General features: G+C 37.3%; 48 protein-coding genes, 1 pseudogene and 1 riboswitch (1 of these 50 cut by a window edge). Of the genes and pseudogenes, 23 read left to right on the top strand and 26 right to left on the bottom strand.

The annotated features are described in order from the left end of the window. From DKG77_RS14260 to DKG77_RS14250, 3 genes are all read right to left on the bottom strand, one after another. Positions 1-70: the 5' portion of an SGNH/GDSL hydrolase family protein gene (locus DKG77_RS14260; protein WP_109664317.1), read on the bottom strand. 1,538 nt of this gene lie to the left of the window's left edge; the window shows 70 of its 1,608 coding nt (coding positions 1-70); the start codon lies at positions 68-70; its stop codon lies beyond the left edge, outside the window. A gap of 134 nt (positions 71-204) precedes the next feature. Beyond that, positions 205-975, bottom strand: coding sequence for an alpha/beta fold hydrolase (locus DKG77_RS14255; protein ID WP_109664314.1), 771 nt, complete (start codon positions 973-975; stop codon positions 205-207). After that, the gene (locus DKG77_RS14250; RefSeq protein ID WP_109664311.1) at positions 975-1,691 is read right to left on the bottom strand and encodes a pyridoxine 5'-phosphate synthase; all 717 of its coding nucleotides are present in this window, start codon (positions 1,689-1,691) and stop codon (positions 975-977) included. The genes DKG77_RS14255 and DKG77_RS14250 overlap by 1 nt, the downstream gene beginning before the upstream one ends. Positions 1,692-1,778: 87 nt before the next feature. Between DKG77_RS14250 and DKG77_RS14245 the strand changes: the two genes are divergently transcribed. The 8 genes from DKG77_RS14245 (at position 1,779) to murI (ending at position 9,853) form a co-directional block, all read left to right on the top strand. Then, positions 1,779-2,435 (top strand): CBS domain-containing protein, encoded by a 657-nt coding sequence (locus tag DKG77_RS14245; RefSeq protein WP_109664309.1) that lies wholly within the window; start codon positions 1,779-1,781, stop codon positions 2,433-2,435. Between the two features lies 1 nt (position 2,436). Continuing rightward, on the top strand, positions 2,437-3,318 hold the full coding sequence (locus tag DKG77_RS14240; RefSeq protein ID WP_109664306.1) for an NAD kinase: 882 nt from the start codon (positions 2,437-2,439) through the stop codon (positions 3,316-3,318). Positions 3,319-3,429: 111 nt separating this feature from the next. Further along, the gene (porG, locus tag DKG77_RS14235; protein WP_109664305.1) at positions 3,430-4,113 is read left to right on the top strand and encodes a type IX secretion system protein PorG; all 684 of its coding nucleotides are present in this window, start codon (positions 3,430-3,432) and stop codon (positions 4,111-4,113) included. Between the two features lie 2 nt (positions 4,114-4,115). Then, complete coding sequence (locus tag DKG77_RS14230) at positions 4,116-4,856, top strand: isoprenyl transferase (protein WP_109664302.1); 741 nt, start codon at positions 4,116-4,118, stop codon at positions 4,854-4,856. Then, on the top strand, positions 4,828-7,497 hold the full coding sequence (locus DKG77_RS14225) for a BamA/OMP85 family outer membrane protein (RefSeq protein WP_109664299.1): 2,670 nt from the start codon (positions 4,828-4,830) through the stop codon (positions 7,495-7,497). The genes DKG77_RS14230 and DKG77_RS14225 overlap by 29 nt, the downstream gene beginning before the upstream one ends. A gap of 99 nt (positions 7,498-7,596) precedes the next feature. Then, the gene (locus tag DKG77_RS14220; protein ID WP_109664296.1) at positions 7,597-8,433 is read left to right on the top strand and encodes an OmpH/Skp family outer membrane protein; all 837 of its coding nucleotides are present in this window, start codon (positions 7,597-7,599) and stop codon (positions 8,431-8,433) included. Positions 8,434-8,477: 44 nt separating this feature from the next. Then, a complete protein-coding gene (locus tag DKG77_RS14215) occupies positions 8,478-8,987 on the top strand; it encodes an OmpH/Skp family outer membrane protein (RefSeq protein WP_109664294.1) in 510 nt (169 codons plus the stop codon). Between the two features lie 86 nt (positions 8,988-9,073). Beyond that, complete coding sequence (murI, locus tag DKG77_RS14210; RefSeq protein ID WP_109664291.1) at positions 9,074-9,853, top strand: glutamate racemase; 780 nt, start codon at positions 9,074-9,076, stop codon at positions 9,851-9,853. 3 nt (positions 9,854-9,856) lie between these two features. On the opposite strand, the gene DKG77_RS14205 is transcribed toward murI, so the two are convergent. Continuing rightward, complete coding sequence (locus DKG77_RS14205; protein ID WP_109664288.1) at positions 9,857-10,348, bottom strand: dihydrofolate reductase; 492 nt, start codon at positions 10,346-10,348, stop codon at positions 9,857-9,859. After that, positions 10,345-10,734, bottom strand: coding sequence for a 2TM domain-containing protein (locus tag DKG77_RS14200; RefSeq protein WP_109664285.1), 390 nt, complete (start codon positions 10,732-10,734; stop codon positions 10,345-10,347). The genes DKG77_RS14205 and DKG77_RS14200 overlap by 4 nt, the downstream gene beginning before the upstream one ends. Before the next feature lie 54 nt (positions 10,735-10,788). Here DKG77_RS14200 and DKG77_RS14195 point away from each other — a divergent pair, with 54 nt between their 5' ends. Beyond that, positions 10,789-11,868, top strand: coding sequence for an aminotransferase class V-fold PLP-dependent enzyme (locus DKG77_RS14195; RefSeq protein ID WP_109664282.1), 1,080 nt, complete (start codon positions 10,789-10,791; stop codon positions 11,866-11,868). 158 nt (positions 11,869-12,026) lie between these two features. Further along, a complete protein-coding gene (locus DKG77_RS14190; protein WP_109664430.1) occupies positions 12,027-12,323 on the top strand; it encodes an isoamylase early set domain-containing protein in 297 nt (98 codons plus the stop codon). A gap of 24 nt (positions 12,324-12,347) precedes the next feature. Here DKG77_RS14190 and DKG77_RS14185 read toward each other — a convergent pair whose 3' ends face one another. The 5 genes from DKG77_RS14185 to DKG77_RS14165 are packed head-to-tail and all read right to left on the bottom strand — an operon-like array spanning position 12,348 to position 17,037. Then, positions 12,348-12,629 (bottom strand): DUF427 domain-containing protein, encoded by a 282-nt coding sequence (locus tag DKG77_RS14185; protein ID WP_109664280.1) that lies wholly within the window; start codon positions 12,627-12,629, stop codon positions 12,348-12,350. A gap of 3 nt (positions 12,630-12,632) precedes the next feature. After that, positions 12,633-13,601, bottom strand: coding sequence for an L-histidine N(alpha)-methyltransferase (locus tag DKG77_RS14180; RefSeq protein ID WP_109664277.1), 969 nt, complete (start codon positions 13,599-13,601; stop codon positions 12,633-12,635). Between the two features lie 16 nt (positions 13,602-13,617). After that, the gene (gene egtB, locus DKG77_RS14175) at positions 13,618-14,778 is read right to left on the bottom strand and encodes an ergothioneine biosynthesis protein EgtB (RefSeq protein WP_109664275.1); all 1,161 of its coding nucleotides are present in this window, start codon (positions 14,776-14,778) and stop codon (positions 13,618-13,620) included. A 37-nt stretch (positions 14,779-14,815) separates the two neighbouring features. Then, positions 14,816-16,309, bottom strand: a complete 1,494-nt coding sequence (locus DKG77_RS14170; protein WP_109664272.1) for a sensor histidine kinase — start codon at positions 16,307-16,309, stop codon at positions 14,816-14,818. A gap of 14 nt (positions 16,310-16,323) precedes the next feature. Then, positions 16,324-17,037: a response regulator transcription factor gene (locus DKG77_RS14165; protein ID WP_109664269.1), complete on the bottom strand. Its 714-nt coding sequence runs from the start codon at positions 17,035-17,037 to the stop codon at positions 16,324-16,326. 226 nt (positions 17,038-17,263) lie between these two features. On the opposite strand from DKG77_RS14165, the gene DKG77_RS14160 reads away from it, so the two are divergent. Beyond that, positions 17,264-19,015, top strand: a complete 1,752-nt coding sequence (locus DKG77_RS14160) for a hypothetical protein (protein WP_243414938.1) — start codon at positions 17,264-17,266, stop codon at positions 19,013-19,015. A gap of 160 nt (positions 19,016-19,175) precedes the next feature. Here DKG77_RS14160 and DKG77_RS14155 read toward each other — a convergent pair whose 3' ends face one another. The 12 genes and pseudogenes from DKG77_RS14155 to DKG77_RS14100 form a co-directional block, all read right to left on the bottom strand. Further along, positions 19,176-19,985 carry a phytanoyl-CoA dioxygenase family protein gene (locus DKG77_RS14155; protein WP_109664267.1) on the bottom strand — a complete coding sequence of 270 codons (810 nt, stop codon included), beginning with the start codon at positions 19,983-19,985 and terminating at the stop codon, positions 19,176-19,178. Positions 19,986-20,185: 200 nt separating this feature from the next. Continuing rightward, positions 20,186-20,767, bottom strand: coding sequence for a DUF3885 domain-containing protein (locus tag DKG77_RS14150; RefSeq protein ID WP_109664264.1), 582 nt, complete (start codon positions 20,765-20,767; stop codon positions 20,186-20,188). A gap of 252 nt (positions 20,768-21,019) precedes the next feature. Continuing rightward, positions 21,020-22,672, bottom strand: a complete 1,653-nt coding sequence (locus DKG77_RS14145) for a type I restriction-modification system subunit M (protein WP_109664261.1) — start codon at positions 22,670-22,672, stop codon at positions 21,020-21,022. Between the two features lie 9 nt (positions 22,673-22,681). Then, on the bottom strand, positions 22,682-23,944 hold the full coding sequence (locus DKG77_RS14140; protein ID WP_109664258.1) for an ATP-binding protein: 1,263 nt from the start codon (positions 23,942-23,944) through the stop codon (positions 22,682-22,684). Then, entirely contained in the window at positions 23,941-25,188 is a 1,248-nt protein-coding gene (locus DKG77_RS14135; RefSeq protein WP_109664256.1) for a restriction endonuclease subunit S, read from the bottom strand. Before DKG77_RS14135 ends, DKG77_RS14140 begins: the two co-directional genes overlap by 4 nt. After that, positions 25,181-28,147 carry a type I restriction endonuclease subunit R gene (locus DKG77_RS14130; protein ID WP_243414937.1) on the bottom strand — a complete coding sequence of 989 codons (2,967 nt, stop codon included), beginning with the start codon at positions 28,145-28,147 and terminating at the stop codon, positions 25,181-25,183. The genes DKG77_RS14135 and DKG77_RS14130 overlap by 8 nt, the downstream gene beginning before the upstream one ends. Continuing rightward, positions 28,148-28,336, bottom strand: a complete 189-nt coding sequence (locus DKG77_RS14125; RefSeq protein WP_109664253.1) for a helix-turn-helix transcriptional regulator — start codon at positions 28,334-28,336, stop codon at positions 28,148-28,150. Between the two features lie 258 nt (positions 28,337-28,594). Then, the gene (locus tag DKG77_RS14120) at positions 28,595-29,419 is read right to left on the bottom strand and encodes a thymidylate synthase (RefSeq protein WP_109664251.1); all 825 of its coding nucleotides are present in this window, start codon (positions 29,417-29,419) and stop codon (positions 28,595-28,597) included. A 166-nt stretch (positions 29,420-29,585) separates the two neighbouring features. Next, positions 29,586-31,051, bottom strand: a pseudogene (locus tag DKG77_RS14115) (NupC/NupG family nucleoside CNT transporter). A gap of 9 nt (positions 31,052-31,060) precedes the next feature. Next, positions 31,061-31,696: a bifunctional nuclease family protein gene (locus tag DKG77_RS14110; protein ID WP_109664248.1), complete on the bottom strand. Its 636-nt coding sequence runs from the start codon at positions 31,694-31,696 to the stop codon at positions 31,061-31,063. Positions 31,697-31,786: 90 nt separating this feature from the next. Continuing rightward, positions 31,787-32,755 carry an electron transfer flavoprotein subunit alpha/FixB family protein gene (locus DKG77_RS14105; protein ID WP_109664246.1) on the bottom strand — a complete coding sequence of 323 codons (969 nt, stop codon included), beginning with the start codon at positions 32,753-32,755 and terminating at the stop codon, positions 31,787-31,789. 20 nt (positions 32,756-32,775) lie between these two features. Then, positions 32,776-33,522 (bottom strand): electron transfer flavoprotein subunit beta/FixA family protein, encoded by a 747-nt coding sequence (locus DKG77_RS14100; RefSeq protein WP_109664243.1) that lies wholly within the window; start codon positions 33,520-33,522, stop codon positions 32,776-32,778. A gap of 172 nt (positions 33,523-33,694) precedes the next feature. Here DKG77_RS14100 and DKG77_RS14095 point away from each other — a divergent pair, with 172 nt between their 5' ends. From DKG77_RS14095 to DKG77_RS14080, 4 genes are all read left to right on the top strand, one after another. Further along, positions 33,695-34,672, top strand: coding sequence for a pyruvate dehydrogenase complex E1 component subunit beta (locus DKG77_RS14095; protein WP_109664242.1), 978 nt, complete (start codon positions 33,695-33,697; stop codon positions 34,670-34,672). Between the two features lie 156 nt (positions 34,673-34,828). Beyond that, positions 34,829-37,324, top strand: coding sequence for a DUF5686 and carboxypeptidase-like regulatory domain-containing protein (locus tag DKG77_RS14090; RefSeq protein WP_109664239.1), 2,496 nt, complete (start codon positions 34,829-34,831; stop codon positions 37,322-37,324). Between the two features lie 74 nt (positions 37,325-37,398). Then, entirely contained in the window at positions 37,399-37,926 is a 528-nt protein-coding gene (locus tag DKG77_RS14085) for an inorganic diphosphatase (protein ID WP_109664237.1), read from the top strand. A 115-nt stretch (positions 37,927-38,041) separates the two neighbouring features. Beyond that, the gene (locus DKG77_RS14080; protein WP_109664234.1) at positions 38,042-40,429 is read left to right on the top strand and encodes a sodium-translocating pyrophosphatase; all 2,388 of its coding nucleotides are present in this window, start codon (positions 38,042-38,044) and stop codon (positions 40,427-40,429) included. A gap of 57 nt (positions 40,430-40,486) precedes the next feature. Here DKG77_RS14080 and DKG77_RS14075 read toward each other — a convergent pair whose 3' ends face one another. From DKG77_RS14075 to DKG77_RS14065, 3 genes are all read right to left on the bottom strand, one after another. After that, positions 40,487-41,185 carry an energy transducer TonB gene (locus DKG77_RS14075; protein WP_109664422.1) on the bottom strand — a complete coding sequence of 233 codons (699 nt, stop codon included), beginning with the start codon at positions 41,183-41,185 and terminating at the stop codon, positions 40,487-40,489. 163 nt (positions 41,186-41,348) lie between these two features. After that, a complete protein-coding gene (locus DKG77_RS14070; RefSeq protein ID WP_109664232.1) occupies positions 41,349-41,963 on the bottom strand; it encodes a deoxynucleoside kinase in 615 nt (204 codons plus the stop codon). A gap of 127 nt (positions 41,964-42,090) precedes the next feature. Further along, the gene (locus DKG77_RS14065) at positions 42,091-45,381 is read right to left on the bottom strand and encodes an amidohydrolase family protein (RefSeq protein ID WP_109664229.1); all 3,291 of its coding nucleotides are present in this window, start codon (positions 45,379-45,381) and stop codon (positions 42,091-42,093) included. A gap of 224 nt (positions 45,382-45,605) precedes the next feature. Here DKG77_RS14065 and metK point away from each other — a divergent pair, with 224 nt between their 5' ends. Both metK and DKG77_RS14055 read left to right on the top strand, forming a co-directional pair. Beyond that, positions 45,606-46,862, top strand: a complete 1,257-nt coding sequence (gene metK / locus DKG77_RS14060; RefSeq protein ID WP_109664226.1) for a methionine adenosyltransferase — start codon at positions 45,606-45,608, stop codon at positions 46,860-46,862. 103 nt (positions 46,863-46,965) lie between these two features. Next, complete coding sequence (locus DKG77_RS14055) at positions 46,966-48,900, top strand: CocE/NonD family hydrolase (RefSeq protein ID WP_109664223.1); 1,935 nt, start codon at positions 46,966-46,968, stop codon at positions 48,898-48,900. A gap of 51 nt (positions 48,901-48,951) precedes the next feature. On the opposite strand, the gene DKG77_RS14050 is transcribed toward DKG77_RS14055, so the two are convergent. Then, positions 48,952-49,815: an alpha/beta hydrolase gene (locus DKG77_RS14050; protein ID WP_109664220.1), complete on the bottom strand. Its 864-nt coding sequence runs from the start codon at positions 49,813-49,815 to the stop codon at positions 48,952-48,954. A gap of 177 nt (positions 49,816-49,992) precedes the next feature. Next, positions 49,993-50,104: riboswitch (SAM riboswitch) on the top strand. A 119-nt stretch (positions 50,105-50,223) separates the two neighbouring features. Here DKG77_RS14050 and DKG77_RS14045 point away from each other — a divergent pair. The 6 genes from DKG77_RS14045 to DKG77_RS14020 all read left to right on the top strand — a co-directional run bounded on the left by DKG77_RS14045 (position 50,224) and on the right by DKG77_RS14020 (position 57,641). Then, positions 50,224-51,516 (top strand): O-acetylhomoserine aminocarboxypropyltransferase/cysteine synthase family protein, encoded by a 1,293-nt coding sequence (locus tag DKG77_RS14045; RefSeq protein WP_109664219.1) that lies wholly within the window; start codon positions 50,224-50,226, stop codon positions 51,514-51,516. Between the two features lie 16 nt (positions 51,517-51,532). Next, positions 51,533-54,919 (top strand): bifunctional aspartate kinase/homoserine dehydrogenase I, encoded by a 3,387-nt coding sequence (gene thrA / locus DKG77_RS14040; RefSeq protein ID WP_109664216.1) that lies wholly within the window; start codon positions 51,533-51,535, stop codon positions 54,917-54,919. Then, positions 54,919-56,088 (top strand): trans-sulfuration enzyme family protein, encoded by a 1,170-nt coding sequence (locus DKG77_RS14035; RefSeq protein ID WP_109664214.1) that lies wholly within the window; start codon positions 54,919-54,921, stop codon positions 56,086-56,088. The genes thrA and DKG77_RS14035 overlap by 1 nt, the downstream gene beginning before the upstream one ends. Positions 56,089-56,148: 60 nt before the next feature. Next, positions 56,149-56,559, top strand: a complete 411-nt coding sequence (locus tag DKG77_RS14030) for an RrF2 family transcriptional regulator (RefSeq protein WP_109664211.1) — start codon at positions 56,149-56,151, stop codon at positions 56,557-56,559. A gap of 182 nt (positions 56,560-56,741) precedes the next feature. After that, positions 56,742-57,005, top strand: a complete 264-nt coding sequence (locus tag DKG77_RS14025; RefSeq protein ID WP_109664208.1) for a DUF2061 domain-containing protein — start codon at positions 56,742-56,744, stop codon at positions 57,003-57,005. A gap of 12 nt (positions 57,006-57,017) precedes the next feature. After that, a complete protein-coding gene (locus DKG77_RS14020; protein ID WP_109664205.1) occupies positions 57,018-57,641 on the top strand; it encodes a phosphoadenosine phosphosulfate reductase domain-containing protein in 624 nt (207 codons plus the stop codon). Positions 57,642-57,671: the final 30 nt, after the last annotated feature.

Genomic DNA, 57,671 nt, shown 5'->3' with positions numbered 1-57,671 from the left:
GGGTATCATCATCTGAACATGCTATCAAGAATAAGCCTAAGAAGGGGAGCAGGGCATAAAACTTTTTCATCTTTAAAATCTGTTAGAGTTAGTTATAGGTTAAATTTTAGTTAAACCTGTATAAACCAAAACTATGTCAAATTTGTTATACAGACAATTAATTAGGCAAAAAAATTATGCATGCATAATAAAAAGCACTGAATTTTATGAATTTAGAAAGTGGAGCGTCTTTTCAAGAAACTGTTTTGGGTTCTCTGCATGGAGCCAATGACCGGCGTTTTCAACAGTTTCAATATCAGCATTTGGGAAATGTCTTTTTATTTCCGGAAAGTCATTGGGCATAATGTACTCAGACCTATCGCCGCGAAGGAATAGCGTAGGGCCGTCATAATTTGCCGTAGCGCTTATATTTTCTCCAATTTCATCCATTTTGTTTTTTAGGACTTCATAGTTGAAACGCAAGCCCAATTTCCCCTGCTCCACCCAATGGAGGTTTTTTAAAAGAAATTGACGTATTCCAAAATCAGTCAGATAATTGGAAAGCTCCTGATCTGCTTCTTTTCTGCTTGATATTTTTGAAAAATCCAGTTTTCCTAAAGCATCAATAATAGGTTGATGATGCGGGGGGTAGTATTTTGGTGAAATATCTGCAACGATCAATTTGGTTACAAGTTTTGGATTTGAGGTGGCCAGTTGCATAACTGTTTTGCCCCCCATGGAGTGGCCAATGAAATTGGCAAAGTCAATTTTATGGGAGTCCATATAATATAAAACATCCTCGCTCATCAATTCATAGTCAAAATCAACTGAGTGAAAACTTTTCCCATGATTGCGTTGATCCACCAAATGCACTTGATATCCATTTTCAGCAAATTGATTCCCTAGGGTCTTCCAATTGTCAGACATTCCTAAAAATCCATGAAGAATCAACAGTGGCGTTCCTTCGCCCAAAATTTTTGAGTGTAGTAGTTCCATTATTTTAATCTATGCAGGTACATATTGATTACATTTTCCAATCCCAAATAGAGCGATTCGCAAATAAGCGCATGCCCAATGGAAACTTCCAATAGGTTAGGAATGTTTTCCTTGAAAAATTTGATGTTGTCCAAACTTAAATCATGACCGGCATTGATGCCCAAATTCATTTTATTGGCCATTTTGGCAGCATCAATAAAAGATTGAATGCTTTCTGTTTTTTTTCCTTCCAAAAACCCTTTTGCAAAACTCTCCGTGTATAGTTCTATTCTATCCGTTCCAGTTTGGGCGGCCCCTTTGACCATCTCCACATCTGCATCTACAAAGATGGAGGTTCGGATTCCGCTAGCTTGAAAGGTCTTGATTACATCTCTCAAAAAATCTTTATGTTTTAAAGTGTCCCAACCTGCATTGGAAGTAATTGCATCTTCGGCATCTGGCACTAAGGTGACCTGTGTTGGTTTAATATTGAGAACCATCTCCACGAATTTTGGAATTGGATTACCTTCTATATTGTACTCTGTGGTGACAACATCTTTGAGGTCATAAGCATCTTTATAACGAATATGTCGCTCATCTGGTCTTGGGTGAACCGTTATGCCCTGTGCACCAAAAGACTCAATATCCTTGGCAGATTTAATTAAATTGGGCATGTTTCCACCCCTTGAGTTTCTTAATGTTGCCAGTTTATTGATGTTGACACTTAATTTTGTCATAAGATTGTATTTTTTGAATGCCAAAAATAAGAATTAGGCACGCCTTTTGCGATTTAAAATTAGTATTTTGCGCCTAATAGAAATGTAATGCAAATCCAAAATCAAATAATTACCACTGTGCCCGTTTTTGAGGTCTCTGAGACCTTAAAGGAGGTAATTCGGTTTTTTGAGGAAACAACTTTTTCACACGTTGCGGTTACTGAAAATGGAATTTACATTGGTTTGTTGTCCGAAAACGATCTGGCATGTTTTGAGCCGGATAAAAAAATAGAAGATTTTAGGTTTGAACTGGAAACTTTTTCAGTTACAAAAGATACTGCTTGGTTGGATGTATTGGAGATGTGTTCAAGAAACGAAGCGAACGTACTTCCGGTCTTAGATGAAAATCAAGTGATAATCGGTTATTACGATTTAGAAGATATCGTGGCCTTTTTTATAGATACGCCTTTTTTTAGGGAACCTGGTGGAATTCTTGTTGTTGCAAGGGGGATAAAAGACTATTCTTTTAGTGAAATAGCCCAAATAGTTGAAAGTAACAATGCCCGTTTATTAGGTGCATTTATTACAGATTCCCAAAATGACGTAGTACAGATAACATTGAAAGTTGGTACTTTAAACCTTAATGAGGTGGCGCAGACTTTTAGAAGGTACAACTACTCCATAGTTTATGGAAATAGTGATGACCAGTTTTTGGAAGATTTAAAGCAACGGTCAGATTATTTAGAAAAATACCTTAACGTTTAAGATGAAAGTCGCTGTTTTTGGTCAAGCTTTTCAGGAGCAGGATAAGACCTATGTCATGGAGCTTTTGGAGGAACTCCAAAAGATAAAAGCTTCTGTTTACGTGGTAGAAGAGTTTATTGAGCTTTTTTCCGAGTTTGGTTTAGATTTAGAGTACGGAGTGTTTTCCCAGACCTCTGGCTTAGACAGTTCTTTTGATATGTTCATAAGCTTTGGAGGTGACGGTACCATGCTTAGGGCAGTAACCTATGTCAAAGACCTTGGAATTCCCTTAGTGGGGGTTAATACGGGTAGATTGGGTTTTTTATCTACGTTTAAAAAAGAGGACGTTCGGAAAATTGTGACTGAATTTGTAGAAGGACATTATAAGATAGAGGAGAGAAGTTTGGTGGAGGTTGGTTTAAATTCCGATTTGGACGAATTTGGAGATATTAATTTTGCACTGAATGAGATAACTGTTAGTAGAAAGGATACCACTTCTATGATAACAGTAGAAACCTATTTGAACAATGAGTATTTAACTTCTTACTGGGCAGATGGGTTGATTGTTTCAACACCAACAGGCTCGACCGGATATTCATTAAGCTGTGGAGGTCCGGTAATAGCTCCTACAGCTAAATCATTGGTGCTAACTCCAATAGCTCCTCATAATCTCAATGCACGTCCATTGGTAATCTCAGATGACACTTTTATTAGGTTAAAGGTATCGGGGAGGGAAGAAAACCATTTGGTTTCCTTGGATTCTAGGATAGCAAGTATTCCCAATGGAAAGGAAATCGTCATTAAAAAATCTGATTTTACAATCAAAATGATAGAATATCACTCGGAAAGCTTTTTAAAAACGCTTCGCAATAAATTACTTTGGGGGCAAGATAAACGTAATTGAACCTATCAAAAACAATAAAAGAAGCTAAAAACTGTTTAACAAAAGAGAACATTTATAACAGTATACCTATTGACCTTCCTTTACCTCTAACATGTATAACTTTTGGATAGTATGCGAATAGTTTTGGCTATTTTTTTGTGCTTTATGGTTAAGGTAAGTGCCCAGACCTATGAAATTGGCCTTTTTGCTGGCGGAGCAAATGTAATTGGCGATGTTGGCAGAACAAATTATATACTTCCATCTGGGCCAGCGTTTGGAGGTGTCTTTAAGTGGAATAAGAGTAAGAGATATGCCTGGCGCGCAAGTGTGCTATACGGCAGTTTTACCGCAGATGACTCAAAATCCAGTAAATCTTCAAGAGAACAACGTGGATATGTCATTGATAATTCTGTTTTGGAGGCCTCTGCAGGTATTGAATTTAACTTTGTTGAATACAATCTTCACAAGCTCGGACCGGCCTTTACCCCTTATCTTTATACAGGTCTTACCTACTTTAGGTACGATTTTAATTATTTTGATGCCCTTCAAGTGCAGGATATTAACCAAAAAGAAGGTAGTTTTGCAATTCCTATGACGGTAGGGGCAAAGTATCGATTAAATCAATTTTTGATTCTTGGTGCTGAAATTGGAGCGAGGTATACGTTTACAGACAATTTGGATGGAAGCAATCCTGAAGGTTCTAATTTTGAGCAATTTAGATTTGGAAATATTTTAAGCGATGACTGGTACGTCTTTTCAGGTTTTACATTAACGTATACCTTTGGACGTAAGCCTTGCCAGGATTGTTTTGAATAGAAATGTACACTTTAGAGGACGTAAACACAGATAAGCTTCCAAAACATGTTGCCATTATCATGGATGGTAATGGTAGGTGGGCCAAACAACGGGGTAAACTCAGGATTTTTGGTCACGAGAACGGAGTGGAGGCAGTGAGGCAAACTGTTGAGAACTGTGCAAGACTTCAAATTCAATTTTTAACCCTTTACGCATTTTCCACTGAAAATTGGAACCGCCCTAAACTTGAGGTGGAAACCTTGATGAAGCTTTTGGTCGCTTCTCTGCGCAAAGAACTGAAAACACTCAACAAAAATAATATTAGGCTAAATGCAATCGGAAATATAGATTCTTTGCCCTCAAAAGCCCAAAAGCAACTTGCAGAAGTTATTTCAAAAACATCTGACAATACTGGCATGATGCTCACTTTGGCGCTTAGCTATGGCTCAAGAGAAGAAATAAAAACAGCCGTAAAAGAGATTAGCATCAAAGTTAAAAATAATATAATTTCACCCGAAAATATTGACGAAACCGTTATAAATACTCATCTTTACTCGCATTTTTTACCAGATGTAGACTTACTTATACGTACCAGTGGGGAACGTAGAATAAGTAATTTTTTACTTTGGCAAATTGCATACGCTGAATTATATTTTATTGATGTATTTTGGCCTGATTTTAGTGAGCATCATTTGGTAGAAGCAATATTAAGTTACCAAAATAGAGAACGACGATTTGGAAAAACTAGCGAACAACTCAATTAAGGACATAAAAAATTCCACCCGACTATACTTAAAACTACTCCTTCTACTACTCTTTACCAACCAAGGCTTTTCTCAGGAAACTTCCTTTGAAGATGGTAAGAGTTATATTTTAGGTGGACTTACCGTTACTGGCCTGCAAAGCTATAATGAGCAAACGGTGAAGACCTATACCGGTCTAAGAGTTGGGCAGGCGATTACCATTCCTGGAGATGAGATTAGTGCTGTTATTAAAAAGCTATGGAGTCTAGAGCTGTTCAGCAATGTTGAAATCTACTATACAAAAATAGAAGGCGACAAAATATTCCTGGAGTTGAACATTTTGGAACGCCCAACACTTTCAAACGTAACGGTATATGGCGTAAAAAAGCGAAAGGTAGAGGATATCATAAATGACACTGACCTTAAAAAGGGTAAAAAAATCACTGAGAGTTTAATTGCTAATACCAAAAACTATCTTCAGAATAAGTATAAAAAGCAAGGTTTTTTAAATGCTAAAGTAAATATTGCTACTGCTGCGGATACTTCTGGAACCAATACCCAGAGCATGGTCATCAATGTAAAAAAGGGTGATAAAGTAAAAATTAGGAAGATAATATTCGAAGGCAATGAAAAACTTACAGACAAAAGACTTGGAAAGTCATTAAAGAAAACCAAGAAGAAAAAGTTTTATCGTTTCTGGAAAAAATCAAAATATATAGAGGCCGATTACAAAGAAGACCTTTCTAGCCTTGTAGATGCTTATGCAGAAAGAGGATATAGAGATGCAAGAATTTTATCCGACACTTTTGTAAAAGTTGATGAAAACAACATCGATTTAAAAATAAGTGTTGAGGAAGGGGACAAATACTATTTTGGAGACATCAATTTTGTAGGTAATTCTGTTTACACGGACAGACAGTTGAGTCAAGTTCTGGGTATTCGTAAGGGGGCTACATATAATGGTGTACTACTTAAAAAACGAATAGCGGATGATTCCAAACCGGATGGTGAAGATTTGACCAATCTCTATCAAAACAATGGATACTTGTTTTCAAGTATTAACCCAGTTGAAGTGTCGGCAATAAACGATACCATCAATTTTGAGATACGTATTATAGAAGGTAAAGAAACCTTTCTGGATCATGTTAGGGTAATAGGGAATGATAAGACCAATGATCATGTAATTTTCAGGGAGTTACGTACTAGACCAGGTCAAAAATATAGTAAGGATAACATTGTTCGTAGTATTAGAGAGCTTGGGCAATTAGGGTTTTTTGATGCGGAGCAAATTGTACCAGATATTCAAAACCCTGACCCTAACGCAGGTACTGTTGATATACAATATAGTTTAGTGGAATCCGGTTCTAGCCAAATTGAATTACAAGGTGGCTTCGGTGGAGGAGGATTTATTGGAACCCTGGGTCTGTCTTTCAGTAACTTTTCACTAAGAAACATTTTTAAGGGTGAGGCCTATAAACCCGTTCCAATGGGAGATGGTCAAACATTCGCACTCCGTTTACAAGCCAGTAGAACGTTCCGTGTGTATAGTTTAAATTTTGCGGAGCCTTGGTTGGGGGGTAAAAAACCGGTAAGGTTTAACCTATCCTTGTCAAGAACTCAGCAGTTTGCCACCAATTTTAACAATCAAGGTAGGTTGGATGTTGATAGGGATAGAGGGTTCTCAATAACAGGAATCTCTGCTGGGCTTGCAAAAAGAGTGCAGTGGCCAGATGATTTCTTTACAATCTCTCATTCTTTGAGCTATCAGTTATATGATTTCAATGATTTCAATAATGGACTTTTCAATTTTGGTAATGGTAGTTCCAACTCTTTGAGCTATACTTTTGGAATATCAAGAAGTTCACAAGGACCAAGTAGAATATTCCCGTTGACAGGATCAAATTTTGAACTGACAGCAAAGTTTACCCCGCCGTACTCCCTTTTTAGCGGAAAGAACTTTAAGGAGATAAGGAACAATATAAGTGAGACTACAGAAAGACTTTTTGAAATTGGCCCTAATCCAGCCAACATAGAAGAACAGTTGGAATTTTCTGAGCTAAGCGATGAATTGGAAAGACTGGAGGAAGAACGCTTTAAACTATTGGAATTCTACAAAATAAAATTTAAGGGAGACTGGTATACAAGGTTAGTGGACAAGCTGGTCTTGCGCTCCAATGCAGAGTTTGGTTTTTTAGGTAGTTATAACAATGATATTGGAGCTGTTCCTTTTGAGCGTTTCTTTGTTGGTGGAGATGGTCTAGGAAACTTTACTTTGGATGGAAGAGATGTCGTTCAATTAAGAGGGTACGAAAACAGTTCGTTGACCCCTTTTAGTACCAATCCGGTGACGGGAAACCAAGAAAGGGATGGGGGAACAATTTATAATAAGTTCTCTCTAGAACTGCGTTATCCGCTTACCTTAAAACCTTCAGCATCCATTTATGCACTTTCCTTTTTGGAAGCAGGAAACGCGTTTAACAATTTTAATGAGTATAATCCGTTTGAATTAAAAAGATCTGCCGGAGTGGGGCTACGTATTTTTATGCCGGCATTCGGTCTCTTGGGTATTGACTTTGGTTATGGATTTGATACAGATGCAAATCCTTCATCAGTTGGTCCAAGTGGCTGGCAAACGCACTTCATTATCGGGCAACAGTTTTAACCAGAAGAAAAATACTGTTTTTATAATTTCTAAATGGCTCATTTTAAATTATTTAGTTATTTTGGCACGATATTTTCTTAGTAAAAAGCGGAATCAAAAATGAATACCAAGGTTTTTTTGTCATTAGTTGTTTTGATGTCTTCCTTTTATGGCTTCTCGCAAAGAGGTGTACGAATTGGATATGTGGATATGGAATATATCCTTGAAAATGTGGAAGAATATAGAGATGCAACAGAACAATTAAATGCCAAGGCCCAAAAGTGGAAACAAGAAATTGAACTTAAACAAAGTGTTGTTGAGCAGATAAAAAAGGATTTAATGGCGGAGAAAGTGCTTTTAACAGATGAGTTGATTGCTGAACGCGAAGAAGAAATCCAGATTTTGGAGAAGGAGATGTTAGATTATCAACAAAATCGTTTTGGCCCACAAGGAGATTTAGTGTTGCAGAAACAACTTTTGATTCAGCCCATACAGGACCAAGTTTTTAACGAAGTCCAAAAAATTGGAGGAAATAAAAGATACGATTTTATTTTTGATAAATCGGCAGATGTTGTAATGTTGTACTCCGAAAAAAGGCACGATATCAGTGACTTGGTTTTAAGGGAGATAGCTCGGACTAGAAAGGTGAGTAAATCCAATAAAAAGCAACAACAAAAAAACCGCTTGGACAAGTTTAAAGAAGAAGAGGTTGAAGCTGATAAAGAAGTAAGTGAAGCATTAAAAGAAAGGCAGGCAAAAGCTGAAAATGCTAGAGATGCCAAGACTAAAGAAGCTGAAGATAGAAGAGCAGAGCAATTAAGGCTCAGAGAAGAACGGAAAAAAGCTTACGAGGAACGAAGAAAGAAACTATTGGAAGAGCGTGAGGCCAAAAGAAAAGGCAAGTTGGAAGAACGGAAAAAAGCGCAAGAACAACAAAAGGATTCAATACAACAATAAATATTGAAACACTAAAATTAACATTCAAATAGTAACTTAGAATCATGAAAAATGTAAAGAAGATTGCTGTAGCCTTAGTTTTATTTGTAGCGGCTACTGGTTTTGTAAATGCGCAGAGCAAAATTGCCCACATCAACGTGCAGCAATTATTGTCTGAAATGCCGGAGATGAAATCCGCACAAGCAGAACTTAAAAAATTACAGGAAACGTATAGAGCGGATATAGAAAGTTCCATGACTGAACTTAAAAATAAGTATACCCAGTACTCTAACGAGGCTACTTCAAAATCTGAAGAAGAAAATCAAAAAAGAGCAGTTGAACTGCAAGGTTTTGAGAAAAATATTCAAGAAGCCGAACAAGCAGCCGTTCAAGAAATGCAAAAGAAACAACAAGAATTGTTTGCTCCTATCTCTGACAAAGCTAAAACAGCTATTGAAAAAGTGGCAGCTGCACAAGGTTTTGATTATGTAGTGGACGCTAGCCCAGGACTTAGTCTTATTGTGGCCAAAGGCAAAGACCTATTACCTTCGGTAAAACAAGAATTAGGGTTCTAACATTTCTACTCTAACAATATTACAACCGCTTTCTCCACAAGATAAAGCGGTTTTTTATTTTCTATTTATAGTATCTATTTTTGAGCATGCAACAACCCATTGGGATTTTTGATTCAGGTGTTGGCGGAACATCCATTTGGAAGGAAATACAAAAGTTACTTCCCAATGAAAATACCATTTACCTTGCGGATAGCAAGAATGCCCCATACGGTGCTAAAACCAAAAAGGAGATTCTAGAGCTTAGTGTAAAAAACACAGAGTTATTACTTCAAGAAAATTGCAAGTTAATTGTAGTTGCCTGTAACACTGCTACCACAAACGCTATTGATTATTTGCGTGCTACTTATGAAGTTCCGTTTATAGGAATTGAACCCGCCATAAAACCAGCTGCCCTAAAAACAAAAACAAAGAAAGTAGGTATTCTTGCAACCAAAGGAACTCTTTCTAGCAGTTTGTTCCATAGCACCTCAAAAATATTTGCGGAAGGTATCACGGTGTTAGAGCAAGAAGGAACTGGTTTGGTGGAGTTGATTGAGGCTAACAAGGTCAATTCAAAAACAACAACAGAGCTTTTAAAGCAATATATAAACCCAATGTTGGAGCAAGATATAGATTGCCTTGTTTTGGGGTGTACGCACTATCCTTATCTTATTCCTGCGCTCAGGGGTCTTCTTCCACAAAAGGTGACAATTATAGATTCTGGAGAGGCTGTGGCCAAGCAGACAAATGCAATATTGATTAAAAACCAGCTCTTGGCAAAAAAAAGAGATAATACCAAGCACATATTTTTGTCCAACTCAAATACAGAAGTTCTTAAAAGCATGGTAGAAGGTGCAAATGTTGAGGTGACCTATCTAAACTTTTAATATTCATTTTCTACGATAGGTAAGATAGGAGAAATCATGTAGGTGTTTTTCGTCTTTTGGATGATGTTCTTCATAGACCAGTTCCCAATCGTCTGCGTCAATGGCTGGAAAAAAAGTATCTGCCTCAAAAGAACTATGAATTCTGGTCAGCTCAATATCAGTGGCAAACTCCATAGCTTGTTTATAAATTTCCCCACCACCAATAATAAACGCAGACTCTTCACCAGTTATTAGTTCCAAAGCATTTTCTATTGAATGTGTTATGGTGCAGGGAAATTTGGGAATATAATTTTTATCCCGTGTAACCACAATATGTTCCCTGTTTGGAAGAGCCTTTGGAAAACTTTCCAAGGTTTTACGGCCCATAATTATTTTATGCCCGGTAGTCAAGGTTTTAAACCGCTTAAAATCATCCGGTAGATGCCAAGGAAGATCGTTGTTTATGCCAAGAGCGTTGTTCTCTCCAGCTGCTGCAATAATAATCAATCGCCTCACAGGTCTTTTTTTTTATTTATTTTGGAAAGTGGAAAATCCGTGTCAATCTCTTTTTGAATTTCTGCAATACGTTTCTTTTGTTTGCTCACCAACTTTTCTCTCTGCTGTCGCTCCCAATTTTGTCCCATAAACTTGTGGGTTACAAAAACATTGAATGCATGTATTATAAATAAAAATGCCCATAAAAGAATCGCCCAAACAAACCAATCATAGGCTTCTCCATACTTTAGGATCTTATTGATCAAAACAAGAAAGACACTGCCTATTAGAAAGACTACAAAATGAGAAAACAGCCTTTTTTTTTGACGGATTCTCTTTTGGGCATTTTCCAAAAGCTCGTGTTGCTCTATATTAACAGGATTTTGTTCCTTCTTTTTTGATAACATTGAATGGCTATCTTTATGAGCAAATATAATTGAAATACGCACAAAATATTATCAATGCAAAACTTAAGAAAAAAATTCCCTGTTTTAAAGCAGTGCATATATGCCAATACCGCAGCAACAGGTCTGCTATATGAAGATTTACTTGAATGGAGACAAGAACATGATCTGGATTACCTGATAGGGGGCAGCGAGATGAAAATGAAGAGTTTTGAGAATATGTCAAATGTAAGGGATGAAGTTGGTAGGTTTTTCAATTGTAAAGCCAAAAACGTTGCATTGATACCTAACTTTACTTTGGGTCTAAATATGCTATTGGAAGGACTGTCAAAGAAGCAAAATGTACTCCTTTTAAAGGATGATTACCCATCATTGAATTGGCCTTTTGAGACTAGGGATTTTAACAGGGAATATGTTGAAATTGATGAAAAACTAGAAGAAAAAATCTACAAAAGGGTACAAAAGGGAAATATTGATGTTTTAGCGCTAAGCGTGGTACAATGGGTAGACGGTATCAAAATAGATTTAGAATTTCTAAAGAAACTCAAAAACGAGTTTAAAGACCTTTTGATAATTGCGGACGGAACTCAATTCTGCGGTACTCAAGAATTTAATTTCGAGGACTCTGGAATTGATATTTTGGGAGCAAGCGCATATAAGTGGTTACTGTCCGGTTATGGTAACGGGTTTGTATTGGTTAAAGAAGAAGTAAAAGAACGTTTTGATCTTAAATTCATTGGTAACGGCTCTGTGGATAGGATAATTGATAAAAGAAACGATATCCCCTTCTGTAAATACTTAGAGCCCGGACATTTAGATTCGTTTAACTTTGGTAGTCTGCAGTTTTCACTGAATTTTATAGAGAACATTGGCATGAACCATATTTCAGACCAAATGGAAAAATTATCATCCAAGGCCAAAACAGAATTTTTAGCATTGGATCTTTTGGAGGAAAAAGTGGCGCACAGAAATCTTCACAGCACCATATTTAACATAAAGGGGGATAAACAGCTTTTTAAACAGCTTGAGCAACAAAATGTTGTTTGTGCGCTTCGTGGTAGCGGTATTCGTCTAAGTTTTCACTTCTATAATACGGAAAATGAGATTGATGCAATTGTAGATATGCTCAAATCCTAAGTGATAAATATCATTTTTTTTGAAAAATCAAACCCTAATTTTGTAAAAGTAACCCTATTGTTAGGCGCATTTTATCAATATGATAAATCGAACTTAACTTATTGTGAGTAAGCCGTTTTATGTATTGTTTTGCGTTTGATTTTAAAAAGAAAAATACCATGGCAATAAAAAAACAATACCTTAAAAGCAAGCCAGTTTGTAAAGTTACATTCACTGTGCCTGCAGAAGAAGCAAAGAAAGTGGCAGTAGTTGGAGATTTCAACAATTGGAACCCAAAAGGAAGCACTTTAAGAAAGTTAAAAAATGGAACTTTTAAAGGAACGTTCGAACTTCCTAAAGAGAATACATATGAGTTTAGATACTTGGTAGACGGATCATATGTTAATGATACAGAAGCAGACCGTTTTCAATGGAACGATTATGCTGGAGCGGAAAATGCCGTTCTAGAGATATAGAGGCTTAAAAGTCGCCATTGAAGTTTATGCTTCAATGGTGACTCCTTTCCAAAAAGCAACCTTCCCCTTAATGGATTTTGCTAACTCGCTTGTTTCTGGGTAGTACCAAGCTGCATCCGCATTTTGTTTTCCATCAACCTCTATTGAGTAATACGAGGCAACTCCTTTCCATGGGCAAGTTGTATGCGTATCACTAGGTTTAAAAAACTCTTTTTTTATACTTTCCTCTGGAAAATAATGATTGTTTTCTATAACTACGGTATCGTTACTTTCTGCGATTACAGTGTTGTTCCAAATTGCTTTCATAAATTATTTTTTAAAAACATAATTCTTATACTGTTGTTCGGCATCTGTGTATTCTGTTACTATTTTTAAGTCAGCTTTTTCTGCTAACCATTCCACAATGGCGTCATCGTATTTTTGAGAAATTTCTGTATGAATGGTTTCCCATGCTTTAAGACGTATTTCCAACTCCAAACTTTCAATGCAAACGCTTTGTTCTTCTTTTGATACCAAATAACTCTTGGCCGTTCCTGTTTCTGGGTCGTATGCTTCCCAATGTAAAAATTTTTCCAGATTAAAGTTCCCGCCCATTTCTTTGTTGATACGGGCTAGAATATTTTTGTTGAAGGCCTCGGTAATCCCTGTTTTGTCATTGTAGGCGTCCAATATGGTCTGTGGATTTTTTTTCTGGTCAAACCCCATAAAGATTAAATCCTCCTCATTTACAGAATCTCTCATGTTCTTTAAGAACTCTATTGCTTGGGGATGCAACAGATTGCCAATATTGGAACCAAGAAATAGGATGACTTTTTTTCTGCCGTTAGCATTGCCAATATCCCTTAAAGTGTCAAAATAGGTGCCTTGCAAGGTGTTTATTTCAACATTTGGAATTTCCTTGCCCAGAGATTCTTCCAACTGATCAAGCGCATTCTGGCTAATGTCAATAGGCCTATAATCAAAAGAGATGTTGTTTTGCGTAAAATGGCGAAGTAAAATCTTTGTCTTTTTTCCATCTCCTGCGCCTAATTCAAAAAGACTGAAGGGTGCACCGCCTTTTCCAAAAAGTTCAGCGATTTCGGATTTATTCTCCTCAAGAATGTTAAACTCACAATCCGTTAGGTAGTACTCTGGCATTGCCATGATGTCCTGAAATAGTTTATCGCCTACTTCATCATAAAAATATTTGGAAGATAAATGTTTGGGATATGTTGTTAATCCTTCATAGACCTCTTGCTCAAAAGTTGAGGTGAAGGTTGTTACTTCGTTGTTTTGCATGGTAGATATGTCGTAATTATTTGGCTAACCTTAAACCGGTAAACTGCCATCTTAATTGGGGGTGGAAAAAATTTCTATAGGTATGTCTTGTGTGCATTGAAGGGGTTGCTACAGAGCTTCCTCTCAGCACTTTTTGATTTACCATAAACTTGCCGTTGTATTCGCCCAGGGCACCATCAGCCTTTTGATAGTTGGGGTAGGGAAGATAGGCGCTTTCCGTCCATTCCCAACGTTTGCCCCAGGGAAAAAATGCTTGTGCGGCTTCCCATTCAAACTCTGTGGGCAGTCTAAAGCCTTTCCATTGGGCATATGCAAACGCCTCAAAATAAGAAATGTGGGTCAACGGAGCTTGTTCTTCAACTTTTTGAAGGCCTTTGGCGGTATAGTTGTACCATTCTCCATCAATATTATGCCAATAGAATGGCGAGGTGACGTTGTTCTGGCTTACCCAGTCCCATCCTTCAGCGTGCCAAATGTCAAAACGGTGGTAGCCTCCTGCTTCAATAAACTCAATAAACTCTTTATTGGTGACCAATTTATTGGAAATTTCATAGGAGTGTAAATGAACCTTATGTCTTCCCAATTCATTGTCGAAACAGAAATCGTTGGAATTATGGCCTATTTCATAAATACCTTCTTCTATGGCAATCCAGTCTTGTTGATGGCTTTCAATAGGATAATCTTCAAATGTTTTGGAGTATGCGGGCAATAATGGGTTATTCCCCAAGATGTATTTAATATCTGTCAACAACAATTCCTGATGCTGCTTTTCATGGTGGATGCCTATTTCCAGTATCGCATTGATTTCTTGGTTTTGGTTTATTGCTAAAAACCTTTTTATGCCATCGGTGACATATTTTCTATATTCATATACCTTTTTAACAGATGGTCTGGATAAGTTACCTCTGTCTGAACGAACTACCCTTTTTCCAACAGTTTCATAATAGCTATTAAAGACAAATGAAAAATCTTCATCAAATAGGGTGTAATCCTTGGCATGGGGCTTTAGAATAAACTCCTCAAAAAACCATGTAGTGTGACCTAAGTGCCATTTTGGTGGGCTTACGTCTATAACTGGCTGAACCACATAATCTTCAATTTCCAAAGGTTGGCAAATATCTTCAGAATGTTTTCTGGTCTCTAAAAAGAAATCCAAAAGGGAATCGGTAAGAATCATAGAAACATTTTACACCTTAAAGATAAAGAATAATGACTTAGTTTACCGCATAAACCGGAAGGCTAAAACTAAAAGAAGTGCCTTCATTTGGTTTACTGAAAACCTTGATTTTACTATCATGAATTTCTATGATTTTCTTTACAATTGCTAGACCCAGGCCAGCGCCTTCCTTTTGTTCCCCAGCTTTGGTTTGGCGATAACGTTCAAAAATCAATGCTTGATTGTCTTTTTTAATTCCTGGACCGGAATCTTGTATTATAACTTCAACATGGTCATTTTCCGATTCAATTTTCACAGTGACCTCACCACCTTCTGGGGTGAACTTTAGTGCATTGTCCATTAAATTTTGAATAGCCCTCTCAACCAAGGAAATATCGGCAAAAACCAATGGAACGCTATCTGCCATGGACAATTTCAGGTCAATATTCTTTTGTTCTGCCAACAACGAATAGTTTCTGTGAATGTCGTTGGCCAGTTCACTGATTAAAAAGGGTTCTTTTTCTGGCTGAATTTGGTTGGCCTCCAGCTTTGAATATTCAAAAAGCTGGGAGACCAACTTGGAAAGACGTTCACTACTGCGGGTAACGGTTTTTAGATATTGGGCCCGTTCCTCTGCAGAAAGTTCATCGTTTTTCATGTGGAGTGTTTCAATATAGCCTTGTATTATGGATAGTGGTGTACGTAGATCGTGAGAAATATTTGCAATCAATTCCTGTCTTAATTGTTCAACAGACTTTATTTTTTCAATATCGGATAGAATGGTGTCTGCCATACTGTTGTAGGTACTCGCAACATTGGACAAATCTGTTTTTTCGGCATTTTCAATCCGGTACTCTAAATCACCTTGTTGAAAACGTTTTGCAGCATAGATGATCTTCCTTAAGCTTCTTGTGAGGTACCAAATGGCCAGTAAACCCAAAAGGGTGGCAAAAATTAGGGTCAATACTGAGCCTCCAAGACCCAAGCGCATAAAATAGCTATTGAACAAATCGCTGCGTGTTGCCAAAAAATCTTCCCCGGCCAGAATTATATAAACATATCCTTCATGGCCATCCTTCTTAAAATGGGCCGCTGAAAAAATAGTTTGTTTGGATAAATCTTTAGGGTCATCGCCTAGCGTATAACTAGTGCCTTTTTCATTAATGAACTTTTTTATGGGGTCTAGATTAACCTTTTTCTGTTTTGTTTCAGGGGCGTCATGATCAAGAACAACCGAGTACTGTACATTTCCAGAATTATCCAGTAGATATACTTCTATGGCACGGTTCACGGCCATCATATCGTGCATAATGTCCCCAAAAAGTGCTTTGTTCACCGTTCCGGTAGAATCAAAAGGGTGCGTGTCCTTAAATTTTTCTTCAATAAGGTCTTGTGCTAGATTAGCATGCAAACGTTGCGTGGTCTCGTAAAAATATTTGTTGGACAAATAGATGGAGGTAATGGTGTATCCAATACCAGCAAGCAATAGAATAGCAAGGAACGACAGGCTGAGTTTTAGGATAAATCTAACAGAAAGTATGTTGTTTTTCATGTTCGGCGGTTTGGTTAGGCTTCCATAAGCTCTTCATTAAACTTGTATCCTACTCCCCATGTGGTCAGAATAAATTTGGGATTGCTCATATCTGGTTCAATTTTGGAACGTAGGCGATTAATATGAGAGTTTACTGTGTGCTCATACCCTTTAAAATCATACCCCCAAATCATGTTCAGTAATTTTGTTCGGTCATAGCTTTTACCTGGGTTAGAGGACAAAAGGACCAAGAGTTCAAATTCTTTGGGAGAAAGCTCTATTTTTTTGCCATCTAGAAGCACTTTGCGCATATCTATATCTATGGAAAGTATGTCAAACTCCATCAGTTTGGCATTTTTTTCTGATGAAGGTTCCACAATATCCATCTTTTGCCTTCTAAAAATGGCTTTTACCCGTGCTATAAACTCTCTAACACTAAAGGGTTTGGTCAAATAATCGTCAGCGCCTACTTCTAACCCCAATACTTTATCAATTTCTTCAGAACGGGCAGTAAGCATCATGATTGGTGATTTAATGTTGTTTGCCCTGATCTTTTGGCAGATTTCAATTCCGTCCATTTCAGGAAGCATTACATCAAGTATAACAAGATCCGGATTTTCATTGATTGCCTTTCTAAGCCCAACATCACCTCTATTGGCGGTTAAAACCTGACACCCCAAGTCTTTAAGGTGTATTTCTAAAAGACGAATGATCTCAATATCATCCTCAACAATCAAAACTTTTTTCATGACGCAACGAATTAAAAGGTAAAGTATCACGGAAAGTTCACCGTTTCCTATAAATTTTTGATAGTATACTTCTTAAGAAGTCCGTTTTTTGATAAAATCTTTACAAAAAGGCTATGTTTTTATAATAATTGACTGATAATCAGTACGTAATGAATTTTGATTTTTATGTGATACTTCTGCAACAACTTCACCCTTCATTTGTGGAACAATTTAAAAACACACGAAAATGAGCAACTTAAAATCATTATTGATGCTATTGGGCATCTCAATAGTACTGGTTTCCTGCAAAGGAGATACAGATGACGATACTCCTATCGTACTAGATGCAGGAATCCTATCTGGAGGCCCTTTTACCTTTACCGTTGATGGAACACCGGATATGGTAAGCGGAATTACCTTAGATGCCAATGACCTAGTTGGTAGTAATAGAGGATATGTAATTACAGATGATGCCGGAAATATTTTAGGACTTCCACCTACATTGGCAGCTGTGGAGGGAGTGGATTTTGATGAAGCGGGCGCAGGAGTGTGCCTCATATGGCATATTGTTTATGAAGATGGTCTTCAAGGCTTGGAAGCTGGTTTAAATACAAGCGGCCTAGCTGGTGATTATGACCTTTCCAATTCACTGACTGTTACCAGAAATGGTTTAAATGCAGGAATGTTGTCGGGTGGTCCATACAATTTTGTGGTGGACGGTACACCAGATATGGTGAGTGCCATTGCCTTGGACGATTCAATGGTCAATGGTGATGCACAGACCTATGTGATCACGGACGATTCTAAAAACATTTTGGGAATCCCTCCAACTTTGGAAGCGGTGAAAGGTGTTGATTTTGATGGAGCCGGCGTAGGTTCTTGTTATATCTTTCATTTAACTTATTCAGGAGAATTATCTGGACTGGAAGGTGGACAAAACTTGAACGACCTATCCGGTAATTTTGCCCTTTCCAACTTTGTTGTGGTCAATAGAAATGCATTAAATGCAGGAACCCTATCTGGAGGCCCATACAATTTTGTAGTTGATGGAACACCAGATATGGTAAGCTCCATTACCTTGGATGACTCAGAACTTAACGGTGCTGCACAGACCTATGTAATTACCGATGATTCCAAAAACATTTTGGGAATCCCTCCGACTTTGGAAGCAGTAAAAGGTGTTGATTTTGATGGAGCAGGTGTAGGCTCTTGTTACATCTTTCATTTGAGCTACTCGGGCGAGCTGGCTGGGTTGGAAGGTGGACAGAACCTGAACGACCTGTCCGGTAATTTTGCTCTTTCCAACTTTGTGGTGGTCAATAGAAATGCATTAAATGCTGGAACGCTATCTGGAGGACCTTACAACTTTGTTGTGGACGGCACACCAGATATGGTGAGCACCGTTGCCCTAGATGATACAGAACTTACCGGTGAAGCGCAGACCTATGTGATTACCGATGATTCTAAAAATATTTTGGGGATTCCCCCAACTTTGGAGGCTGTAAAAGGGGTTGATTTTGATGGAGCTGGTGTAGGTTCTTGTTATATATTTCATTTGACTTATTCGGGAGAATTATCTGGACTGGAAGGTGGACAGAACCTGAACGACCTGTCTGGTAATTTTGACCTTTCCAATTTTGTGGTGGTCAATAGAAACCCGTTGAATGCAGGTATAATTTCTGGTGGACCTTTCACTTTCAAGGTGGATGGTACCCCCGATATGGTGAGCGGAATCTATCTGGATGACACCAATTTGACCGGTACAAAGCAGCGTTGGGTAATTACAGATGACAAAAACAACATATTGGGCTTGCCCCCAACAATTGATGCTGTAGAAGGTGTTGATTTTGATGCCGCCGGTGTTGGAGTTTGTTTTATCTGGCATATTACCTATGAAGAAGGCTTAAATGGATTGGATGCAGGAAATAATGTTGCTGATTTGGATGGATTTTATGCACTTTCCAACTCAATAAAAGTGACTAGGGAACTTCCACATTAAGCAAACATGAAAAAGAAAAGAAGTGACTTTGTTTAATTGTTTGTTTGGCACCCAAGTGAAAGCTTGGGTGTTTTTTATTAAAATTTAAATGCGGGGATACTATCTGTAGCTTTTCTTGACTGATGTAATCACTCTAAAGCCACGGGATTCCAAGTATGCTTTATCGTTCAAAAAGAATGGGGTTTAGATGAGAATCGATGATTGAACCAATTTTCACGCCCGGGCACCATGTTTTCCAGTCATTTGTTTGGCCATCGTTTTCCGGTTCTTTTAAAATCATATCCTTGTCCATATAAATGGCGGTCATCACTTTTCGGGTTTGATCGGTGGTGTTGGCGCCTGCCCGGTGGAAAATCCATCCAGAATGAAAACTGATTTCCCCAATATCAAAGGGTTCAGATATTTTGTTGCAATCTGTCAAACGCAATTTTTCTCCAATCAAAGTTTCGCTTTCATCGCTTATGGATAAATCCCTTCCTGTTAAAATGTTTTGACTGCCAGCGGCAAATTCAAGTGGACCCATTTCCATGGGTACTCCCTGCAAGGGAATCCAGGCGGTAATGACTTTTTCTGTGGACAATGGCCAATAATACTGATCGGCATGCCAAGGTGTTATGCCACCACCACCTTCCTTAAAAAGAGCTTGGTCATGGTACATGCGCACACCACCTACTTCCATAAGGTCAGAAGCTAATTGGGCCAATCGCTTGCTGAACATAATTTCTTTGATCTGTTCATCTTGGGTCCATAGATTAAAAATTTGTAAAAAAGCCTTACCATAGGTATCACGCTCATCAAGGGCAGTGGTTTGGGTGTTCAATTCGTCCACTTTGTCGGATATTACATTGTTGATATGGGCAAGCACTTTTGGGGGCAGTACTTCTTTGATTTTTATAAAGGCATTTTGCTTATAAAAATCTATTTGTGCCTTGTTTAAAGGGAAAGGTTGTTGAAGGATGTCTAAGTTCATGCCAAAATTTCTATTAGAACAAGTTAAGCAAAAGTCAGCTTTAGCTGAAGGTAGTCCAACGATTGGATGATTAATTGTGTGGTTTAGCACTCAACTTTGCAAGTACAAACCAAACTGAAAATCCATGAGGACTTTCAGAAGTAGGCTAGAACAAGCAATTACTTATAGCCATTGTTGTAGCACGTTTTATGTTTTTTCTTTTACAATCCATCTACTCGGTTAGAAAGCCAATCACTGTATTTATTCTTCAGACTATCTCTTTTTTCGGTTGAGTCAACAATCACATCAACTCCACCGTCATATGGAGATATGACACATTTCTTTGAAGAACTGACAAACATTGCTCTTATTTCATCATCAGCAATTGCCTTGAGAATTTCATCTCTTTTTCCGTTTTGCCAATTTTCAGTTCTGACATAAATGTCAAAATACATTTCATCTTCATATTCTTCGGGTCTTTCCTTACGCAAGTCAATGGTCAATACTTTTAGAAATTCTCCAAAGTCAGTCAATTGTTGGTAATTCTCGTTGGTCATGTCATTGGTGTAAAGCCCGAAAGAAATTGCTACTTCCGATTCTTCTCCAATCAGGTCATTAATCAATTGATTTTGACGGTCAAGTATGATTTTGTACTCGTCCGAAGATTCAGCATACCTTTTTGATTCAGGAAGACTATGAATTCTAAACCATCGTTCAGGATAAATCAATCTCAATTCATGATTGATTGGTAACGATTCTGGATATTCTTTGTTCCAGTAGTCTATGAATTCGCTCTCAGTCATTTCTTAATGTGCTACAACGGTCTAGTATATGAAAAGTAGCGGATTTTATGTACAAACTTTTCGAATTTTAACTGACCTTTAATTTATTCATTTTCTTTCGTTTAAGCGATTAAACCGCTATTTTTTATATACATTGTTGTACACTGGCTTTTCTTCCGCAAACTTGCTAGCGTTGGCGTGAAAGCTCTTTTAAATTTGTGAGGTACGAGCAAACTTTAAATGTGCTTGAACAAGCTTTGGCTATTCCTCCGTTCATATTGTTTTTAGTCCTAATTGTTTCAAATATTCGTTATGTTCATTCAATGACTTAGTTGCTTTCTTTTCTATTTCAGTCAATTTTTCATTCACTTCTTTTAAGTCAATTATCGGTTCAGGTTTCGCTGTACTAACATATCTAGAAATATTAAGGTTAAACTCGTTTTTCACGATTTCATCCATTGGTACTCTACGAGCATATCGCTCCACTTTTTCTGGTCGATTTTGATAGGTATCAATAATTTTTTTGATGTCATTTGGCTCTCCTTCTTTTAGTTCGCCATCTACTTTTCCATCTCTTAAAATATTTTGGCGTTTCTCTTTCTTATAATGCTCACTTGCATTTATGAACAATACATCATCTTCCTTTTTACATTTCTTTAAAATCAATATGCAAACAGGAATTCCTGTTGAAAAGAATAGGTTAGAAGGTAAGCCAATTACGGTGTCTATATGGTTGTCTTTCAGTAGTTTTTCTCTTATTCGAGATTCTGCTCCACCTCTAAATAAAACTCCGTGTGGTAAAATTATTGCCATTGTTCCTTCTTCACTTAAAAAGTGAAAACCGTGTAATAGAAATGCAAAATCGGCCGCTGATTTTGGTGCTAAACCATAATTTTTAAATCGAAAATCTTCACTCATAGCTTCTGAGGCATCCCAACGTAAACTAAAAGGCGGATTTGCTACAATAGCATCAAATTCAACTTTCTTTGCTGGATTCATTTCGTTTAAAATATCCCAATCATTTTTTAAAGTGTCTCCGTGAAATATCTCGAATTCTGAATCTTTAACTCCGTGAAGAAGCATATTCATTCTCGCCAAGTTGTAAGTCGTTATGTTTTTTTCTTGTCCATAAATTCTACTTAAAGTACCACCTGCTTTTTCAATTTTATTCTTTACGTTTAAAAGCAACGAACCAGAACCACAAGCAAAATCGAGTACTTTATTAATCTTTTTCTTTTTACCTGCTTTTGGGTTTTGACTATCTAAAGTCACTATCTCAGATAAAATGGTTGATAATTGTTGTGGTGTATAAAACTCTCCTGCTTTTTTTCCTGAACCTGCTGCAAATTGACCAATCAAATATTCATAAGCATCTCCAAGCGTATCGCTGTCCGTTGAGAAGTCTTGTATGCCTTCTGCAATTTTTTGAATGATGGTGCAAAGCTTTTTATTTCTAGCTTCGTAGTTCTTTCCTAACTTTTCAGAATCTAGGTTAATCTCTGAGAACAAACCTTTAAAAGCACTTTCAAAGGATTCGTTTTCTATGTATTTAAACCCTTTTTGTAGTGTTTTCAGTAAATCTTCGTGCTGTGTTCGTGCAAGTTCTGAAATACTACTCCATAAATACTGTGGCTCAATAACATAATGCACTTTTCTACGCATTTGCTTTTCAAACTCTACCACATCGTTTGGATTGGCTTTGTACCAAATAGAAAGCGGTGTACGTTTATCGGTTTCTTCTAATGTTGGATAATCAGAGCCTAATTCTTTTTTTACAGAGGCTTCATAATTATCTGATAAATACCTTAAAAAGAGGAATGAAAGCATATAATCGCGAAAATCGTCTGCGTTCATTGCTCCTCTTAGGTTATTCGCTATGTCCCAAAGGGTTTTGCCTAATTCTTCTTGTTTTTGTTTTGCTGTCATATTGTGACTTTATTTCTTTAGCAGTTCTGGTAAATTGAATTGGTATTTATCCAAAAAAGCATTTAGTATTCGTTCAAATAAATCTTTGTTATCTACACCCATTTCTACAGGGTCGTAAATTGAGTACTTGCCGTGACTTAATAAATTTAAAGCACGTTCAAATAAAATATCATCTTTATCAATGCCATAAATACATTTTCGGAAATCATCTAGTCCAAAAAATGTAGCTGTTTTTTCTAGGATGCTTCGAAGTGAGTTGAAATGATAAGTATTTACTTTTCCTGAAATTGTAGCTTGTTTTAACTCACTTAATACAGCTACGTGATGAAAGAATGGCGTGTCATCTGTTTTTTGAAGTGTATGACTTTCTTCACTGTTTTTGTGTAAAAAATAGCGATTATGGTTAAATCTTTTAAGCTCATTGCACATCACATTAAAAAACAAACTATGATGAGAAGACACCACAATTTTTACTTTCTCATCTTCATTTTTATCTACAATTCTTATCTCTCCACCATCCTCAATTTCTTTTGTAACTGCTCTTTTTAGTAATCTTGCTAAATCACTTGCTACCGCAATCGCATTGTTATCATCAAGAGATGAAATTGGGTCATCTACATAAAGGTATTTTACCCAAGAATAGGCACTATCTTCTTCTGCATCTATCGCTAGTTCACTAATCGCTAAGAAAACACACCAAATAAAAATATTTTCCTCTCCTCTAGATATTTTAATATTATCTTTTATAGTGTATTCAGGTTCCTTGTTATTTGGATTTTTAGAATTGTATTTTGGATTTTTAACTTGCTTTTTAAAAGTAATTCGCCAATTATCATAATCAATGTCAAAATCGAATGTGGCATAACGTTCTAAATAGGCAAATATCTTTTCATCTAACGCTAATTCTCTAAATCCATTAAAAAATTTAGATTCAGAGTTCATTTGTAAAAAACGTGTGGTATCGTTTTCTAAATCATTATCCCAAACAAATAAGTCTTCTGTAAAAGCATTAAAGTATAGCGTGTCGCCAACTATTGAATGTTCGGTTTTTGGTTTGCCCTTTTTATCTAGTAGTACTTTTCCTTTATTATCTTTTAATTCAACTTTTATTTTCTTTTTACCTTTTTCCTTAAAAGCCATTGAGGTTCTAGTTTTACCAGTACCATTATAGGCATAGAGCAAAATGAAATCATTAGCTTTTAAGTCATCTCTTAAACGAGTAACTAAACCATTAAGGGTTTTATAATTAAAGAGTTTTCTTTTTGAACTCATACCGTCAACTCGTTTACATTTGGAAACAATTGTTGCATCAATCCTTTTTTATGTTTTTTTAAGGCTTTAATTTTTTGAGTTTGTGTTTCTATTAATTCATCTACAGAAGACAAACAATTTGCTATTTTTTGTTGTTCTTTCTTTGACCTTGGTTTACAAATTTCAATTGGCTCAAGATTAACATAGTATAAGTTTTTGACATTCTGACCTTCAACGACGCGAGCAAACTGTTTACTTAAGGTATTAAAATAATATGTAAAGAAAATTGGATTTTCTTCCGTTTCATACACGCTAATCATTTCTCCAATTGCTATGTCTGGAAATGGCAAATAAGAACAGTTTGAGAATGCAAAAGGGTCTTCACCAACACGCGGTACTAAAATTTCACCACCTTTACTAAATCTTAAAGTCTCTGGGTCAATATTAGTACGGGAATAAATATTTTTAATAATTGCACCAAATTTCGAGTATAGTTCACCATATCTAACACACAAAGTTGGTGCATCTTCAGACAATGACCACTTAGGCGCGCTTTTACCATAGTAAAACTTACCTAATTCTCCTATTGTACTTAATTCCCAATCTCCGTCATCTTTAAACTCAGGAAAACGAAACTGTGGTTTGGTTTTACCTTCTGCTGGAAACAGCTGTTGTAATAAGCCTTTTTTATGGTCTTGTAAAAGGTCAAACTTTTCAGATTCTGTAATAATTACATCTTCTAAAGAAGACAGGCAATTGGCTATTTTTTCTTGTTCTTGCTTTTTTGGTTTAGGAATTAAAATTTCAGAAAACTGTTTGTAACTAACCATTTTGCCATCCCTAATTCCTTCTAAATTTTTATTTAAGTCTTGTATAAACGGGAATGATTTAAAATAATACCTATAGAAATCATTTGTTAGCTGTATTTTTTTTCGTAAAATGATGTAGGCTGGGCTACATAATCCAAAGTAATTTGAATATTCTATTCCTCCTTGAAAAGACCTGAGACTTATAATAAAATCTCCAACTTCAACAACCTTATAACTTTTTATGCTCTTTTTTGATACAGAAACGTGATAGTCTATTAATTTCCTTGGAATAGCTCCTTGGTCTTGTGTTATAGCTAGAATAGGTAAATCAGATTTATGATTTTTGTTAGATATTGGTTTAAATAGTTCATTACCATTAAAGTATTCCCATTCTCCCTCATTCACAAAATCGGGAAAACGCAATGATGGTACTATCTTATTTTCTTTTTTATTCATAAGCGTTTAATCCTGCTATTTCTCGCCCCTGGGCTAGTTTATTTAATAAAGGCACTAAGTCTTCCATTAAAGCTAATTCTTTAACTCTACGGTCTTTCCATCCCAATTCTAATGGTGCTAATAAATCGGTCAATTTTTCGCCATCAAAAATCATTCGGTTCATAATTTCATCTATAAAGGCTTTTAGGCTTTCGGTTTCTAATCCGTTTTTTGTGGCTACGTTTATTAACTCTTTTTCTGCTTTTTCGTCTTTAAACTTTTGGTAGCCTTTGCGTATGTCACTTTCAGTTAAGCCTTTGCCCACTTCTAAGGTTTTTATGTAGGCAATAATATCTTCTCGCTCGTCCATTAAATTGGCACTAGAGCTTAATAGATTAATCAATTGCACACTTGTCATCTTTTGTTTAGATGGTTTGTCTTGCGTGTATTTGGCTATTAAGCTAATAATGTAATCGTAATCTATAATGGCAGAAGAGAAGAGTACAAACTCAAAATCTAATTGCTCCACTACTTCTGGTAGGTCTTTATCACCTTTATCTTGTATTTCTTTAAGTCGTTTAGCAGTATCTATATAGTTACTTTTAAAAGAACGGAAATCATCTGTTGGCAATAAGGCTTCTATGGTTTCTGCTTGTTTGTCTTCTAAATCAGTATATTGGTCTAATTGCGTTTTTAAGCGTTGTACTTCTTTAAAGGTATTTATGAACTGTGCACGAGCTTCGTCTCCTTTTAAATTACTTACTTCTGATGGTGTACATTCTAAACCATTAGACTCCATAAAACCTTTTAAATTGGCAACAGCTTCTTGGTATTTTACAATTACTTTTGGTGCAGCATCTACCACCCAAATTTCTTTAGGGTTATCTACATTAGCTCCAGAAAACAATACCATTGCTTTGTCAACCGCTTCTTCTTGTTGTCTGAAATCTAAAATATTACCATAAGGTTTGGTGTCGTTGATTACACGATTTGTACGAGAAAAGGCTTGAATTAAACCGTGATATTTTAAATTTTTATCAACGTACAACGTGTTTAAATATTTAGAATCGAAACCAGTTAACAACATATCTACCACAATCATCACATCAATTTTATCTTCGTGAGGCACATCTTTGTTAGGATATTTTTGAAATTTTATTCGTTGCTGAACATCTTGATAGTACCCATCAAACTCATTTATTCTGTGGTTTGTACCATATTGAGAGTTATAGTCTGCGATAATTTTGGTTAACGCTTCTTTCTTTTTATTTGGTTCTACTTCGTTATCCGCTTTTTCTTGTGGTAAATCTTCTTGTATTTGTTGAATGTCTTTGTCTCCTTCTGCTGGTGGCGAGAAAACGCAAGCAATATTTAAAGGACGATACTCTTCATTTTTAGCAATTTCCTCTGCTTGTAGGTCTTTAAATAGCTCGTAATACTGAATCGCATCATTTATGGAAGCTGTTGCCAAAACACTATTAAAACGCCTGTAATGCGTTGCTTTGTCGTGTTTGTTGATTATAGCATTTACAACTGCTAGTTTATGCAAATCACTTCCTGAAGTAACAACGCCATCAGGTTTAAAATAGTCGATATGAAAACGCAATACATTTCTATCTTCTATCGCATTTGTAATCGTGTAAGAATGTAATTCTTGTTGAAAAACGTCTTCGGTTGTTTTGTATGATGCTTGTTGTCCTTCAATCGTTTTGTAAGTAGCGTTTTCTTCAAAAATTGGTGTTCCAGTAAATCCAAAAAGTTGCGCTTTTGGAAAGAAGTCTTTTATCGCTTTATGGTTTTCTCCAAACTGTGAGCGATGACATTCATCAAAAATAAAAACAACTCGTTTGTTTGCTAGAGGTTGTAATTTTTCTTTATAGTTTTTAGTGTTTTTAGAATCTAAAGCTAAACCTAGTTTTTGAATGGTCGTTACAATAACCTTATCTGCATAATCTGTAGATAACATACGATTGACCAAAGTAGCAGTATTCGTGTTTTCTTCCACACTACCTTGTTGGAATTTATTGAACTCTTGACGTGTTTGTCGGTCAAGGTCTTTTCGGTCAACTACAAATAGGCATTTTTCAATATCAGGATTATCTTTTAAAAGGGTAGAAGCCTTGAAAGAAGTTAATGTTTTTCCACTTCCTGTTGTATGCCAAATATATCCGTTTCCTCTATTTTGGTGTATGCAATCTACAATAGCTTTTACAGCATAGATTTGATAAGGTCGCATCACTAATATCTTTTGCTCACTCGCCACCAAAACCATATAGCGACTAATCATTTGTCCAAGAGTACATTTGGTCAGGAACTTATCGGTAAAGTCGTCTAAATGATTAATTTTTTTGTTGTCCTCACTTGCTAAGGTGTAAACTGGTAAAAATTGTTCATCTGCATTAAAAGCGAAGTGCTCATTATTGTTATTGGCAAAATAGAATGTTTTCGATTTATTGCTTACTATAAATAGTTGCATAAAACACATTAACGAATTTGTATATCCGTTTCCTGCGTCATTTTTATAGTCCACAATTTGTTGCATTGCCTTGTTAGGACTTACTTCTAAAGTTTTTAGTTCTATTTGAACAACGGGAACTCCATTAATAAGTATAATAACATCATATCTATGATTGCTATTTTTTGTGTTTATACGAAGTTGGTTAATGACTTCAAAGTCATTTCTACACCAATCTTTGATGTTTACAAGTGTATAGTGTAATGGTGTTCCATCTTCACGAGTAAACGTATTTGTTTTTCGTAGATAGTTGGCTGAAGTAAAAACGTCAGGATTTACAATTTCTTCTCGTAATTTTTCAAATTCGGAATCTGTTAAATGAACTCTATTAAGAGCCTCAAATTTTTCACGAAAATTTTGCTCTAGAGCATCTAAGTCACGAATATCCTTTCGATAGGTGTATTTTAATTCTTGTAATCTCCCTACAAGTCCATATTCTATATCTGCTTCTTTAACTATGTCCATTCAATCTTCCTTTATTAATGCTTTTACTTCAACCTTTAGGATTTTTGAAATCTCAAAAAGCGTTTCCAAACTTGGTTGTCGTCTGTTTTGAGCATAAGAGTTTACCATATTGTAGCTCTTTCCCAACTGTTCAGCCAACCAGATTTGTTTAATTCCTTTCTCTTCTAAAACCTCTTTTATTCGGTTCATTTTGAATTTTTTTAATTCAGTTCACTAATGTACAGAACTATTTTTAATATCTCATTAAATGAGTATATAAATAATCATTCGGTTTGGTTGAGCTTAGGGAAAAGGCAAGCTCTTTTTATTTTGTGAGGTACGAGTAAAATGAAATGTGCTTGACTGTGCGGATGGCTTTTCATAGCTTGTGTACAACTAGTTTATATGGATGCAAAATACATCGTTATATACCATAATTGGAGCTAAAGCGATGTGTTTTCATAAAGCCTACACCGCCACAATTCCTTTAATGTGCGGATGCGGATTATAGTCCACCAACTTAAAATCAGCAAAAGTAAAGTCAAAAATGTCCTTTACAGAAGGGTTAAGGTACATTTTGGGCAACGGTCTTTGGTCACGACTTAATTGCAGTTCCACTTGCTCCATATGGTTGTTGTAGATATGCGCATCACCAAAGGTGTGGATAAAATCTCCTGGCTCGTACCCACATACTTGAGCCATCATCATGGTAAACAATGCGTAAGAAGCAATATTGAAGGGTACGCCCAAAAAGATATCTGCACTACGTTGATACAGCTGACAGGAAAGTTTTCCATCCGCCACATAAAACTGAAAAAATGCATGACAAGGAGGCAATGCCGCTTTTCCTTGTGCTACATTTTCAGAGAAAGAAACGGATGTGTCTGGCAATACACTTGGGTTCCATGCAGAAACCAACATACGTCTGCTGTTGGGATTGCTTTTTAGGGTTGCAATCACTTCTTTTATTTGGTCAATCTCTTCGCTGTTCCAATTGCGCCATTGATGGCCATAAACAGGGCCCAAATCTCCATTTTCATCGGCCCATTCGTTCCAGATGCGCACTCCGTTTTCTTGCAGATAGGAAACATTGGTATCACCTTTTAAAAACCACAACAGTTCATGTACTATTGATTTTAAATGTAATTTTTTGGTCGTGACCATTGGAAAACCCTCGGAAAGGTCAAACCGCATTTGATAGCCAAAAACACTCATGGTTCCTGTTCCTGTACGGTCTCCTTTTTGGTTTCCGTGTTCCAATACATGTTTTAGTAAATCGTGGTATTGCTTCATTCTTTCATCAAATTACCGTTTGCCATTTTAAACGGGTACAACCAGAAGAAATCTTGACTGCCCGGTATGACATAAAAATTAAATCTGTCTAAAATACTTCAAGAATAGGTTTGTGGAAAAAGAATATGAACTGACTTATAAAGATTTTATCAACGGATCAAGATGCTTATCCTAGAATCATTCCCGCAATGGTTGCTGATAGGAGTGAAGCCAAAGAACCCCCTAAAACTGCTTTCATGCCAAATTCTGACAAAGTTTTACGTTGGCCTGGTGCCAGTGAACCTATTCCACCGATTTGAATGCCTATAGAAGCAAAATTTGCAAAACCGCAGAGCATATAGGTGGCCATGATAACAGATTTGTTATATGTGAAGTGTAAACTGTTGGTCATATTCTTTAACTCTGCCAACTGAATGTAACCTACAAATTCACTGGCAGCGAGTTTAATTCCCAATAGTTGTCCCATGAGCATGATATCCTCATTTGCTACACCAATTAGCCACATTAATGGCGCAAAGACAGTTCCCAAAACTGCTTCGAGGGAAAAACTGTCATAGGGTGAATTAGCAGCAATCCAAGTATTGAGTGTAGTAAAATCTCCAACCCAACCTAAGATTCCGTTGATCATGGCAATAAATGCAACAAAAACCAACAGCATGGCACCTACATTCATGGCTAGTTTTAAGCCTTCTGTGGTTCCATTGGCGATGGCGTCCAAAATATTGGCACCAATCTTTTCGGAAGATACTTTTACTTCGGTATTAATACTTTCAGTCTGCGGGTATAGGATTTTTGAAATTATGATAGCTCCTGGGGCAGCCATCACTGATGCAGCCAATAGGTGTTTGGCGAAGATCAAGCGTAATGCAGGGTCGTCACCCCCTAAAAATCCAATATAAGCGGCCAATACTGCTCCTGCTACGGTTGCCATGCCACCGATCATGACCAAAAAAGAATTTCAGATTTGTTCATTTTCTCCAAATAGGCTTTGATGAGCAGTGGTGCTTCCGTTTGGCCTAAAAAAATGTTTCCTGCTATTGAGAGGCTTTCTGCACCGGAAATACCCAAAGATTTTGTGAGCAACCAAGCCAATGCCCTGACTACTTTTTGTATCACTCCCATATAAAATAGGACAGAAGTTAATGCAGAAAAGAAAATGATTGTTGGTAATACCTGAAAGGCAAAAATGAAACCAAAGGTGTCCATATCTACCACCAAACCTTCAAAAAGAAACTGGCTTCCTGCTCTTGTAAAATCTAAAATACTAACAAATACCTGTCCAATTTTTTCAAAGGCATATTGCACAAAGGGTACTTTTAGGACGCCAATCGCAATCAATAATTGTAATCCAAGACCTATTGCAACGGTTTTCCAGTTAATAGCCTTTCTATTGGAACTGAAAAGAAAAGAAATGAAAATAAGTACGGCCATTCCCAATACTCCTCGCCATAAGGTATTAAATGTAAAACCTTGATTTTCAATTAACTTAGGTGCTTCTTGAGTGGAAATGTCATTAATGATGGTTGTGCCTATAACATTGTTCAGAGAATCCGCTGGTACAATGTTTTGCCCATAAGATGTGACACAGATAAATAATAAAAGTATTAGGAAACTTTTTGTTTTCTTACCCATGTAAAAGGTTTATTTGCGCTTGGAAATTTCGTCTCTTAGTTTGGCAGCCTTTTCGTAGTCTTCGTTGGCAACTGCCTTATCCAATTCTTTATATAACTCTTCCAAGGTAAGTTCTCTATATCCTTGTGATGATGCTCCAGACTCAATTTCTACTGTTTCCCCTTCTTGAAGAATTTCATCCACCACTATGCTATCATCGTCATCTTCATTTTCTTCATTTTCCTTAGAAGAGAATTTAAGGAAGATTCCAGCTTTGTCCAATATTGTTTTATAGGTGAAAATTGGAGCATCAAAACGAAGCGCTAGGGCAATGGCATCACTTGTTCGGGCATCTACAATTTCTTCAACCTTGTCTCTTTCACATATAATGCTGGAGTAGAAAACACCATCCACAAGTTTGTGTATAATGACCTGTTTGACCACAATTGAAAACCTATCCGAAAAGTTTTTGAACAAATCATGGGTCAAGGGCCTGGGAGGTTTTATTTCTTTTTCAAGTGCAATGGCAATGGATTGTGCTTCAAAGGCACCGATTACAATTGGAAGTTTCCTATCTCCATCAACTTCATTTAAAATAAGGGCATATGCACCATTCTGTGTCTGGCTGTAAGATATCCCCTTTATTTTTAACCGTACTAAACTCATATTTATCTTCCTAAAACCAAAAAAGGCTGTTCAAATAGCGGCATTACCAGTTATCTGAACAGCCCCTTGCAAAGGGCAAATTAACAAAAATTAAGCGTTTTGGGCTTTAAATTCCTTTAATTTTTCGATGAGTTTCGGCACCACCTCAAAGGCATCACCAACAATTCCATAATCTGCCGCCTTAAAGAACGGCGCCTCAGGGTCATTGTTGATCACTACTTTGGTTTTTGAAGCACTTACTCCAGCCAAATGCTGAATAGCTCCAGAGATACCAATTGCTATATATAAATTACTGGCTACAGGTTTGCCGGTTTGTCCAACATGTTCACCGTGAGAACGCCATCCTAAGTCTGATACAGGTTTAGAACAAGCGGTTGCGGCACCAAGTACCTCTGCCAATTCTTCAATCATTCCCCAGTTTTCTGGGCCTTTGAGTCCTCGCCCTCCTGAAACAACAACATCTGCATCTGCAATAGTGGCCTTACCAACAACTTTGTCTATTTCAATGGATTTGGTGGTAAAATCTGAATCTCCCAGCACAGGGTCAAAACTTTCTATTGATGCGGAAACGGTGTTTTCATGAACGCCATATGCATTATTTGATACTCCAACAATTTTGGTTTCCGAAGAGATTTCGGTATGGGCAAAACCCTTATTACTGAAAGCTGTTCTTTTCACCACGAAAGGAGAAGTGCTATCTGGAGCGGCAACAACATTGGGGACATAGCCTGCATTTAATTTTGCAGTTAGAATGGGCCCTAAAAATTTGGTGTCGGCACTTGAACTGATGATAATGACTTTGGCATTTTCTGCTTCTACCGCTTGAGCAATTGTATTTGCATAAGCTTTTGCATTGAAGGTATCCAATTGGTCATTGGTAACCTTGAGCACTTTGGAAACTCCATAATTACCTAATGAAGCATCGTCATCTGCATTGATGGTAACAGCGGTAACGTTTGTGCCAAGTTCTTGAGCTACATTATGGGCATAAGAAGCTACTTCTAATGCGTTTTTTTTAAATTTTCCTTTATCGGATTCGGTATAAACTAATACTGACATATTTTTTTAGATTCTAATTCTTAAATCACCTTAGCTTCGTTGTGTAATAGGTTCACTAACTCTCCAACATTTTCCGCATCAACCAATTTAACGGGTCCCTTGGCAGCAGGTTTTTCAAATTTTTGATCGTTGGTTAGTTTTGGGGCATCTATTGGCTCAACCACATTTAATGCTTTTTTTCTAGCCATCATTATTCCACGCATATTGGGAATGCGCAGGTCACTCTCTTCAACCAATCCTTTTTGGCCTCCAATTACCAAAGGAAGAGAAGTGCTTATTTTTTCTTTTCCTCCATCAATCTCCCGCATGGCAGTAGCGCCGTTATCATCAACTTCTAGACCTATACAAGTGTTCACAAAATTCATATCTAGGAGTGTGGCCAAGATTCCAGGAACCATGCCACCATTATAATCTATGGATTCCCTTCCGGCAATGACCAAGTCATATCCGCCATTTTTTACTACTTCAGCCAATTGTCTTGCAACAAAAAAGCCATCAGTTGGTTCTGCGTTTATTCGAATGGCTTCGTCTGCCCCAATGGCAAGTGCTTTTCGTATTGTGGGCTCTGTTTGTACTCCACCTACCGTTGCCACGTGAACTGCAGCTCCTTGTTTTTCTTTAAACCACATGGCACGGGTTAATCCGAATTCATCATTGGGATTAATCACAAATTGTACGCCGTTTGTATCAAACTTGGTATCCCCTTCCGCAAAATTGATTTTAGAAGTGGTGTCCGGTACGTTGCTAATGCAAACTAAAATCTTCATATTTTCTTTACGTTTAACGCTTCAAAGATAGCCATAAAAATCTGATATTTATTATGCATGCATAATAAATTTTGTTCTTTTTTTTAGTTTTTACCACCTTATTATTCTTGTATATTTTCCTATTTTTGCTTGCATTTTTATACGCACCAACTAATATTATTAGCACTACTTAATGAAAACACTACAGTTTAGAGAAGCTATCCAACAGGCAATGTCCGAGGAGATGCGAAAAGATGATTCCATATACTTGATGGGTGAAGAAGTTGCAGAGTATAATGGAGCCTATAAAGCTTCTAAAGGAATGCTTGATGAATTTGGACCAGAACGTGTAATTGATACCCCTATTTCTGAATTAGGTTTTTCAGGTATTGGTGTGGGTTCTGCAATGATCGGAAATCGACCGATTATTGAATTCATGACTTTTAACTTTGCTTTGGTAGGGATTGACCAAATCATAAATAATGCTGCCAAAATTAGACAAATGTCTGCAGGCCAGTTTCCATGTCCCATAGTTTTTAGGGGACCAACCGCATCTGCTGGACAGTTAGCTGCAACACATTCCCAAGCTTTTGAGAGTTGGTATGCCAATTGCCCAGGACTAAAAGTTGTTGTGCCATCCAATCCGGCCGATGCAAAGGGATTACTAAAATCCGCTATCCGAGATGATGATCCTGTGATTTTTATGGAATCGGAACAGATGTATGGAGACAAGGGAGAAGTGCCCGAAGGAGAATTTACTATTCCAATTGGTGTTGCAGATATCAAAAGAGAGGGAACAGATGTTACCATTGTTTCTTTCGGAAAAATTATAAAAGAAGCATACAAAGCTGCGGATGAACTTCAAAAAGAAGGAATCAGTTGTGAGATTATTGACTTGCGTACTGTTCGTCCAATGGATTATGACGCGATTTTAAACTCAGTAAAGAAAACCAACAGGCTTGTAGTTTTGGAAGAAGCCTGGCCTTTTGGCAATGTTGCTACAGAGATTACATATCAAGTTCAGGACAAGGCATTTGATTATTTAGATGCGCCAATTGTAAAAATAAACACTGCGGATACACCTGCACCGTATTCTCCAGTTCTTTTGGCTGAATGGTTACCAAATCATGAAGATGTGATTAAAGCTGTTAAGAAAGTGTTATATAAGTAACATACTTACTTTTGTAAAGTATATTAGCCTCTTCAACAAAAGTTGACGAGGCTTTTTTAAGGAATAGTTTTTGATAAGAAATTACTTTTAAACCAAATTGACCATGCACTTCTGAAAATCCTACTTGGGATTTCCTAATGCTACACATATCAAAACATGAAAAGATTCCTTTTTATTTTTTTCTTCTCGTCTTGTTTTTTTGCTTTTTCCCAGACAAAGGTTGGCGGTATCGTAATTGATGAAACAGGTTCACCAATTGCTTTTGCCAATATTATTTTTAAAGACTCTTCTGAAGGAACCATTACCAATGACAATGGTCGTTTTTATCTAGAATCGGATGAAACATATAGCACAATTCTTGTTTCTTTTATTGGTTATGAGACCAAAGAAATTGTATTGGACCAGAAGGTAAATTACAATATGGAGATTGCTTTGCAAGAATCTGCGGAACAGCTTAAAGAAGTTATTGTTTACACGGGCAAGCAATCTAAAAAGAACAATCCTGCAATAGAAATACTGAAAAAAATCTGGGCAAAGAAGCGGGAAAATGGAGTTCGAAAATTTAAGCAGTATCAATACGACAAGTATGAAAAGGTAGAATTTGATCTGAATACCATAGACAGTGCCTTGATCAAGAGTAAACTCTTTAAAGGATTGGAGTTTATGTTTGAGGACTTGGATACTTCAAGAATCACTGGCAAGACCTACCTACCTATGTTTTTAAATGAAAGTTTCTCCAAAATATATGGTGACAATATCATAGATGAAGAAAAAGAAGATGTACTCGGCAACAAAAACTCTGGTTTTAGTGGAAATCAGGCCATTACCGCTTTTGTGGAAGATCTGTACTCAGACTATGACATTTATGATAATTATCTAAAGTTTTTTGATAAAAGCTTTACCAGTCCGCTCTCCAAAACAGGAGTGGATACTTACAACTATGTCCTGTCAGATAGCACATTTATTGATAACAAATGGTGCTACAACATAATTTACTACCCTAGACGAAAAAACGAACTCACTTTCAAGGGAGATTTTTGGGTCAGTGATACTACTTATGCCATCAAAAAAATCAACCTTCAAGTAACTAAAAGTGCCAATATAAATTGGGTAAAGGAAATCTATATTGAACAAGATTTTGATGTAGTGAATGATTCGGTTTTTTTGCTCAAAAGAGATTATATGCTGAGTGATTTTAGTTTTTCTAAAAAGGAGAAATCACGGGGTGTTTATGGTAAACGAACAACGGTATTTGATAATTATAAGTTTGATACAAACCGCCCCGAAGAGTTTTACAAAGCTGAATCTGACCCCTATGACCCAAGGGTTTTTTCAAGAGATAGCACATTCTGGAAAAATGCTCGTCTAGAAACACTCAATGAGGACGAGTCAGGGATATTTAAATTGCTCGATACGCTAAAAACCGTTCCCAAGTTCAGGACCTATTATGACATTGTAAGTATACTGGGGTCTGGCTATATAGAAATAGATAAGTGGAATCTTGATATAGGAAATATTTACAGCGTTCTCGGATTCAATGACGCCGAAGGAACTCGTGTAAGACTGGGTGCAAGAACCTATTTTGGACAGAATGATACCTGGAGGCTGGAAGGGTATATGGCCTACGGATTTACAGATAAAAAAGCAAAACATGGTTTCTCAGCTAAATTTTTGCTGGATAGAAAATCAAGATTGATTTTCTCAGGAGGTAACCGGAGGGATATTGAACAACTGGGATTAAGCCTTACAAGCACCAATGATGTATTGGGAAGAAGTATTGCCTCATCATCTTTGGTCACAGTTGGCGCCAATGATCGGTTGACCAATATAAATCTATCGACCCTAAATTTTGAAGTTGAGCCCGTAAAGAACTTTAGAGTGAGATTGGGAGGGTCTTTCAGGACATTGAGCTCAGCTTTACCAGATGCATTTGGCCTAGACTATTTAGATCCAGAGTCCCCATCGGGTATTTCTTCAGAAGTAAAACAATTTGATCTTAATACTACCTTAATATATACCCCGGGAAAACGAACCATAGGTTATGGAGTGGAACGGGCGAACATAAATGACGATCATAGCACGCTGCTCCTAAACTATACCAAGGGTGTACGGGGATTTTTGGAAAGCGATTTTGACTATGAGAAAATTCAATTCTCATACAGACAACCATGGCAAATTGGTGGTTTTGGTAGATTGACAAGCAGTGTGGAACTAGGTAAGACTTTTGGAGAGGTTCCATTAAGCTTATTGAGCGTAGTTCCTGGAAACCAAACTCTTTTTACCCTTTACAATACCTTTCCCAATCTGGATTTTTATGAATTTGTGACGGATACCTATGCCACCTTACATTTGGAACATAATTTTAATGGAAGGTTATTCTCAAGAATCCCTGTATTGAGAAAGTTAAACCTTAGAGAGATTGTTGGAATACGAGGGGCATGGGGCCAACTTTCAGATGAAAACATAGCCTTGAATGCACCATCCAATATTCCGTTGATAGCACCTGAAGATCAGATTTATTGGGAGTACTCATTTGGAATAGGTAACATCTTTAAGATCCTTAGGATCGATTTTAATTTCAGAGGAAACTATTTGGATAATCCGGACGCTCGTCCATTTGGTATTACAGGTACTTTTGGATTTAATTTTTAATTAATACTAAGAAAGCAATTTCTTTATATAATTCTCTCAATACTGGCTATTTTTGCAAAAACAAAAACCTCAAAATGTCTAAAAAAGAAGAAGTTACATTTGATGTGCTTATAGAAATTCCAAAGGGTAGCAGAAATAAATACGAATATGATTTTACGTTACACAAGATTCGATTTGATAGAACTCTTTTTTCATCAATGATGTATCCAGGAGATTATGGTTTTGTCCCAGAAACTTTAGCATTGGATAAAGATCCTTTAGATGTTTTGGTATTGGGCACGGAACCTACTTACCCAATGGTGGTGATGGAGGTTAAGCCTATTGGGGTTTTCCATATGACCGATGAGAAAGGACCTGATGAAAAAATTATTTGTGTTCCTGTTTCTGACCCTATTTGGAGCAAAAGAAATGATATAAGCGATTTAAATCCGCATCGACTAAAAGAGATTGAGCACTTTTTTCAGGTATATAAGGATCTGGAAGAAAAGAAGGTAGATACAGGTGGTTGGGGAGATGTTAATGAAGCAATAGATATTTACCATCAATGCGTTAAACGTTATGAAGAAAGCGAACATAAAAAGAAGCGCACCTTTACAATTTAAGTAAAATTGAGTACAGATTTATGCACTTTTGGTCTCCAAAAGTGCATTTTTTTTATTAGTCTGTATTTTACTACTTTTGCTGCCACTAAAAAACTCTTAAAATAACTATAACACTATGGAATTAATTGTAAAATTTCTGCCCGCATTTGGTATTGTGGCACTGATCTTTGTATTCGTAAAGAATATGTGGGTTGGAAAGCAGGATGAAGGAGATACTAAAATGGCAAGGATTGCTAAAAATATTGCTGATGGAGCAATGTCTTTCCTTAAAGCAGAATATAAAATATTGAGCATCTTCGTAATCGCTGTTGCTATCCTTTTATTCCTTAAAGGAAGTAACGAAGAGGGTTCTAACGGAATGGTTGCCCTTTCCTTTGTAGTAGGAGCTATCTGTTCGGCCTTGGCAGGTTTTATAGGAATGAAGGTTGCTACAAAAGCAAATGTTAGAACAACCCAAGCTGCGAAAACTTCGTTAGGAAAAGCATTAGAGGTTGCTTTTGCAGGTGGTGCAGTAATGGGATTAGGTGTTGTAGGTCTTGGTGTTTTAGGACTTAGCGGTTTATTTATAGTATATCAATCTATTTGGCCTGGTGCTGAAAACTTGGGCTTGGTATTAAATGTACTTTCTGGATTCTCATTGGGAGCTTCATCTATTGCACTTTTTGCGCGTGTAGGTGGTGGTATTTATACTAAAGCAGCGGATGTAGGTGCAGATTTAGTTGGTAAGGTAGAGGCGGGTATTCCTGAAGACCACCCTTTGAATCCAGCTACTATTGCAGATAATGTTGGTGATAATGTTGGCGATGTTGCTGGTATGGGAGCTGATTTATTTGAATCTTATGTAGGTTCTATTATAGGTACCATGGTATTGGGAGCATTTATTATTACGCCTGATTTTGCAGGTTTGGGTGCAGTTTACCTTCCTTTGGTTTTGGCCGCGGTAGGTATTTTAATGTCCATTATAGGAACGTTCTTTGTTAGAGTTAAAGATGGTGGAAACCCTCAGACAGCATTGAATATTGGTGAATTTGGTTCAGCGGGCCTAATGGTTGTTGCTTCTTACTTTATTATTCATGCTTTAATTCCTGAAAGCGTGGAAGGTTTACCATTCGGAGCAATGGGAATCTTCTGGGCTACCTTAGCTGGTCTTGTTGCAGGTTTAGGTGTTGGAAAAATTACAGAATATTATACAGGTACAGGTACAAAACCTGTAAACTCAATTGTTAGTCAATCTGAAACAGGAGCGGCAACAAACATTATAGCCGGTTTAGGTGTAGGTATGATGTCTACTATGATTCCTATTTTATTGATTGCTGCTGCTATATTGGTATCACACCATTTCGCAGGTTTATATGGTATTGCAATTGCTGCAGTAGGTATGTTAGCTAACACGGGAATCCAGTTGGCTGTTGATGCTTACGGACCGATTTCTGATAATGCTGGTGGTATTGCAGAAATGGCCGAGTTAGACCCAGAAGTACGTGAACGTACTGATAAATTGGATGCTGTGGGTAACACTACCGCTGCAATTGGTAAAGGTTTTGCAATTGCTTCTGCTGCTTTAACAGCTTTAGCTTTGTTTTCTGCTTTTATGAAAGTGGCAAACGTAACTTCTATCGATGTATCTCAGCCAAAAATTATGGCTGGTCTTTTAATAGGGGGAATGCTTCCCTTTGTATTTTCTGCCTTATCTATGAATGCAGTAGGTCGTGCTGCCATGGCAATGATCGAAGAGGTGCGTCGTCAGTTTAGAGATATTCCACAATTGAAGGCTGCACTTGAAGTGATGAGAGCAGTTGATTCCGATATGTCAAAAGCAACTCCAGAACAACGTGCAACTTTTGATGCAGCAGACGGACTTGCAGAATACGACAAGTGTGTAGATATTTCTACGAAAGCTTCTATTAAAGAAATGGTGTTGCCAGGATTATTGGCGATTGCTGTTCCAGTTGCTGTTGGTTTTATTGGGGGTGCTGAAATGCTGGGTGGTCTGCTTGCAGGTGTAACTACTTGTGGTGTATTAATGGCTATTTTCCAATCAAACGCAGGTGGCGCTTGGGATAACGCTAAGAAAATGATTGAATCTGACGGACGTAAAGGTTCTGATGCACATAAGGCTGCTGTTGTCGGAGATACGGTTGGTGATCCATTCAAAGATACTTCTGGACCTTCATTGAATATCTTATTGAAGTTGATGTCCGTTGTGGCCCTAGTTATTGCACCAAGTTTGGTGAGTCTTGCTCCGGCTGATGAAGTTAGTTTACTAAAAGAAGATGGCACTAAAATCTCTATCACTACCGATGGAATGAAAGAGAGCGTACCTGTTGAAAAACAAGTTCGTGTTGAAATGAGCAATACAGCTGAAGGTTTATACAAGGCAGTAGTGACATCAACTTACGAAGTTGCTGGAGAAGCAAAAGAAGAGATAAAAGAATTTACAGGAGCTACAAAAGAAGAGGTTCAAAAATTGGTGGATGCATATAAAGCGGCATCCAACGAATAGCTTTTAAAATAACTTTTTAGATAAAAAAACCACGCTTTAAGCGTGGTTTTTTTGCTTTTATTGAAGTTTAAACGTAATCGGTATGGCAAAAGGTACTTTTACCGGAGTACCCCGTTGCTTTCCTGGTGTCATTTTTGGTAGTTTCGAAATGATTCTAGCAGCCTCCGTTTCTAAAATTTTATGAGGCCCACGCATTCTAACATTACCTATACTACCATCTTTTTGGATGGTAAAAACTAAATTAACACGTCCTTGCAAGCCCATATCTTGTGCAGGCTCGGGATAACGGAAATTCTTTCGTATGTGTTTTTGCATCATTTCCTGAAAACAAGCCCTTTTATCGCTCTCATTTTCACAACCGGGAAAAACAGGGACATCTTCGATTACAATAAAAGATACTTCGTCAGGAACATCATCCTTGGCAACTTCAATGTCTTCAATATCAGCAATTTCTTTGACTTGGTCTGTTTCAGTAGACTCAATTATGGTTTCGATGATTTTTTCCTCATCATCAACAATTTCAATTACAGGTGGAGTTTGAGTTTTTGGCGGCGGCGGTAATTTAATGGTTATGGGAGGGAGTACTTCATCTATATCGTTTAATTTCTCTGAATTTTGAGCAAACTCTGGAGTCTCATAAAAGGTTTTCCATTCCAAAGCAATATAAGCAAGTAATAATACTGCTGTCATTCCAATAGAGAAATAGAGCACGCTGTTTTTTTTCAGTTCTAATTCTTGATTTTTTTTAAGTTCCATGTTTTCAAATTTTTGCCTTTCATAATGAAAGGTGTAGTTAATACCATTGAGTTTTAAACTCAATCTAAACTACTTTGAAAACCATCTGAAGGAAAGCCATAATGAGTGAACGACCTTTTTGATCGAGTGAAATTCTGACTTTTCTATTTATTAGTGGTGGATATTAAAACAATCCATGAATTTCTGCATCAATCTTATTGATCACGGTACCTAGATCTTCAGGTTCGTCAACAAAATTAATGTCATCAACATCAATGATCAACAGCTTGCCTTTTTCATAGGTGTTTACCCAAGCTTCATAACGCTCATTTAATCTACTTAAATAATCTATGGAGATGCTGTTTTCATAATCCCGTCCACGTTTGTGGATTTGATTTACCAAATTGGGAATGGAGCTGCGCAAATAGATGAGCAAATCTGGTGGTTGAACCAAACTTTCCATTAAATCAAAAAGACTGGAGTAATTCTCAAAATCGCGATTGGTCATTAACCCCATTGCGTGAAGATTGGGAGCAAAAATATGGGCGTCTTCATAAATCGTCCGATCTTGGATGACCTTTTTGCCTCCCTCACGAATTTTCAAAATCTGTCGGTAACGACTATTCAAAAAGTAAATCTGAAGGTTAAAACTCCAACGCTCCATTTGTGTATAGAAATCATCTAAATACGGATTGTCCACTACATCTTCAAAATGGGCTTCCCATTTATAATGCTTTGCCAATAAATTAGTTAATGTAGTTTTTCCTGCTCCAATGTTTCCTGCTACCGCAATGTGCATGGGTCTTTTTGTTGAATGGTTATTATACTGTTGTGTTTAATAGAAAGGGATACAATATACAACGAATCTTGTTTAAGGTAAAACCAACTTTGCACCTTTTATCAACCTTTCGACGAAATAACCGTTATCAATGTTTTAAGGCGTGACAACTACATCCAGGAATACTGAAACTTTGAGTTTGTTCATGCCAAGGAAAAGCTTGGTTGTATTTGTTGTTTTCCCAATAGAACACGCCACGTTCTTTTGGTTCATTACCAATTTCATTCATGTTCTCTGTATCGTATAATCGGCCATTGATCATGGTGTAGCGCACTGAATTTGTGTTTTCAATGTTTTCCAATGGATTTTCGTCTAAGACAATTAAGTCTGCCAGTTTCCCAACCTTTAAAGAACCTATTTCATCTCCCATGCCAATATATTGAGCGCCATTTATAGTTGCCGCTTTTAACGCTTCCATGTTGGTCATGCCTCCAGCCTTTAGCATCCAAAGTTCCCAATGTGCACCAAGACCTTGCAATTGACCATGGGCACCTAGATTTGCTTTTACCCCGGCATTTGAAAGCTTTGTTACTGTTTCGGAAACCAAAATATGACCGTTTTTATACTCTTCCTGTGGTACTTTGGTTCTATGACGACTTCTTGAATCTACAATGTGTCTTGGAGTATATTTGAGCAACTTTTCGTTTTCCCAGACATTATCTCGTTCATAGTAGAAATATTCGCCATTCATTCCTCCATAATTTACAATAAGTGTAGGTGTATAACCACTGTTGCTATTGCTCCATAAGGTAACAATGTCTTTATATACAGGTGCCACGGGAATGTTGTGTTCAACACCTGTATGGCCATCCATAATCATGGTCATATTGGTAAAAAACGTTGAACCGCCTTCAGGTACAACATTGACTCCTAGTTCTTTGGCTGCCTGCATTACTTGTTGTCTCTGTTCTCTACGTGGCTGATTGTAACTTTTTACAGAGGTGGCACCAAATGCTTTTGTTCTTCGGATAGCAGAACGGGCATCTTCTAAATTATTGATAACCGCTTTAAAATCCCCATCGGCACCGTAAAGGATAAATCCGGTAGAGTAAATTCGAGGGCCAACCATTTCTCCACTTTTCACAAGTTCGGACAAACCAAAAACAGTCTCGCTGTTTGCAGAAGGATCATGTGCTGTGGTCACACCATAAGCTAGATTGGCGTACAATTGCCAATGTTTTTTGGTATTAAGCCCAGCTCTAAAAGCACCAATATGGGCATGTGCATCTACAATTCCTGGCATAATGGTCTTACCGCTCATATCGAATACTTTTGTATTGGAGGGTACAGGAATTTGAGACGAGGCGCCGATTGCTTCAATTTTATTGTTCTTGATTATGATGGTGGCATTTTCCATTACCTCATCATTTTCCATAGTGATAATCCTTGCATTGGTAAAAGCAATACTACCTTCTGGTGTGTCCGTTTTAGCAATTAAACCAACATCAATTCCTTTTTCAACCATTGGTGGAATGCTGTCTGGGGAATTTTGAAGAAAAGTAAAACGCTGGTTAATGTCATTTGAGAAATATTGACTTCCCAGTGTCCAGTGTAGTTTTTTGCTGTTGTTGGACCAATGTAGGTTGTAGCCGGCATCTTTTGCCACTTGTGTTATTGGAAAAGCCTTGCTTTTTGGGTCAAATTCAATAGTTTGTCCTGTCATTGCCATTGGTGCAACATAAGCTTTGTGCAGATTGGAGAAAAGGAGCCATTCGTTATCAGGAGATGGTACAATATGATTGGCATATTTTGACTTGAAATGTACACGTTCATCTTTACCATTAAGGTCCACGCTTTTTAATTCTTTTGTTAATGCACCAAAAAATTGCCCGCCGGTTTGAAAGAAAATACGTTCGTCTCCTTTGCTGAAGGTAGGAGTTAAACCATTATCTGTGAGTTTTTTTGGATTACCTCCATTGGCGGATATGATATAGATTCCTGGCTCTTTTGTGAATGTACGACCTTGGTCGTTATTTCCATTTTGCTTGCCATAAACCAAATGTTTCCCATTATTGGAAAAGGATGGAAAACGATAAATCCCCTTTACTGCAGTCACTTTTACAGAAGAACCACCATTTGAGGGAATTTTGCGAATAGCACCTAATTGTTCATCATCCCAAGTTACATAAACGATTTCTTTTCCGTCTGGCGAAAACGAAGGTTCAAATTCAAGATCATCACTATTCGTCAAACGTTTTGGTTTGCCATTGGGTAATTTCTTGGTCCATAAGTGTCCAAGAGCACTAAATACAATTTTCTTTCCATCAGGAGATGTCTTTACATGTCGAATGACCTTGGCGGTAAAATTTTCCGAATCCACTTGGTGCTTGGCCCTATGGGTTTCCGCTATTTTTAGCGTAGTATTTACTTTGAATGGGATAGGGTCTACTTTTAATGTTTCTATGTTGACTTTCTGAATTTTTCCGCCTGCCCAAAAAACAATCTCTTTACTGCTGGGTGTCCAGCTAAAATTGGGATAAGTACCAAAAAGAGCCCAGGCTTCCATTTGGTCTTTGTTCAATGTGTCATATACGGGCCATTCTTCTCCTGTATCCAAGTCGTGAATGAATAAAACGGTTTTGGTACGGACTCGCTTAACAAAGGCTAGCTTTTTGTTATCTGGAGACACAGTTGGTCTAGAAGCACTGCCTGGCCCACCTGTTACAATGATGGTTTTTCCGGTTTCAAAATCATACCGTTTAACAACATAGATCTGCGAGTTTGGGTTCTTGTTATATTGAAAAAAACCTCCAGAATACATGTCTTCGCAATAATAGAGGTATTTCCCATCGCTAGAGATGAAAGGTTCATTTACATCTTGTTGGTCGTTTTTTCTTTTGGTCAATTGCAGTCCAGATCCACCTGTAATGTGATATTGCCATAACTCTCCAGCACCTAGTGAGCGTTGAGAGGTAAAATGTTTTCTAGCAATGACATGATTCCCATCTTGACTCCAAACGGCATTGTTGAGCAACCTAAATTTTTCTTTGGTAATCTGTTTAGCATTGTTTCCATCCACATCCATGACCCAAATGTTATCACCACCACCGGCATCAGATGTGAAGGATATTTTTTTTCCATCGGGACTAAATCGCGGTTGTATTTCAAAAGGCAGGCCGGAACGGAGCACTTTTGCGGTTCCGCCAGCCATTGGTATGATATAAATATCTCCCAACATATCAAATGCAATTTGACTGCCATCTGGGCTTACATCAAGGTTCATCCATGTTCCTTCATCAGTTTCTAGGGCAGTTTCATTGATTTTCCAATCAGTATACGGATTAGAAACATCCCATTTTTTGTCATCTTTCTTTTCTTGGCTGAAAGTGTAGAGTGCAAATAAGGCAAAGAGAGTGGAGAGAAATATTTTGTTTTTCATTTTTAAGATGTATTAGTCATTGAACAAAATACGCATAAACCAAATATTATTACGAAAAGGAACTTTAAAATTTTATTGGCTTTTTAAGACCAAAACATTTTTATATTTTTGCCCACTATTATTGAGGAAAGATTTGACTGATTGCAACCTCCCTAAAAAAATGCTAAAAAGTGGTGTAAACTTCTTTGGGCCTTGCCGTCAAATCTTCACATAAAATTATATACATGCCATATCTGTTTACATCAGAATCTGTTAGTGAGGGACACCCAGATAAAATTGCGGATCAGATAAGTGATGCGCTCTTAGATAATTTTTTAGCATTTGATCCTGAAAGTAAGGTAGCCTGTGAGACATTGGTAACCACTGGTCAAGTGGTCTTGGCTGGAGAAGTCAAGAGCAATACTTATCTAGATGTGCAGAACATTGCTAGGGATGTCATCAATAAAATTGGGTATACAAAAGGAGAATATCAATTTAGTGGAGATTCTTGTGGAGTTATCTCCTTGATTCATGAGCAATCACAAGATATAAATCGAGGCGTAGATAGAGGTTCTAAAGAAGAACAAGGTGCTGGTGATCAAGGAATGATGTTTGGGTACGCTTCAAAGGAAACGGAAAACTTTATGCCATTGGCATTGGATATTTCCCATAAAATTCTTCAGGTCTTGGCAGAACTTAGAAGAGAGGGAACTCGAATAAACTATTTAAGACCAGATGCAAAAGCACAGGTTACTATTGAATATTCTGATGATAATGTGCCACAACGTATAGATACCATAGTGGTTTCTACCCAACATGATGAATTTAACGGGGATGATACAGCAATGCTGGCCAAGATAAAAGAGGATATCATAAACGTGCTTATACCAGAAGTTGAAAAGCATTTTCCAACAGATATCCAGAAACTTTTTAATGACAATATCACGTATCACATTAACCCCACGGGAAAATTTGTTATTGGCGGGCCACATGGAGATACTGGGCTTACCGGGCGTAAAATAATCGTGGACACTTATGGAGGAAAAGGAGCCCATGGAGGTGGTGCTTTTAGTGGGAAAGACCCTAGTAAGGTAGACAGGAGTGCGGCTTATGCGGCTAGGCATGTGGCAAAGAATTTGGTTGCAGCTGGTGTTTCCGATGAAATGCTGGTACAGGTAAGTTATGCTATAGGTGTAGTGGAACCCACTTCAATTTTTGTGGATACCTATGGCACATCCAATGTTGATTTGTCAGATGGTGAAATAGCTGAAAAGGCTTCTAAGCTGTTCGATATGCGCCCGTTCGCGATAGAGGAACGTTTAAAGCTTAGAAATCCAATCTATTTGGAAACGGCGGCTTACGGTCACATGGGGAAACAGCCCCAAACTCTTACCAAGGTTTTTGAATCTCCGTATAATGGAAAGATTGAAAAAGAAGTTGAACTGTTCACGTGGGAGAAGCTTGATATGGTGGAAGTCGTAAAAACTACATTTGGTATATAATTGGATTTATTTCAAGATTAAAAAAGGAGCCAAATAATGGCTCCTTTTTTAATTGGCATACTCGCTTGAACTTTAGTAGTTTTAGAAAATAAAATTATTCTAAATGAAAAGTTCCATCCAATTGTTATTCTTGAGCATTTGTCTCTTGTTCACTGTTACTAGCTGCAAAAAAACAACCAAGAAAGACAATGTTGAACAAGAGGATACTTATGTAGCCGATAATTATTCTAAGCAAGAAGTGGATGTTGAAATGCGAGATGGTGTAACATTGCACACCACAATATATGCTCCCAAAGATGTCTCAAAAGAATACCCCATATTAATGCAGCGTACTCCGTATAGCTCAAGACCTTATGGAGCGGGAAATTTCAGAAAACAAATAGGGCCCAATATTCATCTAATGAAAGAGGGAAATATCATTGTCTACCAAGATGTGCGGGGCAGGTGGTTGAGTGAAGGACATTATGAAAACATGCGTGCCTACATTCCCAATAAAACTTCCAATGAACAAGTGGATGAAAGTACAGATACGTATGATACCATTGAGTGGTTGGTGAACAATGTTGAAAATAACAATGGTAATGTGGGTGTCTGGGGGATTTCTTATCCGGGTTATTATGCTACATATGCCACCATTGATGCGCATCCTGCTTTAAAAGCATCTTCTCCACAAGCTTGTATTGGCGATTTCTTTTTTGATGATTTTCACCATAACGGAGCATATTTGTTGAGCTATTTTAGAGTAACCTCTCTGTTTGGCACCCCAAGACCAAACAATGACCAACCCATAGATACGGCTTGGTATACATTCCCCGATTTACAGACGGAAGACCAATATCAATTCTTTTTGGATGCTGGCCCATTGAAAAACCTTAACTCATTTTTTGAATATGAAACGGTAGATACACCTACTATGCGGCCAGAAGGAGTAACGGACGATTATTTTTGGAATGAACTTAAAGAACATCCTAACTATGATGAACTATGGCAGAGTCGTGGTTTGATTCAACATTTGGACAAATCCAAATCGCATGTGGCCACCATGATCGTTGGAGGTTGGTTTGATGCCGAGGATCTCTATGGCCCGTTGGAAACCTATAAGAACATTGAAAAAAATATAGAAAGCTACAACACCATGGTTTTTGGTCCTTGGGACCACGGGCGTTGGGCTAGGAGAAATGGACGCAGTCTGGTAGGTAACTATTATTTTGGGGATTCCATATCAGAATTTTATCAAGAAAATATTGAAACAAAATTCTTTAACCATTTTTTAAAGGGAGATGGAGATAAAAATAGCGGCCTTCCTGAAGCTTATGTTTTTGATTCAGGTAGAAAGGAATGGAAAGAATACGATTCTTGGCCGCCAGAGGGGGTTGAAAAACAAACCATGTTTTTGTCTGAAAATCAAGAATTGACCTCAGAAAATAGAAAAGTGTCTGGAATTCAATTTATTAGCGATATCAAAAAACCGGTTCCGTATTCCGAAGATGTTAAGACCGTTTTCACACCTAGAAAATATATGACCGATGATCAACGTTTTGCAGCACGTCGCTCAGATGTCTTGGTTTTTGAGACTGAGGTCATGGAAGAAGATCTTACCCTTGCTGGCGATATTTTGGCCAAGCTAAAAGTAGCTACCACAGGGACTGCAGCAGATTGGATTGTAAAGATTATCGATGTACATCCGGCAAATTCTGAAACCAATGAGGAAATGCAGGACCATCTTAAGATGAGCAATTATCATTTAATGATTCGCAGTGAGGTATTGCGTGGACGTTTTAGAAATAGTTTTTCAAAACCTGAGCCATTTATTCCAAATAAGAAGACAGATGTAACCATTAAATTACAAGATGTGTTCCATACTATCAAGAAAGGTCATAAGCTTCAAGTGCAAGTGCAGAGCACTTGGTTCCCATTGATTGATTTAAATCCGCAGACCTATGTTGAAAATATATTCAAAGCAGATGAGGCCGATTTTAAAACACAAACCCATACGGTTTTTACTGATTCAAATATTGAGTTTTCGGTTTTAAAATAATAAAAGGCTTCGTATATGAAAAGTAATGGGTTTTAACACTAACCTTTTGGTCTAACTACTAAAATTGGCGTTTTTTTTAATGTGCTTGGTAATTGCTTTTTTTAATTCGTGATAGTTTGTTTGAATTAGCCAATGACCAGAATTTAACTCTATAAACTCATAATCATTTTTCATGTATTGATGACTTTCACTAACGGAATAGGAACCTATCGCAATGTCTTTATTTCCCCAAATAAACAAAGTTGGAACATGAATGTCTCCGAGTATTTGTTCTGTAGCGCCACTTTTTAATAGTTTATAGTTACTGCGATAATAGTTTAGGGATGCGGTCATTTGTTTTGGGTTTTTAAAAACCTTCAAATACTCATCAATTTCATTTGAATCACTATTCCGCCATAATTTTTTTAATATTTTAAAATTATCTTTTCTTATGCGTGATTCTGGAAGATATGGTAACTGAAAGCTTTTTATGTACTGGCTCATTTTACGTTGCTCAGTGTCAACTACAATTGCCCTTCCAAAAGCTTGCAGATGTGGAATAGAGATTGCGGTCCAACTTAGAATTCTGTCCGGATGATCATGAACTACTTTCCAACCAATGGCTGCTCCCCAATCATGGCCAACAAGATGAAATTTTGGTTTGTTTAGAAACTTGGAAATATCTAAAATATCCTTCGCCAATTTATCTAAACCGTAATGTTTTTTACCTTTGGGACAAGCATTTTTGCTATACCCCCTTAAATTGGGTGCAACACAATAAAAACCATTTTTAGAAAAACTGGACATTAGCTTTTTCCACATACTTGCCGTCTCAGGCCAACCATGTAAAAAAACTACTAATTCGTTTTCCTTATCGCCATCAGTAAGGCAATCGAATGTTAAATTATCAATCTTTACTTCAATAATTTCTTGCATACTTTAGAATCGTATCTAAACAATTGGTTATAGTTGCTGCGAGCCGTATTTCTATTTGCAACAACTCCAAAATACAAGTTTTAGATTTCTCGTTGACATTAATTTTTCATAAAAGATTAGGATTTTAAAAGATTCTGCCTTTATATTTGTTCCAATTAAGTTCAAACACGTATTGAATAGTTATCAAGAAAGGTGGAGGGAATAGACCCTATGAAGCCTTAGCAACCCTTGACTTCCAATGTCAAGAAGGTGCTAAATTCTATCCCATTGTATTGGGAATAGATAACAGTCATCGATTCACTTCGATTTCATTTTCTTATAACTTTTTGATTTATCCTATCAATCTATGGATTGAGTAGGGTTTGGCTTTTTATTTTATCGATTCTAATAATTTAAAAAACTGAAATCATGAGTGATCAAAAATTTTCAACCAACGCCCTTCATGCAGGACATGATGTAAAAGCTAACGGAGGCACAAGAGCAGTTCCTCTTTATCAAAGTACGGCCTATGTCTTTAATAATGCAGACCATGCGGCTAACTTATTTTCTTTGGCAGAACCAGGCTTTATCTACACACGGCTTAACAACCCAACAAATGATGTGTTGGAACAGCGTTTGGCAGCGCTGGAAGGCGGAATAGCTGCAGTTGCTACAGCATCTGGTACAGCCGCCATCTCAACTGCACTTTTGGTTTTGTTAAAAACGGGAGATCATATTGTGGCATCCAATAGCTTATATGGAGGCACGTACAATCTTTTGGCTAACACTTTACCCAGACTAGGTATTACCACCACCTTTGTAGACCCTACCGATCCTGCAGATTTTGGTAAGGCAGTACAGGAAAATACGAGAGCGTTTTTTGTAGAATCGTTGGGAAATCCAAAGTTGGATGTTTTGGATTTAAAGGCAATTTCATCAGAAGCAAAAACTGCAAAAGTTCCTTTTATAGTGGATAACACCGTAGCTACTCCAGCATTGCTAAATCCTATTGAATATGGGGCAAATATTGTGATTCATTCGCTAACAAAATATATAAATGGTAATGGAACCTCTCTAGGTGGAATTATCATAGATGCAGGTACTTTTGATTATGGCAGTGGTAAATTCCCTGAATTTACAGAGCCTTCCCCTGGATACCATGGCTTGGTATATCATGAGGCATTAGGTCCAGCGGCTTTTATTGCAAAAGTTAGGATAGAAGGACTTCGTGATTTTGGTGGAGCTCCAAGTCCTTTTAACTCCTGGCAAATTCTTCAGGGGCTTGAAACCCTGGAAGTCCGCATGAAAAAGCATAGCGAAAATGCATTGGCCTTGGCAGAATGGTTAGAGAATAGGAGTGAAGTTGCCTGGGTCAACTATCCTGGACTTAAAACAAGTAAATATAAGGTGCAAGCGGATGCGTATTTGTCAAAAGGTCAAAGTGGGATTGTAACATTCGGTGTAAAAGGTGGTTTTGAGTCAGCAAAGAAAATAGCTGATAACACTAAACTCTTTTCATTGTTGGCCAATATTGGCGATTCAAAATCATTGATAATTCATCCAGCAAGTACAACGCATCAGCAGTTGGATGACGCAGCGCAAGAATCTACAGGTGTAACAAAGGACCTGATCAGGTTGTCTGTTGGACTTGAGGATTTATCAGATTTGAAGGCCGATTTAGAACATGCATTTTCTACAATAGATAAGTCCGTTTTGGCGTAATAGACAAAATCATTCCATGCTGAAGCATATCAATATACAAAACTACACCACCTTAAACGGAGTTGTTCAAAATTTGAAGTTGTCCTATCAAGTTTTTGGACAGGAATTGTATTCCGCTCCCGTTGTTTTGGTAAATCATGCACTTACAGGAAACTCATATGTTACCGGTGAAGAGGGGTGGTGGTCAGATTTAATTGGTAAGGACAAATGCATAAATACAGATTTCTATACCATTTTGGCTTTCAATATTCCAGGTAACGGATATGATGGTTTTGTTATTGATAACTATAAGGACTTTGTTGCTGGAGATGTTGCGCAAATTTTTCTTTTAGGACTGGAGCAATTGAAAATTGAACAGTTGTATGCTATTATTGGAGGGTCTTTAGGTGGGGGCATTGCTTGGGAAATGACCGCCATGAACCCAAAAATCACAGAGCATTTAATCCCAGTGGCCTCTGATTGGAAATCTACAGATTGGTTGATAGCAAATTGCCAAATTCAGGAGCAATTTTTAATCAATTCTAAACAACCCGTCCATGATGCTCGCATGCACGCTATGCTATGTTATCGTACCCCTGAATCTTTTAAGGAACGCTTTAAGCGGAGCACCAATGAAGAACTTCAAGTTTTCAATGTAGAGAGTTGGTTGATGCATCATGGCAAAAAACTACAGGAACGCTTTCAACTTTCAGCATACAAACTGATGAATCAGCTGTTAAAGACCATTGATATCACCAGAAATGGGGAAAACGCCTTTAACTTGATTGAGCAAAGCGAAACGAAGATTCATATTATCGGTGTCAATTCAGATTTGTTTTTCACAGCGGAGGAAAATAAGGAAACATTTAGGCATTTGGCGCAGGCCAATGCAAATGTAACTTATGGTGAGGTGCAATCCTTGCATGGGCATGATGCTTTTTTGATTGAGTTTGAACAATTGGAAAATCTTCTGGAACCTGTTTTTCAAAAAAATGGAAAAACCGACCGCATAAAGGTTTTAAAGTTTGGTGGTAAGTCTTTGGCCAACGGAGAAGGGATTGAAAATGTTCTTGACATCATTTCAAAAAGAGCAAAGGAGAGAGAAAATTTTGCGGTGGTACTTTCAGCTAGGGACAAAGCAACGGATCAATTGGAATCCATGCTCAAAAAAGCAGCTAAAGGAAAGGATTTCAGTGAAGATTTGACTTTTTTTTCTAATTATCAAAAGAACGATTTTCCCAATACGGATATAGAAGATGAGCTTCAGCAAATAGAAAAGTTATTAAAAGGCGTGTCGCTTACAGGTGATTATAGTTTAAAGACCAAGGATGAATTACTGTCCTTTGGTGAATTGCTCTCAGGAAAAGTTGTAAGCTCGTTATTGGTGGAATCTGGAATAAAAGCACAACTTATTGATTCTAGAGTGTTGATTAAAACAGATGATACTTTTAACAATGCTGAGGTTGACGAAGCTATTTCAAAAGAAAATGTAATTCGTTGTTTTAAGGAGTTAGATTCAGATGTTGTGCCAATTATAACTGGGTTTATTGCCTCAAATAGAGCAGGGGAGACCACGACTCTAGGAAGAAATGGCAGTAACTATTCGGCGGCACTGTTGGCTAATTTTCTAGACGCTAAAGAATTGGTTAACTATACACATGTTGATGGTATTTTTACGGCAAACCCAGATTTAGTTACAGATGCCAAGTTAATAGATGTTATTTCCTATGCTGAGGCCAACGAACTGGCAAATTTTGGCGCAAATATTCTGCATGCCAAGACCATTATCCCATTGATTGAGAAAAACATCCCCTTACGTATTCTTAATACATTCAATGGTGATAATAAAGGAACGCTTATTGGCCCAAAAACTGACAATGGGGGCATAAAATCTTTATCCGTAATAGAAGATGTTGCGTTAGTTAACCTTGAAGGGAGAGGACTTTTGGGTAAAGTTGGAATTGACGCCCGTATTTTTAAGGCCCTTGGACAGAACAATATTAATGTTGGGATAATCTCCCAAGGTTCTTCTGAACGTGGCATTGGTTTGGTCGTGGAATCCAGAAAAGCGCAAAGGGCAAAAAAGGTATTGGATTTGGAGTTTGAAACGGACTACAGTTCTTATGATATCAACCAGATTACCGTAATGGAAGACGTATCGGTAATTTCAATTGTGGGTATGGATTTGAGCACTTTTCATAAACCATTCAATGCCCTGGTAAAAAACCAAATTACCCCTTTGCTATTCAATAATACGGTTTCAGGTAAGAATGTGAGCCTGGTGGTCAAAAAAATGGACTTACACAAGGCGATAAACGTAGTTCACGGACAAATATTCGGAATTGCGAAGAAAATCAATCTTGCCATTTTTGGGCATGGTAATGTTGGAGGGACGTTGATAGACCAGATTTTAGATTCTGACAAAAGCATTGAAGAACGAAAAGGAATAGACCTTAGGATATTTGCAGTCTCAAATTCAAAGAAAGTATTGCTGAATGCAAGTGGGATAAGAAAAGGTTGGAAAAAGGATTTGGATACAAAGGGAAAACCATACCAAATGGATGATGTCATATCCTTTGCTAGAGCAAACCATTTGGAGAATTTGATAGCTGTGGATAACACTGCCAGTGAGGTATTTGTGTCCAATTATGAACTTTTCATTTCAAATGGATTTGATTTGGTTTCATCCAACAAAATTGCCAACACCTTGGATTTTGACAATTACAGATCAATTCGGGGCCATCTTGAAAAGAATCAAAAGCAATATTTGTACGAAACCAATGTTGGTGCTGGTTTACCGCTTATAGATACCATTAAATTACTACACCTTTCAGGAGAGAACATCACCCGTATAAAAGGTGTTTTCTCGGGTTCATTGAGTTATATATTCAATACGTTTTCAGAAAAAGAAGCAACATTTTCAACCATTGTTAAGGAGGCAATGGACAAAGGTTATACCGAGCCGGACCCGCGTGAGGACCTTTCTGGGAATGATGTAGGCAGAAAATTATTGATTTTAGCACGGGAATTGGACCTACAAAATGAGTTAACAGACATTGAAATAGATAATTTGATTCCAAAAGATTTGCAGGCTTTAAATTTTAATGAGTTCATAGATGTTATATCAGAGATGGATGAAAGGTTTGCTCAAATCAAAAAAAATCAAAAGGACGGGTTTGTATTGCGATATGTTGGTGACTTATATGGTGATTTGCAGCAGGATAAAGGGATTTTAGAGGCAAAACTGGTGTCCGTTCCAAAGGAAAGCGCTTTAGGACAAGTTAAAGGCTCAGATTCAATTATTGAGATTTATACGGAATCATATGGAGAGAATCCTTTAGTGATTCAAGGAGCGGGTGCCGGTGCGGCCGTTACCGCAAGAGGGGTTTTTGGAGATATCTTAAGAATAGCAGAAAAAATATAATGAAGAACGAAAGAAAATTTGAAACAGAAGCGATAAGAACACAATTGGAGCGCACGCAATTTTTAGAGCATTCTACTCCAATGTATCTCACATCCAGTTTTGTTTTTGAAGATGCAGAGGACATGAGGGCTTCTTTTGCAGAGGAGAAAGAGCACAATATCTATTCAAGATATTCCAATCCCAATTCTTCGGAATTTATAGATAAGGTATGCAAGATGGAAGGTGCGGAGAATGGTTTTGCTTTTGCTTCAGGTATGGCGGCTGTTTTTTCTACATTTGCTGCTTTATTGGAAACAGGGGATCATATTGTTTCTTCCAAAAGTATTTTTGGTTCCACGCATACACTTTTCACTCAGTTTTTTCCTAAATGGAATATCGGGACAAGTTATTTTGACATTAACAACTTAGAAGCCGTTGAAGAACTAATCACTCCCAACACCAAAATTGTATATGCGGAATCGCCCACGAATCCAGGTGTTGATATCTTGGATTTAGAGGTTTTAGGAAATATTGCCAAAAAACATGGTCTCATATTCATCATTGATAATTGTTTTGCTTCTCCCTATTTACAACAACCTATTAAGTTTGGAGCGGATTTGGTAATCCATTCTGGGACAAAGCTAATGGATGGCCAAGGAAGGGTTTTAGCGGGAATAACAGTTGGGAACGGTGAGCTCATAGACAAGATTTATCGTTTTTCTCGCATTACAGGACCGTCACTTTCCCCATTTAATGCATGGGTGCTGTCCAAAAGTCTGGAAACTCTGGCATTAAGAGTGGATAGACACTGCTCTAATGCATTGCAATTGGCCACATATTTGGAGGGCCATAAAAAAATAGATTGGGTAAAATATCCATTTCTTAAATCGCATCCCAAGTACGAAATAGCCAAAAAACAAATGAAAGCAGGAGGATGTGTGGTAGCTTTTGAAGTAAAAGGAGGTGTAGAAGAGGGTAAAAAATTCTTTGATGCAGTAAAACTGTTATCACTTTCTGCCAATTTAGGTGATTCTAGAAGTATTGTAACGCATCCAGCATCAACAACCCATAGCAAATTGACCAAAGAAGAACGAGAATCTGTTGGTATCTCCGATGGTATGGTGCGTGTTTCTGTTGGTTTAGAGCATATTGAAGATATTATCGCAGATATTGAACAAGCACTGGGCTAGAAGGGCAAAACTGTCTTTATATTGGGAAAGCCAATTGTTAATTTTCCCTATATTCGTAATATGCTCTCCAAGAAGACAAAATATGGTTTAAAAGCCCTTACATATCTGGCCTCAGTAGATAGTAAGGTACCCGTTCAAATTGCGGAAATAGCCAAGCATGAAAACATTTCTCAAAAGTTTTTGGAAAGTATTTTACTCACCCTTAGAAGAAATGGATTTCTAGGTTCCAAAAAAGGAAAGGGTGGAGGGTATTACCTGATCAAGGAACCCAAAGATATTTTAATGACCTCTGTAATGAGGGTATTGGAAGGACCTATTGCCATGATTCCCTGCGTAAGTCTCAACTTCTATGAAAAGTGTGATGACTGCCCAGATGAGAACAAATGCTCGGTAAACAAGCTAATGCTTCAAGTAAGGGATAGCGCTCTAGAAGTATATAGAAACAACACTTTGGAAGATTTAATTTCCTAAATCAACATTCTTCAATTTTTTTAGGTTTTGGTCAGAAAATTTATAAAAATTCATGTCATAATTGTTGTAATCTATAAAAACCATAGGGTAAATGTAATTTTATTATCCTTTTAACGATTTACTAAGCAAATAATTCTATTTTTGATTATCCTATTAAATCTATAGGATTATAATTATTGAACATGATAGCAGATCAGTTAATAATAAACAATAGCGGAAATAGAGATACTTTTTCAAAAGATAAAACTTCTGAAAAACCCAAAAGAAGCATAGCAAAATCGGTCAGTTGGAGAATTATAGGAACCCTGGACACCATACTTATTTCGTGGGTGGTTACAGGAACTTTGTCCTTGGCGTTTTCAATAGGCATGGTAGAACTGGTTACTAAAATGGTGCTGTATTTTTTTCACGAAAGAATTTGGAACAGCATTAATTGGGGCAAATAAACAATTGAAGATATGGCATTCTTAAAAGAGGAAATAGAAAGCTTAAACCGCCAGTTTAGAGGTATAGCTCCTCAAGAGATTATTTCTTGGGCTTTAAGTAATAGCACTAAACCGCTTGTCACCACCAATTTTCGTCCGTACGAAGTTGCAATTCTTCATGCTGTTACAGATGTTTCGGCAGATATTCCCATTATCTGGTGTGATACCGGATATAATACACCCAATACTTACAGGCATGCCGAGGAGTTGATTTCGCTTTTAGGGTTGAATATCAAACTATATGTTCCCAAACAAACCTCAGCTCACCGAGATACTGTCATCGGTATTCCACAAATTGATAACCCTTTGCATGCTACGTTTACAGAACAAGTAAAGCTAGAACCATTTAGAAGAGCAATGAAAGAACATAAGCCAGATGTATGGTTTACAAATCTTCGTAAAGGACAGACAGCCCATAGAGATTCCCTGGACGTTTTGAGTTTAAGCAATGATGGGGTTTTAAAGGTAAGTCCATTTTATCACTGGAGCGACACACAATTGGATACCTACTTAAAAGATCATCAATTGCCAAACGAACATAAATATTTTGATCCCACTAAAGTTTTAGAAAACCGGGAGTGCGGATTGCATACATAAATTTTAAATAAATGTAGCCTCAAACTTATC

The sequence above is a fragment of the Flagellimonas aquimarina genome (genome assembly GCF_003149745.1).
GTDB classification, from domain to species: Bacteria; Bacteroidota; Bacteroidia; order Flavobacteriales; family Flavobacteriaceae; genus Flagellimonas; species Flagellimonas aquimarina.
This window is presented reverse-complemented; position numbering and strand designations above follow the sequence as displayed.

Bases quoted from the DNA above. Each gene is read 5' to 3' on its own strand.
- DKG77_RS14255 (WP_109664314.1), bottom strand. From the start codon at position 975: ATGGAACTACTACACTCAAAAATTTTGGGCGAAGGAACGCCACTGTTG.
- DKG77_RS14250 (WP_109664311.1), bottom strand. From the start codon at position 1,691: ATGACAAAATTAAGTGTCAACATCAATAAACTGGCAACATTAAGAAAC.
- DKG77_RS14245 (WP_109664309.1), top strand. From the start codon at position 1,779: ATGCAAATCCAAAATCAAATAATTACCACTGTGCCCGTTTTTGAGGTC.
- DKG77_RS14240 (WP_109664306.1), top strand. From the start codon at position 2,437: ATGAAAGTCGCTGTTTTTGGTCAAGCTTTTCAGGAGCAGGATAAGACC.
- porG (WP_109664305.1), top strand. From the start codon at position 3,430: ATGCGAATAGTTTTGGCTATTTTTTTGTGCTTTATGGTTAAGGTAAGT.
- DKG77_RS14230 (WP_109664302.1), top strand. From the start codon at position 4,116: ATGTACACTTTAGAGGACGTAAACACAGATAAGCTTCCAAAACATGTT.
- DKG77_RS14220 (WP_109664296.1), top strand. From the start codon at position 7,597: ATGAATACCAAGGTTTTTTTGTCATTAGTTGTTTTGATGTCTTCCTTT.
- DKG77_RS14215 (WP_109664294.1), top strand. From the start codon at position 8,478: ATGAAAAATGTAAAGAAGATTGCTGTAGCCTTAGTTTTATTTGTAGCG.
- murI (WP_109664291.1), top strand. From the start codon at position 9,074: ATGCAACAACCCATTGGGATTTTTGATTCAGGTGTTGGCGGAACATCC.
- DKG77_RS14200 (WP_109664285.1), bottom strand. From the start codon at position 10,734: ATGTTATCAAAAAAGAAGGAACAAAATCCTGTTAATATAGAGCAACAC.
- DKG77_RS14195 (WP_109664282.1), top strand. From the start codon at position 10,789: ATGCAAAACTTAAGAAAAAAATTCCCTGTTTTAAAGCAGTGCATATAT.
- DKG77_RS14190 (WP_109664430.1), top strand. From the start codon at position 12,027: ATGGCAATAAAAAAACAATACCTTAAAAGCAAGCCAGTTTGTAAAGTT.
- DKG77_RS14185 (WP_109664280.1), bottom strand. From the start codon at position 12,629: ATGAAAGCAATTTGGAACAACACTGTAATCGCAGAAAGTAACGATACC.
- DKG77_RS14180 (WP_109664277.1), bottom strand. From the start codon at position 13,601: ATGCAAAACAACGAAGTAACAACCTTCACCTCAACTTTTGAGCAAGAG.
- egtB (WP_109664275.1), bottom strand. From the start codon at position 14,778: ATGATTCTTACCGATTCCCTTTTGGATTTCTTTTTAGAGACCAGAAAA.
- DKG77_RS14170 (WP_109664272.1), bottom strand. From the start codon at position 16,309: ATGAAAAACAACATACTTTCTGTTAGATTTATCCTAAAACTCAGCCTG.
- DKG77_RS14165 (WP_109664269.1), bottom strand. From the start codon at position 17,037: ATGAAAAAAGTTTTGATTGTTGAGGATGATATTGAGATCATTCGTCTT.
- DKG77_RS14160 (WP_243414938.1), top strand. From the start codon at position 17,264: ATGAGCAACTTAAAATCATTATTGATGCTATTGGGCATCTCAATAGTA.
- DKG77_RS14155 (WP_109664267.1), bottom strand. From the start codon at position 19,985: ATGAACTTAGACATCCTTCAACAACCTTTCCCTTTAAACAAGGCACAA.
- DKG77_RS14150 (WP_109664264.1), bottom strand. From the start codon at position 20,767: ATGACTGAGAGCGAATTCATAGACTACTGGAACAAAGAATATCCAGAA.
- DKG77_RS14145 (WP_109664261.1), bottom strand. From the start codon at position 22,672: ATGACAGCAAAACAAAAACAAGAAGAATTAGGCAAAACCCTTTGGGAC.
- DKG77_RS14140 (WP_109664258.1), bottom strand. From the start codon at position 23,944: ATGAGTTCAAAAAGAAAACTCTTTAATTATAAAACCCTTAATGGTTTA.
- DKG77_RS14135 (WP_109664256.1), bottom strand. From the start codon at position 25,188: ATGAATAAAAAAGAAAATAAGATAGTACCATCATTGCGTTTTCCCGAT.
- DKG77_RS14130 (WP_243414937.1), bottom strand. From the start codon at position 28,147: ATGGACATAGTTAAAGAAGCAGATATAGAATATGGACTTGTAGGGAGA.
- DKG77_RS14125 (WP_109664253.1), bottom strand. From the start codon at position 28,336: ATGAACCGAATAAAAGAGGTTTTAGAAGAGAAAGGAATTAAACAAATC.
- DKG77_RS14120 (WP_109664251.1), bottom strand. From the start codon at position 29,419: ATGAAGCAATACCACGATTTACTAAAACATGTATTGGAACACGGAAAC.
- DKG77_RS14110 (WP_109664248.1), bottom strand. From the start codon at position 31,696: ATGAGTTTAGTACGGTTAAAAATAAAGGGGATATCTTACAGCCAGACA.
- DKG77_RS14105 (WP_109664246.1), bottom strand. From the start codon at position 32,755: ATGTCAGTATTAGTTTATACCGAATCCGATAAAGGAAAATTTAAAAAA.
- DKG77_RS14100 (WP_109664243.1), bottom strand. From the start codon at position 33,522: ATGAAGATTTTAGTTTGCATTAGCAACGTACCGGACACCACTTCTAAA.
- DKG77_RS14095 (WP_109664242.1), top strand. From the start codon at position 33,695: ATGAAAACACTACAGTTTAGAGAAGCTATCCAACAGGCAATGTCCGAG.
- DKG77_RS14090 (WP_109664239.1), top strand. From the start codon at position 34,829: ATGAAAAGATTCCTTTTTATTTTTTTCTTCTCGTCTTGTTTTTTTGCT.
- DKG77_RS14085 (WP_109664237.1), top strand. From the start codon at position 37,399: ATGTCTAAAAAAGAAGAAGTTACATTTGATGTGCTTATAGAAATTCCA.
- DKG77_RS14080 (WP_109664234.1), top strand. From the start codon at position 38,042: ATGGAATTAATTGTAAAATTTCTGCCCGCATTTGGTATTGTGGCACTG.
- DKG77_RS14075 (WP_109664422.1), bottom strand. From the start codon at position 41,185: ATGGAACTTAAAAAAAATCAAGAATTAGAACTGAAAAAAAACAGCGTG.
- DKG77_RS14070 (WP_109664232.1), bottom strand. From the start codon at position 41,963: ATGCACATTGCGGTAGCAGGAAACATTGGAGCAGGAAAAACTACATTA.
- DKG77_RS14065 (WP_109664229.1), bottom strand. From the start codon at position 45,381: ATGAAAAACAAAATATTTCTCTCCACTCTCTTTGCCTTATTTGCACTC.
- metK (WP_109664226.1), top strand. From the start codon at position 45,606: ATGCCATATCTGTTTACATCAGAATCTGTTAGTGAGGGACACCCAGAT.
- DKG77_RS14055 (WP_109664223.1), top strand. From the start codon at position 46,966: ATGAAAAGTTCCATCCAATTGTTATTCTTGAGCATTTGTCTCTTGTTC.
- DKG77_RS14050 (WP_109664220.1), bottom strand. From the start codon at position 49,815: ATGCAAGAAATTATTGAAGTAAAGATTGATAATTTAACATTCGATTGC.
- DKG77_RS14045 (WP_109664219.1), top strand. From the start codon at position 50,224: ATGAGTGATCAAAAATTTTCAACCAACGCCCTTCATGCAGGACATGAT.
- thrA (WP_109664216.1), top strand. From the start codon at position 51,533: ATGCTGAAGCATATCAATATACAAAACTACACCACCTTAAACGGAGTT.
- DKG77_RS14035 (WP_109664214.1), top strand. From the start codon at position 54,919: ATGAAGAACGAAAGAAAATTTGAAACAGAAGCGATAAGAACACAATTG.
- DKG77_RS14030 (WP_109664211.1), top strand. From the start codon at position 56,149: ATGCTCTCCAAGAAGACAAAATATGGTTTAAAAGCCCTTACATATCTG.
- DKG77_RS14025 (WP_109664208.1), top strand. From the start codon at position 56,742: ATGATAGCAGATCAGTTAATAATAAACAATAGCGGAAATAGAGATACT.
- DKG77_RS14020 (WP_109664205.1), top strand. From the start codon at position 57,018: ATGGCATTCTTAAAAGAGGAAATAGAAAGCTTAAACCGCCAGTTTAGA.